The organism is Rehaibacterium terrae (genome assembly GCF_014202935.1).
GTDB lineage: Bacteria > Pseudomonadota > Gammaproteobacteria > Xanthomonadales > Xanthomonadaceae > Rehaibacterium > Rehaibacterium terrae.
Window position 1 is genome coordinate 1 of record NZ_JACHHX010000015.1, and the last position, 55,981, is coordinate 55,981.

50 protein-coding genes and 1 pseudogene (1 of these 51 cut by a window edge) are annotated in these 55,981 nt (G+C 71.2%); 33 read left to right on the forward strand and 18 right to left on the reverse strand.

From position 1 onward, the window contains the following. Nucleotides 1–268: 268 nt before the first annotated feature. The 4 genes from HNQ58_RS10110 to HNQ58_RS10125 are packed head-to-tail and all read right to left on the reverse strand — an operon-like array spanning nt 269 to nt 3,694. Nucleotides 269–601, reverse strand: a complete 333-nt coding sequence (locus HNQ58_RS10110) for a ribonuclease E inhibitor RraB (protein ID WP_183948803.1) — start codon at nt 599–601, stop codon at nt 269–271. Between the two features lie 25 nt (nt 602–626). After that, nucleotides 627–1,886 (reverse strand): heme biosynthesis HemY N-terminal domain-containing protein, encoded by a 1,260-nt coding sequence (locus HNQ58_RS10115; protein WP_183948804.1) that lies wholly within the window; start codon nt 1,884–1,886, stop codon nt 627–629. Then, on the reverse strand, nt 1,883–2,884 hold the full coding sequence (locus HNQ58_RS13635) for a uroporphyrinogen-III C-methyltransferase (protein ID WP_183948805.1): 1,002 nt from the start codon (nt 2,882–2,884) through the stop codon (nt 1,883–1,885). Before HNQ58_RS13635 ends, HNQ58_RS10115 begins: the two co-directional genes overlap by 4 nt. 33 nt (nt 2,885–2,917) lie before the next feature. Then, nucleotides 2,918–3,694 (reverse strand): uroporphyrinogen-III synthase, encoded by a 777-nt coding sequence (locus tag HNQ58_RS10125; protein WP_183948806.1) that lies wholly within the window; start codon nt 3,692–3,694, stop codon nt 2,918–2,920. 34 nt (nt 3,695–3,728) lie between these two features. Between HNQ58_RS10125 and HNQ58_RS10130 the strand changes: the two genes are divergently transcribed. From HNQ58_RS10130 to HNQ58_RS10150, 5 genes are all read left to right on the forward strand, one after another. Then, a complete protein-coding gene (locus HNQ58_RS10130) occupies nt 3,729–4,202 on the forward strand; it encodes a YiiD C-terminal domain-containing protein (protein WP_183948807.1) in 474 nt (157 codons plus the stop codon). A gap of 32 nt (nt 4,203–4,234) precedes the next feature. Beyond that, complete coding sequence (locus HNQ58_RS10135; RefSeq protein ID WP_183948808.1) at nt 4,235–4,660, forward strand: hypothetical protein; 426 nt, start codon at nt 4,235–4,237, stop codon at nt 4,658–4,660. Between the two features lie 184 nt (nt 4,661–4,844). Then, nucleotides 4,845–5,279: a rhodanese-like domain-containing protein gene (locus tag HNQ58_RS10140; protein ID WP_343057280.1), complete on the forward strand. Its 435-nt coding sequence runs from the start codon at nt 4,845–4,847 to the stop codon at nt 5,277–5,279. Between the two features lie 95 nt (nt 5,280–5,374). After that, nucleotides 5,375–5,893, forward strand: a complete 519-nt coding sequence (gene secB, locus HNQ58_RS10145; RefSeq protein ID WP_183948810.1) for a protein-export chaperone SecB — start codon at nt 5,375–5,377, stop codon at nt 5,891–5,893. A gap of 37 nt (nt 5,894–5,930) precedes the next feature. Continuing rightward, nucleotides 5,931–6,959 (forward strand): NAD(P)H-dependent glycerol-3-phosphate dehydrogenase, encoded by a 1,029-nt coding sequence (locus HNQ58_RS10150; protein WP_183948811.1) that lies wholly within the window; start codon nt 5,931–5,933, stop codon nt 6,957–6,959. A gap of 75 nt (nt 6,960–7,034) precedes the next feature. Here HNQ58_RS10150 and HNQ58_RS10155 read toward each other — a convergent pair whose 3' ends face one another. From HNQ58_RS10155 to HNQ58_RS10175, 5 genes are all read right to left on the reverse strand, one after another. Continuing rightward, nucleotides 7,035–7,583 (reverse strand): porin, encoded by a 549-nt coding sequence (locus HNQ58_RS10155; protein ID WP_183948812.1) that lies wholly within the window; start codon nt 7,581–7,583, stop codon nt 7,035–7,037. 153 nt (nt 7,584–7,736) lie between these two features. Beyond that, complete coding sequence (locus HNQ58_RS10160; protein WP_183948813.1) at nt 7,737–8,201, reverse strand: tRNA (cytidine(34)-2'-O)-methyltransferase; 465 nt, start codon at nt 8,199–8,201, stop codon at nt 7,737–7,739. Nucleotides 8,202–8,238: 37 nt separating this feature from the next. Further along, the gene (locus HNQ58_RS10165; protein ID WP_183948814.1) at nt 8,239–8,517 is read right to left on the reverse strand and encodes a hypothetical protein; all 279 of its coding nucleotides are present in this window, start codon (nt 8,515–8,517) and stop codon (nt 8,239–8,241) included. A 141-nt stretch (nt 8,518–8,658) separates the two neighbouring features. Beyond that, nucleotides 8,659–9,414, reverse strand: coding sequence for a hypothetical protein (locus HNQ58_RS10170; protein WP_183948815.1), 756 nt, complete (start codon nt 9,412–9,414; stop codon nt 8,659–8,661). Further along, nucleotides 9,414–10,112 (reverse strand): SDR family oxidoreductase, encoded by a 699-nt coding sequence (locus HNQ58_RS10175; RefSeq protein ID WP_183948816.1) that lies wholly within the window; start codon nt 10,110–10,112, stop codon nt 9,414–9,416. The genes HNQ58_RS10170 and HNQ58_RS10175 overlap by 1 nt, the downstream gene beginning before the upstream one ends. A gap of 148 nt (nt 10,113–10,260) precedes the next feature. On the opposite strand from HNQ58_RS10175, the gene HNQ58_RS10180 reads away from it, so the two are divergent. From HNQ58_RS10180 to HNQ58_RS10265, 18 genes are all read left to right on the forward strand, one after another. Next, nucleotides 10,261–13,017 carry a M16 family metallopeptidase gene (locus tag HNQ58_RS10180; protein WP_183948817.1) on the forward strand — a complete coding sequence of 919 codons (2,757 nt, stop codon included), beginning with the start codon at nt 10,261–10,263 and terminating at the stop codon, nt 13,015–13,017. Nucleotides 13,018–13,128: 111 nt separating this feature from the next. Continuing rightward, nucleotides 13,129–13,530 (forward strand): DUF4156 domain-containing protein, encoded by a 402-nt coding sequence (locus HNQ58_RS10185; protein ID WP_183948818.1) that lies wholly within the window; start codon nt 13,129–13,131, stop codon nt 13,528–13,530. A gap of 99 nt (nt 13,531–13,629) precedes the next feature. Next, nucleotides 13,630–14,646 carry a 3-oxoacyl-ACP synthase III gene (locus HNQ58_RS10190; RefSeq protein WP_183948819.1) on the forward strand — a complete coding sequence of 339 codons (1,017 nt, stop codon included), beginning with the start codon at nt 13,630–13,632 and terminating at the stop codon, nt 14,644–14,646. Between the two features lie 94 nt (nt 14,647–14,740). Further along, complete coding sequence (locus HNQ58_RS10195; RefSeq protein WP_183948820.1) at nt 14,741–15,637, forward strand: alpha/beta fold hydrolase; 897 nt, start codon at nt 14,741–14,743, stop codon at nt 15,635–15,637. A 128-nt stretch (nt 15,638–15,765) separates the two neighbouring features. Next, on the forward strand, nt 15,766–17,430 hold the full coding sequence (gene oleC / locus HNQ58_RS10200; RefSeq protein ID WP_183948821.1) for an olefin beta-lactone synthetase: 1,665 nt from the start codon (nt 15,766–15,768) through the stop codon (nt 17,428–17,430). Then, a complete protein-coding gene (gene oleD / locus HNQ58_RS10205; protein ID WP_183948822.1) occupies nt 17,427–18,428 on the forward strand; it encodes a 2-alkyl-3-oxoalkanoate reductase in 1,002 nt (333 codons plus the stop codon). The genes oleC and oleD overlap by 4 nt, the downstream gene beginning before the upstream one ends. 48 nt (nt 18,429–18,476) lie before the next feature. Then, nucleotides 18,477–19,130: a ubiquinone biosynthesis accessory factor UbiJ gene (locus tag HNQ58_RS10210; RefSeq protein ID WP_183948823.1), complete on the forward strand. Its 654-nt coding sequence runs from the start codon at nt 18,477–18,479 to the stop codon at nt 19,128–19,130. Then, on the forward strand, nt 19,127–20,803 hold the full coding sequence (gene ubiB, locus HNQ58_RS10215; protein WP_183948824.1) for a ubiquinone biosynthesis regulatory protein kinase UbiB: 1,677 nt from the start codon (nt 19,127–19,129) through the stop codon (nt 20,801–20,803). Before HNQ58_RS10210 ends, ubiB begins: the two co-directional genes overlap by 4 nt. 192 nt (nt 20,804–20,995) lie before the next feature. Then, the gene (locus HNQ58_RS10220) at nt 20,996–21,712 is read left to right on the forward strand and encodes a pseudouridine synthase (protein ID WP_183948825.1); all 717 of its coding nucleotides are present in this window, start codon (nt 20,996–20,998) and stop codon (nt 21,710–21,712) included. Between the two features lie 96 nt (nt 21,713–21,808). Continuing rightward, on the forward strand, nt 21,809–22,588 hold the full coding sequence (locus HNQ58_RS10225; RefSeq protein WP_183948826.1) for a hypothetical protein: 780 nt from the start codon (nt 21,809–21,811) through the stop codon (nt 22,586–22,588). Further along, nucleotides 22,573–23,382, forward strand: coding sequence for a hypothetical protein (locus tag HNQ58_RS10230; RefSeq protein WP_183948827.1), 810 nt, complete (start codon nt 22,573–22,575; stop codon nt 23,380–23,382). The genes HNQ58_RS10225 and HNQ58_RS10230 overlap by 16 nt, the downstream gene beginning before the upstream one ends. A 627-nt stretch (nt 23,383–24,009) precedes the next feature. Next, entirely contained in the window at nt 24,010–24,435 is a 426-nt protein-coding gene (arfB, locus tag HNQ58_RS10235) for an alternative ribosome rescue aminoacyl-tRNA hydrolase ArfB (RefSeq protein WP_183948828.1), read from the forward strand. Continuing rightward, complete coding sequence (locus HNQ58_RS10240; protein ID WP_183948829.1) at nt 24,435–25,028, forward strand: lysophospholipid acyltransferase family protein; 594 nt, start codon at nt 24,435–24,437, stop codon at nt 25,026–25,028. The genes arfB and HNQ58_RS10240 overlap by 1 nt, the downstream gene beginning before the upstream one ends. Before the next feature lie 160 nt (nt 25,029–25,188). Then, a complete protein-coding gene (locus HNQ58_RS10245) occupies nt 25,189–26,217 on the forward strand; it encodes an NAD-dependent epimerase/dehydratase family protein (protein WP_183948830.1) in 1,029 nt (342 codons plus the stop codon). Then, nucleotides 26,171–27,550 (forward strand): glycosyltransferase, encoded by a 1,380-nt coding sequence (locus HNQ58_RS10250; RefSeq protein WP_183948831.1) that lies wholly within the window; start codon nt 26,171–26,173, stop codon nt 27,548–27,550. Before HNQ58_RS10245 ends, HNQ58_RS10250 begins: the two co-directional genes overlap by 47 nt. Beyond that, complete coding sequence (locus HNQ58_RS10255; protein WP_183948832.1) at nt 27,538–29,370, forward strand: tetratricopeptide repeat protein; 1,833 nt, start codon at nt 27,538–27,540, stop codon at nt 29,368–29,370. The genes HNQ58_RS10250 and HNQ58_RS10255 overlap by 13 nt, the downstream gene beginning before the upstream one ends. A gap of 201 nt (nt 29,371–29,571) precedes the next feature. Then, the gene (locus HNQ58_RS10260; RefSeq protein ID WP_183948833.1) at nt 29,572–30,531 is read left to right on the forward strand and encodes a GGDEF domain-containing protein; all 960 of its coding nucleotides are present in this window, start codon (nt 29,572–29,574) and stop codon (nt 30,529–30,531) included. Between the two features lie 68 nt (nt 30,532–30,599). Then, nucleotides 30,600–33,239, forward strand: a complete 2,640-nt coding sequence (locus HNQ58_RS10265; protein ID WP_183948834.1) for a putative peptide modification system cyclase — start codon at nt 30,600–30,602, stop codon at nt 33,237–33,239. Here HNQ58_RS10265 and HNQ58_RS10270 read toward each other — a convergent pair. After that, entirely contained in the window at nt 33,220–33,504 is a 285-nt protein-coding gene (locus HNQ58_RS10270) for an NHLP-related RiPP peptide (RefSeq protein ID WP_183948835.1), read from the reverse strand. The two genes, HNQ58_RS10265 and HNQ58_RS10270, sit on opposite strands and share 20 nt — an antisense overlap. A gap of 291 nt (nt 33,505–33,795) precedes the next feature. On the opposite strand from HNQ58_RS10270, the gene HNQ58_RS13455 reads away from it, so the two are divergent. Continuing rightward, nucleotides 33,796–34,056, forward strand: a complete 261-nt coding sequence (locus HNQ58_RS13455) for a nitroreductase family protein (protein ID WP_246417296.1) — start codon at nt 33,796–33,798, stop codon at nt 34,054–34,056. Between the two features lie 9 nt (nt 34,057–34,065). After that, a complete protein-coding gene (locus HNQ58_RS10275) occupies nt 34,066–34,983 on the forward strand; it encodes a putative peptide maturation dehydrogenase (protein WP_343057282.1) in 918 nt (305 codons plus the stop codon). 90 nt (nt 34,984–35,073) lie between these two features. Here the strand turns inward: HNQ58_RS10275 and HNQ58_RS10280 are convergent, their stop codons facing one another. Both HNQ58_RS10280 and HNQ58_RS10285 read right to left on the reverse strand, forming a co-directional pair. Continuing rightward, nucleotides 35,074–36,858, reverse strand: a complete 1,785-nt coding sequence (locus tag HNQ58_RS10280; protein ID WP_183948836.1) for a potassium/proton antiporter — start codon at nt 36,856–36,858, stop codon at nt 35,074–35,076. 129 nt (nt 36,859–36,987) lie between these two features. Beyond that, the gene (locus tag HNQ58_RS10285; RefSeq protein WP_221301254.1) at nt 36,988–38,763 is read right to left on the reverse strand and encodes a bifunctional metallophosphatase/5'-nucleotidase; all 1,776 of its coding nucleotides are present in this window, start codon (nt 38,761–38,763) and stop codon (nt 36,988–36,990) included. 378 nt (nt 38,764–39,141) lie between these two features. On the opposite strand from HNQ58_RS10285, the gene mgtE reads away from it, so the two are divergent. From mgtE to HNQ58_RS10300, 3 genes are all read left to right on the forward strand, one after another. Beyond that, the gene (mgtE, locus tag HNQ58_RS10290) at nt 39,142–40,581 is read left to right on the forward strand and encodes a magnesium transporter (RefSeq protein WP_183948838.1); all 1,440 of its coding nucleotides are present in this window, start codon (nt 39,142–39,144) and stop codon (nt 40,579–40,581) included. Between the two features lie 37 nt (nt 40,582–40,618). Next, nucleotides 40,619–41,335 carry an MgtC/SapB family protein gene (locus HNQ58_RS10295; RefSeq protein ID WP_221301255.1) on the forward strand — a complete coding sequence of 239 codons (717 nt, stop codon included), beginning with the start codon at nt 40,619–40,621 and terminating at the stop codon, nt 41,333–41,335. Between the two features lie 103 nt (nt 41,336–41,438). Further along, nucleotides 41,439–42,101, forward strand: a complete 663-nt coding sequence (locus HNQ58_RS10300; RefSeq protein ID WP_183948839.1) for a hypothetical protein — start codon at nt 41,439–41,441, stop codon at nt 42,099–42,101. 3 nt (nt 42,102–42,104) lie between these two features. Here HNQ58_RS10300 and HNQ58_RS10305 read toward each other — a convergent pair whose 3' ends face one another. From HNQ58_RS10305 to ubiK, 3 genes and pseudogenes are all read right to left on the reverse strand, one after another. After that, the gene (locus HNQ58_RS10305; protein WP_183948840.1) at nt 42,105–43,664 is read right to left on the reverse strand and encodes an EAL domain-containing protein; all 1,560 of its coding nucleotides are present in this window, start codon (nt 43,662–43,664) and stop codon (nt 42,105–42,107) included. Nucleotides 43,665–43,853: 189 nt separating this feature from the next. Next, entirely contained in the window at nt 43,854–45,404 is a 1,551-nt protein-coding gene (locus HNQ58_RS10310; RefSeq protein ID WP_183948870.1) for a YifB family Mg chelatase-like AAA ATPase, read from the reverse strand. Beyond that, nucleotides 45,404–45,684, reverse strand: a pseudogene (gene ubiK, locus HNQ58_RS10315) (ubiquinone biosynthesis accessory factor UbiK). The gene HNQ58_RS10310 and the pseudogene ubiK overlap by 1 nt, the downstream one beginning before the upstream one ends. Before the next feature lie 184 nt (nt 45,685–45,868). On the opposite strand from ubiK, the gene HNQ58_RS10320 reads away from it, so the two are divergent. Further along, a complete protein-coding gene (locus HNQ58_RS10320) occupies nt 45,869–46,207 on the forward strand; it encodes a P-II family nitrogen regulator (RefSeq protein ID WP_183948842.1) in 339 nt (112 codons plus the stop codon). Nucleotides 46,208–46,315: 108 nt separating this feature from the next. On the opposite strand, the gene speE is transcribed toward HNQ58_RS10320, so the two are convergent. Then, nucleotides 46,316–47,173 (reverse strand): polyamine aminopropyltransferase, encoded by an 858-nt coding sequence (speE, locus tag HNQ58_RS10325; protein WP_183948843.1) that lies wholly within the window; start codon nt 47,171–47,173, stop codon nt 46,316–46,318. A 134-nt stretch (nt 47,174–47,307) separates the two neighbouring features. On the opposite strand from speE, the gene speA reads away from it, so the two are divergent. The 3 genes from speA (at nt 47,308) to HNQ58_RS10340 (ending at nt 52,628) form a co-directional block, all read left to right on the forward strand. Beyond that, nucleotides 47,308–49,197, forward strand: coding sequence for an arginine decarboxylase (gene speA / locus HNQ58_RS10330; RefSeq protein ID WP_183948844.1), 1,890 nt, complete (start codon nt 47,308–47,310; stop codon nt 49,195–49,197). A gap of 323 nt (nt 49,198–49,520) precedes the next feature. Continuing rightward, nucleotides 49,521–51,683 (forward strand): tetratricopeptide repeat protein, encoded by a 2,163-nt coding sequence (locus HNQ58_RS10335; protein ID WP_183948845.1) that lies wholly within the window; start codon nt 49,521–49,523, stop codon nt 51,681–51,683. 78 nt (nt 51,684–51,761) lie between these two features. Next, nucleotides 51,762–52,628, forward strand: a complete 867-nt coding sequence (locus tag HNQ58_RS10340) for an NAD(P)-dependent oxidoreductase (protein WP_183948846.1) — start codon at nt 51,762–51,764, stop codon at nt 52,626–52,628. Between the two features lie 72 nt (nt 52,629–52,700). On the opposite strand, the gene HNQ58_RS10345 is transcribed toward HNQ58_RS10340, so the two are convergent. Both HNQ58_RS10345 and argS read right to left on the reverse strand, forming a co-directional pair. Then, complete coding sequence (locus HNQ58_RS10345) at nt 52,701–53,309, reverse strand: SPOR domain-containing protein (RefSeq protein ID WP_221301256.1); 609 nt, start codon at nt 53,307–53,309, stop codon at nt 52,701–52,703. After that, the gene (gene argS / locus HNQ58_RS10350; protein WP_183948848.1) at nt 53,309–55,069 is read right to left on the reverse strand and encodes an arginine--tRNA ligase; all 1,761 of its coding nucleotides are present in this window, start codon (nt 55,067–55,069) and stop codon (nt 53,309–53,311) included. Before argS ends, HNQ58_RS10345 begins: the two co-directional genes overlap by 1 nt. Before the next feature lie 181 nt (nt 55,070–55,250). Here argS and HNQ58_RS10355 point away from each other — a divergent pair, with 181 nt between their 5' ends. Next, nucleotides 55,251–55,981, forward strand: the 5' portion of a protein-coding gene (locus HNQ58_RS10355) for a DUF3450 family protein (RefSeq protein ID WP_183948849.1). 40 nt of this gene lie beyond the right edge of the window; only the first 731 of its 771 coding nucleotides appear in the window; the start codon lies at nt 55,251–55,253; the stop codon falls past the right edge of the window.

The following is a 55,981-nucleotide window of genomic DNA, read 5'->3' on the forward strand; positions in this document are numbered from 1 at the left end:
TCTCTTTGGTCACTTTCTCTTGGGCAAGCAAGAGAAAGTGACCCGGCCGCCGGCAGGCGGACGGAACATCCGGCGCGTAGCGCCGGCCAGATCGCTACAAACCCGCAGGCGGACGGAACCCCCGGCCCGAAGGGCCGGCCAGTTAGCGAGATATCCACAGACGCACGAAACACCCGGCGCGCAGCGCCGGCACGGTCGCGAGAAACCCAAAGGCACGGAATGCCCGGCCCGAAAGGTCGGCCAGATCGCGCAGGGCGGCGAGTCGCCTTCAGCCCGGCGGCCCCTCGACGTCGATGCCGTCGAAGGTCTCCACGCCGAACTCGGCGGCCAGTGCCTCCATCTGCTGATTGCGGTTGAACAGCGTTTCCGGGCGCAGCCGCTCGATGCGCTCCATGTGCAGGAAATAGCGCTTGTTGTCCTCGGTCGCGTACAGCTCGACGAAACGGTAGCCGTTGGCGGCGAGGTGGTCGGCCAGCGGCTTGAGGCGCTCGCGCGAGGTGTCGGTGAAGTAGTAGCCCCAGGTCAGCGGGCCGTCGACGTTCCAGTCGGTCTGCTCGCGCAGGTCGGCGAACAGGGCGCGGATGTCTTCGAGCGAATTCATGGCGCGTTCGCTCCGGGCGTCGTCTTCAGGGCAGTGGCAGGCGAGGCAGGCCGTGCTCGTCGCGTTCCTCGGGCACGGCCAGGTCCTGGATGCGTTCGCGCAGGCCGCGGCCCGGCAACTCGACGGCAGTCTCGGCGCGGCCGGCCCGGAGGGCGTTGGCGTAACACAGCCGGGCGCGCTGCTCGTCGCCCTGGGCGGCGAAACAGTGGCCGAGCTCTTCCCAGCCCTCGGCGCCGGCGCCCTGTGCGATGGCGCGGTGCAGGTAGTCTTCGGCCTTGCCCCACAGGCTTTCCTCGCGGCACAGCCGGCCCAGCGTCACCAGCAGCCCGGGGCTGGCCGGGTGCGTGCGAAGCCAGGCTTCGGCGCGGGTCAGCCGCGAGCCCTCGCGGCCGCGCGGGATCTGACCGTAGAGCAGGGCGAGGGTTTCCGACCAGTCCGAGCGCAGCGCCTGTTCGACCGCCTCGGCGGCGGCATCCTCCAGACCGAGCGCGACGGCACGCTGGGCATAGGCGGCGACCGCATCCGGGGTTTGTCGCAGGCTCGGCGGCAGGCCGTCCCAGCGGTCGGCGAGCACCCGGGCATCGTCGGCCTCGCGCAGGGCGGCCGCGGCGAGCCGGAGCTCCAGCGCAGCCAGTGCGTCCGGCGCCAGCGCGCGTGTGCGACGCAGGGCGCCGAGCAGGCCCCAGGCTTCGGCAGCGCGGCCGACGGCGAGCAGGGCCTCGCAGCGCACGACCAGGGCGCGCGGCGGCAGGGTGCCGGCGATGGCGTCGAGCTGCGCCAGTGCGTCGTCCGCGCGGCCCTGGCGCAGCAGGCGTTCGGCGCGGGCCAAGGCGACCACGGGCGGGACGGCGTCCCCGGTGGTGGCGGCCTGCAGCAGGCGCTCGCTCTCGGCCGGCTCGCCGTGTGCATCGCGGGCCTGTGCGGCGGCCAGCAGCGCGGGCAGGCGCAGCGTGCGGGCGGCCTCGGCGCCGCGTTCGAGCAGCCTGGCGGCGCGCTCCCAGCGGCCTTCGTGCAGGGCCAGCAGGCCGTCGGCCAGTTGCGTCCGGGCGCGGCGATCGCGCAGCCGGCGCCAGGCGCGGAACGGCATCAGCAGCAGCTGCGCGAGCAGCCACACGGCGGCCATCGCCAGCAGCAGCAGGCCGACCGCGATCGGCACGTTGGTGCTGTAGTCGACGCCGTGGAAGCGGACGAAGACCTGGCCAGGGTCGGCGGCGAGCAGTTGCCAGGCGAGCGCGCCGAGCACCGCCAGGGCCAGCCAGAGCAGCAGTTGCCGGAAGACGCTCATGCGCCGCTCTCCCGCCGTGTGCCGCGGTTGCCGCGCTGCTGGCGCAACTGCTCGAGGGTGCTGCCGAGCACTGGCAGGTCGAGCTCCAGGGCGCGGCCCCGCAGCGCCTGCAGGCGCTGCAGGCGATCGTCGCGCGCCGGGCTGGGCGGGTACAGCCGCGGCAGCCAGGCCAGGATCCGGGCCAGCGCGGCGTCGAAGCCGTTGCGGTCGCGCCGCTCCAGCGCGCCACGGGCCAGCGCGAGTTCGAGCCGCAGTGCGGTCAGGCCGAGATCGCGATCGCCCGGGGCGAGCAGATCGGCATCGCCGCTCGGGCGGACCTCGACCAGGCGCGAGATCAGCCGAGCGACGCCGGAAGGCTCGGTCTGCGGCGCGGGCGTGGCGAGCGGGAGGCTGTCGAGCGCGGCCTCGAGTGCGTCGAGCTCGCCGGCGGCGCGCAGGCGCGGATCCTCGGGCAGGGCGCGCAGCGCGGCCAGTTCCTGCGCCAGGGTCTGGCGCAGGCTGATGTAGGCGGGATCGTCGAGGCCGGCGAGCGCATTCTCGGCGAGCGCGTAGGCGCGCAGCGCGGCGGCGGCGTCGCCGGCCAGTTGCAGGCGTTGCAGGCCGATGGCGAGCAGCAGCTCGGCTTCGTCCAGGCGCAAGGCGTGGTCGCCGCGCGGCAGGGGATCGGCGAGGCGGGCGACCGACTCCTCCAGCAGCGCAGCACGCTCGCCGATGCCGAGCACCTCGTCGCGCAGCACGCGCTGGGTGGCGGCGTTGTCGGCCACGCGGCGGTCGAGCTGGCCCAGGCGCTGGCGCAGGCCGTCGAGCTCGCGCTCGATGGCGGCGAGGCGGTCGTCGAGCGGCGAGGGTTCCACCTGTTCGGCGCTGCCGGTCCACCACGCGGACAGGCGCGGTGCAAACTGCCAGGCGGCCAGCGCGGCGGCCGCCAGCGCCAGGGCGGCCAACAGCCAGGCACCGCCGGGGCGCGATCGGGGAGGAGTGGCGTCGGTGTCGGTCACGGCAAGGGGCAGGGTGTGATTTTTTTCGCCATGCTACCCAAACGCCGTCGTTGCGGCATGCGCGGCCAAGCGTTCGAGCAGCGCGCGCGGGCGTGCGCTGTCAGCGACCAGCACACGGCGCAGGCCGTGCCCACGCAGCATGGCGGCGAGCCGCTCGCTGCTGGCGACGAACACGGCCGTGGCGAGCGTCCGCTGCTGACGGGCATCCAGCTGCGACCAGAAGCCGGCGAAGGCTTCGCCGCTGCTGACCAGCACCGCCCGTGGCGGCGGCAGCGCCGCCAGCCGTGCCCGCGTGGCGGCGGTCAGGCGCACCGCTTCGCGGCGGTACACGCGCGCCACCCGCACGCGGGCGCCGCGGCGGGTGAGGGTGGCGGCGATCGTGCCGCGCCCGCCGGGTGCGGTGACCAGGCCGACATCAAGGCCCGCGACGCTGTCCAGGCCGGGCAGGGCGAGCAGGCCTTCCGAATCCATCCGCGTCGGCGCCATGACCCCGGCGACGCCGGCACGCCGCAGCGCTGCGGCCGTGCCGGCGCCGACCGCATACCAGCGTGCGCCGGCGCGCGGCCCCAGCCGGGCTTGCGCGGCGGCGAAGCGCACCGCCGCCGGGCTGGTGAAGATCACCCGCGGCGCGGCAAGCGCGGCGGCGAGCGCGCCGTCGTCGGGTACGGCGGCCAGCCGCAGCGGCGAGCAGGCGAACAGGCGCGCGCCGTGCGCGGCGGCCGCGCGCCGGGGCGCCGCGTGCTGGCCGACCGGCCGCAGCGAGATCACGTACCATCCCGTCAGCCGCGCGGATTTGCGTCTGGAATCCATCGCGCCAGCTTCGCATACCGTTTCCGGACTGCCCATGACTCACGCCGCGACCGACGCCCTGCTCGCCGAACTGGCCGCGCATTACGACGGCATGCCGCCGACCCGTGCGATGGGCGTGCGCGTGCTCGGTTACGACGGCCAGACGCTGCGCCTGTCGGCGCCGCTGGCGCGCAACGTCAACGACAAGGGCTGCGCCTTCGGCGGCAGTCTGGCCGGGCTGATGACGCTGGCCGCCTGGGGGCTGGCGACGCTCAAGCTCGGCGAGGCCGGGCAGCATGCCGAGGTCTATGTGGCCGACAGCCAGGTGCGTTACCTGGCGCCGCTGTATGACGAGCTGGTCGCCGAGGCGCGGCTGGCCGCGGGCGAGTCATGGGACGATTTCCTCGCCGCCTACGCCGCACGTGGCCGGGCGCGCGCCACACTCAGCGCCTGCGTGCGCCTGCCCGGCGGCGGCGAGGCCGCCAGTTTCACCGGCCGCTTCGCCGCGCTGGCGCCCAAGGCCCGGTGACGGCGGCGATCCGGATGGGCAAGAATGCGGCCATGACCATGACGATGCGACTGCAGCGCCTGCTCCCGATCGCCCTCGTGCTCCTGCTGGCCGCCTGTGCCAGCGAAGGCGTGCGCCAGCGCACCCTCGACTCCACCCTGTACCAGTACGCCGGCGCGGTGCGCTGGGGCGGACTGGACCAGATCTGGGGCTACGTCGACCCCAAGCTGCGCGAGGAAAAGCCATTGACCGCGCTGGAAATGGAGCGGCTCGGCCTGTTCCGGGTGACCGGCTACCAGGTGGTCAGCAGCAGCGAGACCGCCGAGGGCAACATCGTGCGCCTGGCGCAGATCGGCGTGGTCAACCGCCACACCCAGGCCGAGCGCGTGATCGGCCACCGCGAGGAATGGCGCTGGGATGCCGAGGCCAAGCGCTGGTGGCTGATCAGCGGCGTGCCGGAGATCGGCGGCGGGCGCTGAGCGCCGCATCATCGAAGCCGAGAGCAGCATGGGCCCCGGCTTGTGCCGGGATGACGAGGCACAGATGCTCTCTCCCGGCTCCCGGCTCCCGGCTCCCGGCTCCCGGCTCCCGGTTTCTTTGCGCCATCCGCCCGCCTGCGCGACAATCGCCGCCCCCACGCTGCCAAGCCCCCACGGAGCCGCCGTGCTCGAACGCCTGCCCGAATTCATCGGCAACCATCCGATCCTCAGTCTCGCCTTCGTCGGCCTCACCGTCGCCATCATCGCGATGGAGATCGCGCGCCTGACGCGCCCGTTCAAGGCGGTCACGCCGGCCCAGCTCACCCAGTTGATCAACCGCGAGAACGCGCTGGTGATCGATGTCAGCGCCATCGCCGACTTCGAGAAGGGCCACATCCTCGGAGCCAGGCACGTGGCGATGAGCCAGTTCGATCCGGAGAACAAGGTGCTGGCCAAGGTGAAGGACTTGCCGGTGGCGGTGGTCTGCCGCAACGGCCTGACCTCGAGCGACGCCGCCAAGCGCCTGGCCAAGGCCGGCTTCACCAAGGTCTACTGGCTCGATGGTGGCCTGGCCGCCTGGCAGCAGGCCGAGCTGCCGCTGGCCAAGGGCCGCGGCTGAGCGCCGATTCCGCGTCCCGGGCTTGATTTTGCCGCCCCGGGCCCGCATGGGATAATCACGAGCTTTCCCCTTACATCCACCCCCGGAGTCATTCCATGGCCGACGAGACCACCAACGGCGCCGCCGCCGCTGCCGACAACACCGCCGCGCAGGGCGCCCAGTTCACGATCCAGAAGATCTATCTCAAGGACGTCTCGTTCGAGGCCCCGAATGCACCGGCGATCTTCACCGAGCAGAACGTCCAGCCGCAGCTCAACCTCAACCTCAGCCAGTCGGTCACCGGCCTGGCCCAGGATGTGTTCGAGGTCGTGCTCAGCCTGACCCTGACCTGCACGGTGGGCGACAAGACCGCCTACCTCGTCGAGGTCAAGCAGGCCGGCATCTTCGGCCTGCAGGGCTTCGACGCCCCGACCCTGGACGGCATGCTGGGCACCTACTGCCCGAACGTGCTGTTCCCCTACGCCCGCCAGACGATCAGCGACCTGGTGCAGGGCGGCGGCTTCCCGCCGTTCTATCTGCAGCCGATCAACTTCGAGGCGCTGTACGCCGAGGGTCTGCGCCGGCGCGCCGAGCAGCTGCAGGCCGAGCAGCAGCCGCCGGCCGGCAACGCCTGAGCCGACCATCCGGGGCCGCGTGCGTGAGCCGGTGGGCATGAGTACCGCCGATCTGCGCGTCGCCGTGCTCGGCGCGGGTTCCTGGGGTACCGCGCTGGCGGCGCTGATCGCCCGCAACGGGCATCCGTGCGTGTTGTGGGGCCGCGATGCCGTGCAGGCCGCGGCCATCCGCGAACGGCACGAGAGCCCACGCTACCTGCCGGGCATCGCCCTGCCCGAGTCGCTCGAAGCCACCACCGAACTCGCCGAGGCCGTGCGTGACGCCGACCTGCTGCTGGTGGCGACGCCGAGCCATGCCTTCGCCGGCACCGTCCGCGCGATCGCGCCCCTGCGCAAGGCCGGAGTGGGGGTGGCCTGGGCCACCAAGGGCTTCGAGCCTGGCTCGGGCCGCTTCCTGCACGAGGTCGCCGCCGAGGCGCTCGGCGCCGGTGTCCCCCTGGCCGTGGTCACCGGCCCGTCGTTCGCCAGAGAGGTCGCACAGGGCCTGCCGACCGCGGTCACCGTGCACTCGGACGACGATGCCTTCGCGCAGGCCGTCGCCGGCGTGCTGCACGGCCCGACCTTCCGCGCCTACACCGGCAACGACCTGCTCGGCGCCGAGCTCGGCGGCGCGATGAAGAACGTGCTGGCGGTCGCCACCGGTGTCGCCGACGGCATGGGCCTGGGCCTCAACGCCCGCGCCGGCCTGATCACCCGCGGCCTGAACGAGATGCTGCGCCTGAACGCCGCCCTCGGTGGCCGCGCCGAGACGCTGATGGGCCTGGCCGGCCTGGGCGATCTCGTGCTCACCTGCACCGGCGACCTGTCGCGCAACCGCCGGCTCGGCCTGGCGCTCGGCCGCGGCCAGTCGATCAGGGAGGCGGTCGCCGCGATCGGCCAGGTGGTCGAGAGCACCCAGACCGCCGACGAGGTGATGCGGCTGGCCGACCGTCACGGCGTCGAACTGCCGATTTCCTCGCTGGTGCAGCGCGTCCTGCGGGAGGAGATCACGCCCACCGAGGGCCTGCATCTGCTGCTTTCGCGCGAGCAGAAGCCGGAGTATCCGCAGGACCTGCTCCGCCTCTGAGCGGTCCGGGCGTGGCGGATGCACAAACAAAAAGCCCGGCACGGCCGGGCTTTTTGCTGTCGCCGGTGTCGAGCATCAGAAGCTGATGCGCGGACCGATGAAGTATTCCTGGTCACCGTCGACGAACTTGACGTCCGCCACCAGACCGAAGTTCGGGGTGAACTTGTACTGGGCGCCGACGCGGCCGTAGAACTCGCTGTCGATGTCGTCGCCGTTCTCGTAGCCGGCGAAGATGTAGCCTTCGAAGTTCGGCGTCAGCATGCCGCGCACGCCGACCTCGGTGAACCAGCCGTCCAGGCTGCTGAAACCGCTCACCTTGGCGCGCTGGTAGGCGACGCGGGCGACCAGGTCGGCGTTCTGGCCGAGGCTGTGGTTGTAGCCGACGCCCAGGTTCCAGTAGTCGATGTCGATGTTGCTGCGCGACACGTCGTACTGGGTGTAGCCGCCGAAGGCGTGGAAGTTGGAACCCAGGGCCACGGAGCCCTTCAGGCCCCAGCCGTCGACCTTCGGGCTGCCGCTGACGCGGCTGTAGCCGCCCTCGATGTAGTTGTAGGACAGCTCGCTCGCCTGGGCGGCGAAGGGCAGGGCGGCGGTGAGCGCCAGGGCCAGCAGAGTACGCTTCATGGGTAACCTCGTTGGTTTTGTCGTAGGGACCGCCCGGGGGCAGTGCGGCGCAGTATTCCAACGCTTGTTTAACGGCGTGCTGAACACGCGCGCCGCGTTGCCCGGCGCGGTTGGGCGGTATTCAGCCTGGCGGCCGTGCGGCCCGGGCCGCGTTCAGCCGGCGCCGGCGAAATCGTGCTGCCGCCAGGCCTCGTAGACCACCACCGCCACGGCGTTGGAGAGGTTGAGGCTGCGGTTGCCCGGCCGCATCGGCAGGCGCAGGCGCTGCGCGGGCGGAACCGCGGTGAGTACGTCCTCGGGCAGGCCGCGGGTTTCCGGGCCGAACAGCAGGCTGTCGTTGGCCCGCCAGGCGACGCGGTCGTAGCGCTCGCAGCCGCGCGTGCTGAGCGCGAACAGGCGGCTGTCGCCGATCGCCGCCAGGCAGGCGGACAGATCGTCGTGCACGGCCAGTGTGGCGTACTCGTGGTAGTCGAGTCCGGCCCGGCGCAGGCGCTTGTCGTCCAGCGCGAAGCCCAGCGGCCGGACCAGGTGCAGACGGGCGCCACTGTTGGCGCACAGCCGGATGACGTTGCCCGTGTTGGGCGGAATCTCGGGCCGGAACAGGATGACGTTGAACATGCGCGCATTATCCGGTGCGCGCGGGTGGCGCGTCGCCTCAGGTGCGCGGACAGGCCGCCGCGCGCGCACGTGCCGGGAGCGGCAGGTCGGCCGGGGTGCTGATCAGCCAGCGGGCGGGAGCGCTGCGAGGGACGTCATCCGTGCAGGCCGGCGCCGGTTCGGCGGTGAGTTCGGCGCCGTCGAGCAGGCGCTGGACGGCGGACTCGATCGACGTCGGCGGACCGGGGCGGTGGCCGAGCACGCTGTGCGCGAGCAGCATCAGGCCGAGCAACGGCAGGGCGAACAGGCCGCGCAGCAATTGGGTCTTGAGCAACATGGCGAGAATCCGGGATCGGCTTGGTTCCATGGGATAGGATGCAGAACCCATGCCATTGGTTACATCGTTGATTCAAAAGAAGATCTCCCGCGCGCGGGGTGTCCGGAAGCGGACGCGCGTCCGGCTTCGGACAGCTACGGCTCAGCCACAGGTGCGCAGGGGCTCGCGCCGGGCCCGCTCGACTTCGGCCTGGGTCACGGCCGTCGGCGTGTCCGGGAAATCGATCCGCGCCATCCATTGCCGGCCTTGCCCGTCGCGCAGATTGCTCAGGCCCTCGTAGCGCCGCAGCCGGCGCCCGTCACGGGTGTAGGCGACGTCGATGTGCGGCGCGATCCAGCCGAGCATGCCGCCGAGCCTGAGCCGGAACAGCTCGGCCGGCCGTGCGTCGATGTCGACCCGGCCCTGGTGGCGAACCCGGAACGCGAGCGCCTGACCGCGCGCCGGAATGGCGAAGCGCAGCGTCACCGTTTCGCCAGCCAGCAGCCGGTCCCACTCGCGACGGATGAACTCGTCGAAGCCGGCATCGGCGACCAGTTCGGCCGCCGCGGCGAGCCGGGCGCGGCGCTCGCCGTCGCCGGCCGGGTCGTACGCGAACAGCTCGACGCCGTCGTCCTGCCAGCGCAGCCCTTCGCGGTAGCCGTCGCGCCCGTCCTCCAGCACGAAGGCCGGGGCGACCGGCGAGGGCGCGTAGTCGATCCGCTTGCGTGCGAACGGCAGCCCGTCCGGGCAACGGTAGATCACCCAGCGTTCGCGCAGGCTGTCACCATCGAAGCGCTGCAGGTGCTGCTCGACGTAGAGCAGGCGGCCGTCTTCAGGCGCGTGGGCCTTGCCGCTGTAGGTCTGCCAGCCGGCCCAGGCCGGCGTGGCCAGCAACAGCAGCGGCAGTGCCAGCCGCATCACCACGGGATGTCCTCGCCGTCGCGGTCGACGAAGCGCCCGCTGTCGGCCGGGCCGGCGCGATCCAGCAGCCTCAGCAGCGCGGCGGCGGCATCCTCCGGCGACGTCGGTGCGTTCTCGCCGCCCATGTCGGTGCGGATCCAGCCCGGGCTGACGGCGAGCACGATGATGCCTTGCGGTGCCAGCGCCTGGGCCAGCTCGCGGGTGGCCATGTTCAGCGCCGCTTTCGAAATGGCATAGCTCGGCGAGCGGAACTCGCGCACGCCGCTGAGCGAGGCCATGGCGCTGCCGAGATTGAGCACGGTGGCGCGATCGCCTTTCGCCAGCAGTGGCGCCAGCGCCTGGGTGAGCAGGAACGGCGCCATCGCGTTGACGCGGAAGCTGTGGTCGAGCGTATCCGCCTCCACCGCGCCGAAACGCTCGCCCGAGGGCAGCACGCCCGCGTTGTTGATCAGCAGCTCCAGGCCGTCGAAGACCAGCGCCGCCTCGCGGGCGAGCTCGGCGATGCTGGCCGGCTTGGCCAGATCGGCCTGCAGCACATGCAGATGGCCCGGGTGCGCGGCGGCCAGCTGGGTGAGCGCGTTGGCGCGGCCGGGGTGACGGCAGGCGGCGGCGACGCGATCGCCGCGGGCGAGCAACCGCCGCACGAAGGCCAGCCCGAGACCGCGGTTGGCGCCGGTGACCAGGACGCGTTTCATGACCTCACCTGCAGGTGTCGTGGGCCATCTTGGCGGGTGCCGCAGTGTACGGCCTGTCAACGAATGGCAGGTGGCCGATCCTGCCCGCGCTGCTAGGATGCCGGTTCGCGGTCGCGCCGACCGCCATCGACCAAACCAGGGAGACGGTATGACCCACGCCTTTCGATCCTTCCGCGCGCCCGTCCTGGGCCTGGCCCTCGCCGCCGTGCTGGCGCCGCGCCTGGCCGCCGCCGACGGCATCGACATCCCTTACGAGGAATTCACCCTGCCCAACGGCCTGCGGGTGATCGTGCACGAGGACCGCAAGGCGCCGATCGTCGCGGTCAATGTCTGGTACCACGTCGGCTCCAAGGACGAGAAGCCCGGCAAGACCGGTTTCGCCCACCTGTTCGAGCACCTGATGTTCCAGGGCTCGGAGAACTACCGGGGCGAGTATTTCGCGCCGTTCGAGCGGGTCGGCGCCACCGGCATGAACGGCACCACCAACACCGACCGCACCAACTACTTCCAGAACGTGCCGACCACGGCGCTGGACATGGCGCTGTGGATGGAATCCGACCGCATGGGGCACTTCCTCGGCGCGGTCACCCAGGAGCTGCTCGACGAGCAGCGTGGCGTGGTGCAGAACGAGAAGCGCCAGGGCGAGAACCAGCCCTACGGCCGGGTCTGGGAGGCGTTGAGCGCGGCCAGCTATCCCGCCGGCCATCCGTACAGCTGGACCACCATCGGTTCGATGGAAGACCTGGAAGCGGCCTCGCTCGACGACGTGAAGGAATGGTTCAAGACCTGGTACGGCCCCAACAATGCCGTGCTGGTGCTGGCCGGCGACATCGACGTGGCGACGGCGAAGGACAAGGTCACCCGCTATTTCGGCGACATCCCGGCCGGCCCGCCGCTGACCCGCAAGAACGCCTGGGTGGCGGCGCGCCAGGAGTCCACCCGCGAGACCATGTACGACCGCGTGCCGCAGGCGCGCATCTACCGGGTGTGGAACGTGGCCGAGTACGGTCAGCCCGACATGGACCGTCTGCAACTGTTCGCGCGCGTGCTCGGCGGCAGCGCCTCCTCGCGGCTCGACCGGCGCCTGGTGCACGAGCTGCAGTGGGTCGACAACATCACCGCGCAGGCCTGGCCGCAGGAGTTGTCGGGCAACTTCATCATCGTGGCCACCGTCAAGCAGGGCGTCGATCCGGCCAAGGTCGAGGCGGTCATCGAGGAGGAGCTGGGCCGGCTCATCGCCCAAGGGCCGACCGCGCAGGAGCTCGAGCGCGCGCGCACCGTGTTCAAGGCCGCCTTCGTGCGCGGCATCGAGCGGGTCGGCGGCTTCGGCGGCAAGTCCGACGTGCTGGCCGAGTGCGCCGTGTTCACCGGCAACCCCGGCTGCTTCCGCGACAGACTGGCGCGGCTCGAGCGCGCCACCCCGGCGGAGGTGCGCGAGGCCGCCGCGCGCTGGCTCGCCCGCGGCGACCACACCCTGACCGTGCTGCCGTTCCCGAGCTACTCGACCGTCGCCAGCGACGTCGACCGGTCCAAGGGCGTGCCGCCGGTCGACGAGTTCCCCGACGTGACCTTCCCGGCGCTGCAGCGCGCCACCCTGGCCAACGGCATGCAGCTGATTCTGGCCGAGCGCCGCGAGATTCCTGTGGTGCAGATCAGCATGGAGTTCGCCGGCGGCTATGCCGCCGATGCCGGCCGCAAGCTCGGCACGTCGAGCTTCACCATGGCCATGCTCGACGAAGGCGCCGGCCGCTACTCGGCGCTGGAGCTGGCCGCCGCCACCGAGTCGCTGGGTGCCAACATCGGCAGTGGCGCCAGCCTCGACGCGGCCAGCGTCAGCCTGTCCGCGCTCAAGGAGAAACTCGAGCCCTCGCTGGCGCTGTTCGCCGACGTGGTGCGCCGCCCGCGCTTCGACCCCGCCGAGATCGAGCGCGTGCGCAAGCAGTGGCTGGCCGGCATCGCCCAGGAAAAAGCGCGACCGAACACAATCGGCTTCCGCCTGCTGCCGCCGCTGCTGTACGGCGAGGGGCACCCTTACGCGATCCCGTTCACCGGCAGCGGCAGCGAGGCCTCGGTCACGGCCCTGACCCGTGAGGAGCTGGTCGCCTGGCATCGCGACTGGCTGCGTCCGGACAACGCCACCGTGATCGTGGTCGGCGACACCACGCTCGACGAGATCGTGCCGCTGCTGAACAAGCACTTCGGCGACTGGAAGGCGCCGGCCACGCCGCTGCCGGTGCGGGAGATCCCGCGCGCCGAGCGGCCGACGCAGTCGCGCGTGTTCCTGGTCCACCAGCCCGGCGCGATCCAGGCCAACATCCTGGTCGGCCAGCTGGTCAATTCGACCATGGACGAGCAGGCGCTCGACTTCGACATCGCCAACGGCGTGTTCGGCGGCACCTTCACCTCGCGCATCAACATGAACCTGCGCGAGGAGAAGAGCTGGTCCTACGGTGCCTTCAGCTCGGCCTCGGGTGCCAAGGGTCAGCGCCCCTGGATCGTCTCGGCGCCCGTGCAGATCGACCGCACCATCGATGCCATCGGCGAGATCCAGCGCGAGATCGCCGAATTCGCCCGCGGCATCCGTCCGGCCAGCGAGGACGAGGTCGACAAGATCAAGGCCCGCAACATCCGTGCCATGCCGGGCGCCTACGAAACCGCCAGCGCCGTGCTCGGCACCATCAGCGGCATCGTCCGCTACGGTCGCCCGGACGACTATGTGCGCCAACTGCAGGAACGCACCGAGGCGATGACCGTCGAGGCCGTGCGGGCCGCCGCCGGCCTGCTCGACCCGGATGCCCTGACCTGGGTCATCGTCGGCGACCTCGGCAAGATCGAGCAGCCGATTCGCGAGCTCGGCCTGGGCGAGGTCCGGGTGATGGACGCCGACGGCAACCTGCTGCGCTGAATGGCGGGAAGCTGAACAGCCGTGGGCCGCGCTGCCCGCATGGCCTGTTCAGTGACGATGGGCGGGGCGACAATCCCGCCCATCGTCGTTCATGCCCCGAGGATCGCCACGATGCGCCAGTTCCTGATTGCCGCCGCCCTCACCGTCCCCGCCCTGCTCGCCGGCTGCGTCTGGGTGAAGATGGCCCCGGGCGCGCAGACCGTGCGGGTCGTTCCGGCCGGGCAGGAACTGACCGCCTGCCAGCGGCGCGGCGAGATCGCCGTCTCGGTCAAGGACAGCGTCGCCTTCTACCAACGCAACCACCTCAAGGTGCGCGACGAGCTGGAGACCCTGGCCCGCAACGAGGCGGTCGGCCTGGGTGCCGACACCATCCAGCCCCGGACCGAGCCGCGCGAGGGCGAGCAGCGCTTTGTCGCCTACAGCTGCGGGACTGCCGCCCCGGTCGCGCGCGGCGCACGCGACGGCACGCCCCGCGCCGGCGAGGCGGAGACCTTTCCGATCGACGAGCGCTGAACGGGTTCCGTCTCGCGCTCCGTGAGACGCACGGGTGCGGCAGGGGGTGGAAGCGGGTAACATCCGACGGCTTACACTTCCAAACCCGACCGTACGCCCATGCTGTTCCAGCACGTTTCGATCGCCGGCCTGGCGCACATCGACGCCCCGCGCACGCTGACCTCCGCGGAGATCAACGCGCGCCTGAAGCCGACCCTCGACCGCCTGAAGATCCGCGTCGACGTCCTGCAGGATATCGCCGGCATCTACGCACGCCGCCTCTGGGACGACGACATGCAGGCCTCCGATGCCGCCACCCTGGCCGCCGAGAAGGCCCTGGCCGACGCCGGCGTGCCGCGCGAGAAGATCGGCCTGCTGGTCAACACGTCGGTCAGCCGCGACTACCTGGAGCCGTCCACCGCCAGCATCGTCTCCGGCAACCTCGGCCTGTCCGAGCATTGCCAGAACTTCGACCTGGCCAATGCCTGCCTGGCCTTCCTGAACGGCATGGACGTCGCCAGCCGCATGATCGAGCGCGGCGAGATCGACTACGCCCTGGTGGTCGACGGCGAGACCGCCAACCTCGCCTACGAGAAGACCCTGGAGCGCATGAGCGCCCCGGACATCACCGAGGAAGCGTTCCGCAACGAACTGGCCACGCTCACCCTGGGCTGCGGCGCCGCCGCCATGGTGCTGGCGCGCAGCGAGCTGGTGCCGGAGGCGCCGCGCTACAAGGGCGGCGTCACCCGCGCCGCGACCAAGTGGAACGGCCTGTGCCGCGGCAACCTCGACCGCATGGTCACCGACACCAAGATGCTGCTGATCGAAGGCGTCAAGCTGGCCCAGCTGACCTTCGCCGCCGCCAAGGCGGCGATGGGTTGGGTGGTGGATGAGCTGGACGAGTTCGTCATCCACCAGGTCAGCCGCGTCCATACCGAGGCCTTCATCAAGGCCTTCGGCATCGACCCGCGCAAGGTCCACACCATCTTCCCCGAGCACGGCAACATCGGCCCGGCCTCGGTGCCGATCGTGCTGAGCAAGCTGCGCGAGCTCGGCCGCCTCAAGAAGGGCAAGCGCGTCGCCCTGCTCGGCATCGGCTCGGGCCTGAACTGCTCGATGGCCGAAGTGGTCTGGTAAGCCGCGGGGTGCGCCCCGCATTCCCGTGGCATGGGCCGGTATTCCCGGCCCATGCCGTTTCCGGCGCCCGCATGCCGGCATGGTTGATTCCGCGATGAGCTATCCCGACTACCCCTTCACCGGCCACCGCTTCGAAGTGCGCCCCGGCATCGGCATGCACTACCTCGACGAGGGGCAGGGCGACCCGGTGCTGATGCTGCACGGCAACCCGTCGTGGAGTTACTACTGGCGAAAACTGGTGCTCGGCCTGCGCGAGCGCTACCGCTGCGTCGTGCCCGACCATGTCGGCATGGGCCTGTCGGACAAGCCGGACGACAGGCGGTACCGCTACACCCTGCAAAGCCGCATCGATGACCTCGCGACGCTGATCGACCGCCTCGACCTCGGCGGGCGCATCACCCTGGCCGTGCACGACTGGGGCGGCATGATCGGTTTCGGTTGGGCGCTGCAGAATCCCGCGCGGGTGAAGCGGCTGGTGATCCTCAACACCGCCGCGTTCCCGCTGCCGGGCGACAAGCCGATGCCCTGGCAACTCAAGATCGGCCGCGACTACAACCTTGGCGCGCTGGCGATCCGCGGCTTCAACGCCTTTGCCGCCGGCGCGGCGCGCTTCGGGGTCGCGCGGCCGATGCCGGCCGACGTGCGTCGCGCCTACACCGCGCCCTACGACTCCTGGCGCAACCGCATCGCCACCTTGCGCTTCGTGCAGGACATCCCGCTGTCGCCGCGCGACCGCGCCTGGAAGCTGGTGGAGGAGGCCGGCAGGCGCCTGCCCGAATTCGCCGACCGCCCCGCCTTCATCGGCTGGGGGCTGAAGGATTTCGTCTTCGACAAGCACTTCCTCGATGGTTTCACCCGCGCGTTGCCGCGGGCCGAGGTGCATGCCTTCGAGGATGCCGGCCACTATGTGCTGGAGGACAAGGCCGAGACGCTGGTGCCGGCGATCCGCGAATTCCTCGACCGGCATCCGGTCGGCGCAGAGCCTGGATGAGAAACGAGGAGTGAGAAACGAGGGGACGGTCGACCGTTGCCGCACGAGGGCGTGCCGCTGCTTTCCCTTGTTGCTCACGCCTGTTCACTCGTTTCTGATCGCTCCTGCCGGCCCCCTACAATCGCCCGATGACCGAACCCTGCAACATCGCCGCGATCCTGCCGCGCCTTGCCGCCGAGGCGCCCGAGCGCATCGCCATGCGCTGCCCCGGCACGCGCGGCGGCGACGGGCTGGCGCGCTACGACCTCACGCTGACCTACGGCGAGCTCGATGCGCGCTCGGACGCCATCGCCGCCGGCCTGGCGAAGCACGGCATCGGTCGCGGCAGCCGCACGGTGGTGATGGTGCGGCCGGGTCCCGAGTTCTTCCTGCTGATGTTCGCGCTGTTCAAGGCCGGCGCGGTGCCGGTGCTGGTCGATCCGGGCATCGACAAGCGCGCGCTCAAGCAATGCCTGGACGAGGCGCGGCCGGAAGCCTTCGTCGGCATTCCGCTGGCGCAGTTGGCGCGGTTGCTGCTCGGCTGGGGGCGCGGCCATGTGCGCCGCGTCGTCACCGTCGGTGCGCGCTGGGGCTGGGGCGGGGCGACGCTGGCGCAGGTCGAGCATGACGGCGCGGGCGCCGGCCCGCAGCTCGCCGCCACCGCGCCGGACGAGATCGCCGCGATCCTGTTCACCTCCGGCTCCACCGGCGTGCCCAAGGGCGTGGTGTACCGGCATCGTCATTTCGTCGCCCAGATCGACATGCTGCGCGAGGCCTTCGGCATGCGGCCCGGCGGGGTGGACCTGCCCACGTTTCCGCCGTTCGCGCTGTTCGACCCGGCGCTGGGCCTGACCAGCATCATCCCCGACATGGATCCGACCCGGCCGGCGAAGGCCGACCCGCGCAAGCTGGTCGATGCCATCGCCCGCTTCGGCGTGACGCAGTTGTTCGGCTCGCCGGCGCTGATCGACGTGCTGGCGCGGCACGGCGCAAAGCTGCCGACGGTGAGGCGGGTGACCTCGGCCGGCGCGCCGGTGCCGCCGGCGGCGGTGGCGCGGATGCGCGCGCTGCTGCCGGACGACGCGCAGCTGTGGACGCCCTACGGTGCCACCGAATGCCTGCCGGTGGCGGTGATCGAGGGGCGCGAACTGCAGGGCACGCGCGAGGCCACCGAGCGCGGTGCCGGCACCTGCGTCGGCCGGCCGGTGCCGCCGAACGTGGTCCGCATCATCCGCATCGCCGACGCGGCGATCGCCGACTGGAGTGACGACCTGGTCGTGCCGGATGGCGAGGTCGGCGAGATCACCGTCGCCGGCCCGACCGCGACCGACGAATACTTCCGCCGCCCCGAGGCCACCGCGCTGGCCAAGATCCGCGAGCGCCTGCCCGGGGGCGGCGAGCGCATCGTCCACCGCATGGGCGACCTCGGCTGGTTCGATGCGCAGGGCCGGCTGTGGTTCTGCGGGCGCAAGTCGCATCGCGTCGAGACTGCGCAGGGCGCGCTGTACACCGAGCAGGTCGAGCCGGTGTTCAACACCCATCCGCAGGTGCGCCGCACGGCGCTGGTCGGCGTCGGCCGGCGCGGCGCGCAGCGTGCCGTGCTCTGCGTCGAGCTGCACCGCAAGGCCACGCGCCGCGAGCGCGACCGCATCGAGGGCGAGCTGCTGCGACTCGGCGGCAGCTATCCGCACACCGCGCGAGTCGAGCGCATCCTGTTCCACCGCGGATTTCCCGTGGACATCCGTCACAACGCCAAGATCGGCCGCGAGAAGCTGGCCGCATGGGCGGCGAAGAAACTCGGAGCGAAGGCATGAAGATTCTGGTGACCGGCGGCGGGGGCTTTCTCGGGCAGGCGATCTGCCGCCTGCTGGTGGCGCGCGGCTACGATGTGGCGAGCTTCAATCGCGGCCATTATCCGGCGCTGGACGCGCTCGGCGTCGAACAGATCCGCGGCGATCTCGCCGACGCCGACGCGGTACGGCGCGCCTGCGAAGGCCGCGACGCGGTGTTCCACAACGCCGCCAAGGCCGGCGCCTGGGGGCCCTACGAGGACTACCACCGCGCCAACGTGATCGGCACGCAGAACGTGCTCGCCGCCTGCCGCGCGCATGGCATCGCCAAGCTCGTCTACACCTCGACGCCGAGTGTGACCCACCGCGCCACGCATCCGGTCGAGGGCGGCAACGAGGCCGATACGCCCTACGGCACCGGCTTCAAGGCCGCCTATCCGGAGACCAAGGCCATCGCCGAGAAGGCCGTGCTCGCCGCCAACGACGCCACGCTCGCCACCGTGGCGCTGCGCCCGCGGCTGATCTGGGGTCCCGGCGACAACCAGTTGCTGCCGCGGCTGGTGGCGCGCGCCAGGGCCGGCCGGCTGCGCTTCGTCGATGGCGGCCACAACCTGATCGACACCACCTACATCGACAACGCCGCGCAGGCGCATGTCGATGCCTTCGACCACCTGTGGCCGGGCAGCGCCTGCGCCGGCAAGCCGTATTTCATCTCCAACGGCGAGCCGCGCCCCTTGCGCGAGATCGTCAACGCCCTGCTGTGCGCGGCCGGCGCGCCGCAGGTGCACGGCTCGATCCCGTTCCGCGTCGCCTACGCCGCCGGCGCCACGCTGGAAACGCTCTGGCGCACCCTGCGCCTGAAGGGCGAGCCGCCGATGACGCGCTTCCTCGCCGAGCAGCTCGCCACGCCGCACTGGTACGACATCTCGGCGGCCAGGCGCGACTTCGGCTACACGCCGCGCGTCAGCATCGACGAGGGGCTGCAACGGCTGGCGGCATGGTGGCGAAGCCGGGAAGTGTAGGTCCCGAGTCCCGGCTTCAACCGCACCCGGCTCCTCTAGAATGCACGGATGACCGCTCGACCCGCCTCGCCGCTGGATGCCCTCAAGCCGCTCGCCGGCCGCGCGCTGGAAGCCGCGCTCAACCGCGTGCTCGCGCTCGATCCCGACACCCACGCCGCGCTGGCGGCGCTGGAGGGGCGGCGCATCGCCCTGGCTGTCGAGGCGCCTCCGCTGGCGCTGGAGATCACCGTCCACGCCGGCCGCCTGGCGGTCGGCCCGGTACGTGGCGAACACGAGCCGGACCTGTCGGTGCGTGGCACGCTCGGCGGCCTGATCGCGCAACTGCCGTTCCTGCGCGCGCAGGGCGGGCCGCCGGTCGGCAAGGTGCGCATCGCCGGCGATGCCGAACTGGCGCGGCGGCTGCAGAAACTGGCGAAGGACTTCGCGCCGGACTGGGACAAGCCCTTCGCCGACCTGTTCGGCGAGGTCGTCGGCATGCAGCTCGCCCGCGCCGTGCGCGGCGCGCTGGCGGCTGGACTGTCCGGCGCCAGGGCGCTGGCGCGCGACACCGCCGACTACCTCAGCGAGGAGTCGCGGCTGGTGGCCTCGAAGGTGGAGCTCGAACAGTTCCACGACGAGGTCGACGCGGTGCGTGAGCGGGCCGAGCGGCTTGCGGTCCGCATCCAGCGTCTGCAGGCGCGTCTGCCGGAGTCGGGAGCATGAATGCGCTGCTGCGCGCCACGCGCATCCTGCGGGTGTTGCTGCGCTACCGCCTCGACGCCCTGCTCGAAGGCACCGGCGTCGAGCGCCACGCGCGGCTGCTGCGGCCGTTCGTGCCACGCGCCAGCGGCGAGGTCGCCGCGCTCTCGCGCGGCGCGCGCCTGCGCCTGGCACTGCAGGACCTGGGGCCGATCTTCGTCAAGTTCGGCCAGATCCTCTCCACCCGACGCGATCTCATCCCGCAGGACATCGCCGACGAGCTGTCGCTGCTGCAGGACCGGGTCGCGCCGTTCGACGGCGCGCAGGCGCGCGCCATCGTCGAGGCCGAGCTGGGGCGGCCGGTCGACGCGCTGTATGCCGAATTCGACCTGACCCCGCTGGCTTCGGCCTCGATCGCGCAGGTGCATCCGGCGCGGCTGCGCCATGCCGATGGCAGCCACGGTCGCGAGGTGGTGGTCAAGGTGCTGCGCCCCGGCGTCGATGCCCAGATCGCCGCCGATCTGGGCCTGCTGCGGACGCTGGCCGAGCTGGTCGACCGCCACCATCCGCGTGCCGACAAGATCCGTCCGCTCGACGTGGTGGCCGAGATCGAGTCCACGCTGCGCAACGAGCTCGACCTGCAGCGCGAGGGCGCCAACGCCAGCCTGCTGCGCCGCCACTGGCTCGACTCCGACGACCTGTACGTGCCGGAAGTGTTCTGGGACCACACCGCGCAGCGGGTGCTGACGCTGGAGCGCGTGCACGGCATCCCGTCCGACGACATCGCCGCGCTCGACGCCGCCGGCATCGACCGCCGTGAACTGGCGCGCAAGGGCGTGCGGGTGTTCTACACCCAGGTGTTCCGCGACAACTTCTTCCATGCCGACGCCCACGCCGGCAACATCTGGGTCGACATGGATCCCGCGCGCCGCGCCAACCCGCGCTTCATCGCGCTGGACTTCGGGATCATGGGCCAGCTCGCGCCGCGCGACCAGTACTACCTGGCCGAGAACTTCATGGCGATGTTCACCCAGGACTACCGGCGCATCGCCGAGCTGCACATCGAGGCCGGCTGGATGCCGGCGCACATCCGCATCGACGAGCTGGAAGCCGCCGTGCGCGGCGTGTGCGAGCCCTACTTCACCCGGCCGCTGAGCGAGATCTCGCTGGCCGAGGTGCTGGCCAAGCTGTTCCGCACCGCCCAGCAGTACGAGCTGACCATCCAGCCGCAGCTGATCCTGCTGCAGAAGACCCTGCTCAACATCGAGGGCGTCGGCCGCCTGCTCGATCCGAAGCTGGACATCTGGGCGGTGGCCAGGCCGGTGCTGGAGGGGATCCTGCGCAGGCGCTACAGCCCGCGCCAACTGCTGCGCGAGTTCCGCAAGCGCGTGCCCGAGCTGGTCACCCACGCCCCGGAGATGCCGCGCCTGCTGCACGACTGGCTGCAGCAGCAGGTCAGCGGCGGCCACACCCTGCAGATGCACTCCGAAGAGCTCAAGACCATCGCGCAAGTCGCGCTGGTGGCGCAGCGGCACGTGGTCTACGCCATCCTTGGCGCCGGCCTGCTGGTGGCCGGGGCGGTGATGTACGGCCTGGACGTGCCGGGCCCGCACTGGTGGGGGGTGCCGGTGCCGGCCTGGGTCGCCGCACTGGGCGCCGCCCTGAGCTTCTTCGCCGCCTGGCCGCGGCGGCGGTGATACGGAAGCCGGAGATCGGGAATCGGAAACGGGCCGCGCGGCTGCGCCGCACCCGATCGGATGCGGCGGCCGCGCTTGCGGCATGCGCGACGTAACGAGATGCTCCTCCCGATTCCCGATTCCCGATTCCCGATTCCCGATTCCCGATTCCCGATTCCCGATTCCCGATTCCCGATTCCCGATTCCCAGGCCATGCCCCTCGCCATCCTCTACCGCGACGACCGCTTCGCCGTGGTGAACAAGCCGGCCGGCCTGATGGTGCACGACAGCAAGCTGGCACGGGGCGAGACCGAGTTCGCCGCCGACGCGCTGCGCGCGCAGTTCGGCGGCCCGATCCATCTCGTCCACCGGCTCGACCGCGCCACCAGCGGCTGCCTGCTGGTCGCCTTCGACCGCGACGCCGCCTCGGCGCTGGGCAAGGCGGTGATGTCGCGTGAAATGGGGAAGGACTACCTCGCCGTCTGCCGCGGCTGGCCCGAGCCCCCGCACGGGCTGATCGACCACCCGCTCGACGGCGGCCCCGGCAAGCCTGACAAGAGGCCTGCCGTCACTGCCTATCGCACGCTCGCCACCGGCGAGCTGCCGCTGCCTTGCGCCGGCTTTCCGACCGCGCGTTTCTCCCTGCTGCTGTGCTCGCCGCAGACCGGCCGCTTCCGCCAGATCCGCCGCCACCTCAAGCACCTGCGCCACCCCCTGGTCGGCGACACCAGCCACGGTGACGGCCAGCGCAACCGCATGTTCCGCAGTGAGCTGGGCGTGCACCGCATGCTGCTGCATGCCTGGCGGCTGCGCTTCACGCACCCGTTCACCGGCGAGGGCATCGTCGCCCACGCGCCGCTCGACGCCGACTTCCACCGCGTGTTAGAGCGCTTCGGGTGGACCCAGGCCGTGCAGCGCTTGGCGCACTGAGCGGAGGGTGTGCTCAGCCGTCACGGCAGGGTACCGCCGGCGCGGCGCCCATGCTTGACGGCTTCGGCTGCGCTTGTAGTAGCTTCAAGCCCTGGCATGGAGGCATCCACGCGCTCCCATGCGTTTGCCTGCACGGAAGGAGGTGACGATGGAAAACGCGCGATTGCGGTCGCGGGAAAAGGCCGTGGCCAAGGTGACTGCGCTGGTCTGGATGGCGCTGGCGGCCTGCTTTGCGAGGTGTCCGAGGCGCAGTCCGTGATGGAGCCGATCGAAGTGGTCGGCACGGCGCCCGCCACCGGAGGGCTCCTGATCCTCTGCTACAGCCCCGCTTGCATGGGGATCGTGACCGCGGAGCAGGCCATGGCCCGCGTCGATGCGGTCCTGGAAGACGAGATCGAAATCGACAAGGACCGGTTCTGCAAGAACTTGCGAAGGGCTCGTCCCCGGGGATGCAGCTACCACTCGCCGCCGTCGGTGCCGCGCCTGGACCCCGGCTGGGTGGGCAACGGCTGCGGCGATGGCTCCTGGCGCACCAGGGCGGCGGAATTTCTGCTCGGTTTAATCGTCGATGGATACACCGGCGACCTCAACAACCCGCTGCCCGGGGTGTCCTTTTTCGGGGTCTGTCAGGCGCATGACTACTGTTACGGTATTGGCGCTGACAGAGGTCGGTGCGATAGGGAGTTCGTCGAAAGCCTCGGTGATACCTGCCAGCGCTCCGCTGGCAGCTATTTGAGCAGTTGCCTTTTGCTGGCGGGTGCGTACGGCAGTGCTGTCGAGAGGTACGGACGGAGCGCCTGCGACGCCGCCCAGAGCCAGCGTGCCTGTGCGCTCTGGGCGCTGGAGATGAGGGTCAATCAATGTCCAGCCAACTGATGCTTCGATCGCTCCTGGCCGCCGTGCTCGTCCTGTCCTGCATCGGCTGCAGCGAGTCGGACCGGCGTGCGCACGAGCGCGCAGGCCCGGCCTCCGACCACCCGCCCGGGCCCGTCGCTGTGGCTGTGCCTCCCGAGCCTTCGCCTGAGCCGGACGCAGGCACACCGCCTGCGCTGGAGCCCGCGGCCCCGGCGGTGCTGCCGGCCAATGCCGAGGAAATGCTGTCCCGGCTCTCGGCGGGCGACCGCGAGCGGGTGCTGGACTTCTATCGCGGCTACGGCGGTGCGGTGCTGGATTTCCACAATGCGGACATGTACGCGTGGATGGCGCGGAACGATTACCCGCTGCCGGAGGACATCCTCACGGCGACCTACCTCAGCGACCAGGAGCTTGAGGCGCGCTACCGGCGCGGGGACATCAAGGCCGGGTATTTTCTGCTGGACCGGATGGCCCGCGCGATCGAGCAGGGCGAGGAGGACACGTTCCAAGGCTATCTGCTGGCCGAGGAGCTGACCACGTACGGGGGGCCTTTCTCCGGCTATGCCTATTACCGCTACCAGATGGCGCGGGGGCAGGTGATAGATGCTTGGGCGGGGCTCGCCTGGGCACACTATCTGGGCGACAAGAGGGCGTCGCGGGAATGGTCACGCCAATACGACAGGCATCAGGGGCCGGAAACGGAGCGCGATGCCATCAGCGTGATGCTGCGGTTCCAGTACCTGCTGGTGCGCGCCACCGGGCTTAATCCTGCCCAGCTCCAGCGCAAGGATTCATTGATTATCGAGTGGCGCTGATCGCTCCATCTGTCGGGCAGGGATGGCCGGGCGACGGGCGAGGTGTGCAGGCGCTGGCTGTCCACGCGGCTCTTGGGGAACCTCTGAACAAATTCGGAGGTTCCGCGCGCCAAGGATGGCGCGCCCGCGGATCAAGCACGCAAGCGCTCGATCCGGCGGAGCTGAGTCCGGACATGCGCCGGACTCGGCGAGTCCGGGCAGGTCCAGGATGGATTTGCTCAACCATCCCGCTTCGCGCCCGCAACCACTCTCGAGTCTGATCCCTCGCGATGCGATGGAGGGTGGACGATGGCCGGTGCGAATGGCAGAAGCATCGGCCTGCCCGGCCTCACCGCGACGATGGCTGGGGTCCGGCGCTTTTTCCCGTCCCGGCACCGCCTGCAGGGAGCGGGATCGGTCGGCCCGGATCGGTTCGCCGGCGGTCTGCAACTGGCCGCGGTTTCGGTCTGATCGTCATGTGGAGGAACTACCCGGCCATGACCAAGCCTTGCGAGCGTGCCGCTATGTGGCCTGGCGGGGAGAACCAGTGGTCGCCCAGCCACCCGGCCGGCCGCAGGATCCCCGCGCGGCGGTCGATCGATACAATAGGGCGCTCCACTGGCTGATGGCCGACGCTGCGCCTCGCCCATGCTGCGCATCTCCCCCCAACTGGCGATTCCCGAGGAAGAGCTGGTCGAGCGCTTCGTCCGCGCGGCCGGGCCCGGCGGGCAGAACGTCAACAAGGTCGCCACCGCGGTGGAGCTGCGCTTCGACGTCGCCAATTCCGCCGCGCTGCCCGAAACGCTCCGGCTGCGCCTGCTCGCCCGTCGCGACCGCCGGCTCAGCGACAAGGGCGTGCTGGTGATCAGCGCGCAGCGCTTCCGCACCCGGGAGCGCAACCGCGAGGATGCGCGCGAGCGCCTCGCGGGCGTGCTGCGCGCGGCCCTGGTGGTGCCGAACAAGCGCATCGCCACCCGTCCGACCAAGGGGTCGCAGGAGCGTCGCCTCGCCAGCAAGCGCGAGCGCGCCCAGGTCAAACGGCAGCGCGACGCGCGCACTTGGGATCGCGATTGATGGGGGCGGACATCCTGATCCCGCTGCCGCCCTCGGCGCCGCGCACCGGCCATGCCTTCGGCCGCTGGCTCGGCCGCACCGTGCTGCGGCTGGGCGGCTGGAAAGTGGTCGGTGAATTTCCCGACCTGCCCAAGCTGATGATCATCGCCGCCCCGCATTCCTCCGGCTGGGATGCGGTCTGGGGGCTGGCCGCCAAGCTGGCGCTCGGGGTCGACGTGAAGTTCATGGCCAAGGCCGAACTGTTCCGCGGCCCGCTGGGCTGGCTGCTGCGCCGGCTGGGCATCTTCCCGGTCGATCGGGCGGCCCCGGGCGGCATCGTCGGCGAGGTGGCGGCCAAGTACCGCCAGAGCGAGCGTCTGTGGCTGGGTGTCGCCCCGGAGGGCACGCGCCGCCGCGTCGAGCGCTGGAAGAGCGGCTTCTGGCGGATCGCCCGCGAGGCTGGCGTGCCGGTGCTGTGCGCCTATTTCCATTATCCCGAGAAGACCATCGGCGTGGGGGCGCTGTTCGAGCTCGGCGATGACCTCGAGGCCGACATGGCCCGCATCCGGGCCTGGTATCGGCCCTGGGTGGGCAAGCATCGCGGCACGATCTGACGTATTGCGTCATGTGAACCCGGTAACTGTCTGACCGACGGACGGTTGCGTTGCCCTGGGTGGTTGGCATGAAATGTGAATCAGTTCACGATTAAGATTCCGCTAACAAACTATTCAGGTGCCTGTCCGAATTTCCGGCAGGCACCCAAAGGGGGGCGACGTGCACGTGCTCATCACCGGCGGTGCGGGCTTCATCGGCTCGCATCTGGCTGAACTCCACCTCGCCCGCGGCGACAAGGTCCACGTCGTCGACGACCTGTCAACCGGCTCGCTGGACAACGTCGGCCCATTCCTGGCCGAGCCGAACTTCCGCTTCGACGAAGCCGACATGCTGGTCTGGCCGCAGCTCGAGCGCGCCGCGGCCTGGGCCGACCGCATCTACCACCTGGCGGCGGTGGTCGGCGTCTATCGCGTGCTGGCCGAGCCGACCAAGGTGCTGGCGGTCAACATCGCCGCCTGCGAGCGGCTGCTGCGCGCCGTGCATTGCTCCGGCTGGAAGCCGCAGGTGGTGCTGGCCTCCAGCTCCGAGGTCTACGGCCACAACGAGGAGGACATCCTGGAGGAAACCCAGGACCTGGTCGTCAGCACCCGCGTCGGCACGCGCTGGAACTACTCGGTCAGCAAGATCGCCGACGAGGCGCTGGGCCTGTCCTACGCGCGCCGCTTCGGCATTCCGACCGTGGTGTCGCGCTTCTTCAACACCGTCGGGCCGCGCCAGAGCGGCCGCTACGGCATGGTGATCCCGCGCTTCGTCGAGCAGGCGGTGCGTGGCGAGCCGATCACCGTGTTCGGCAGCGGCGAGCAGACCCGCTCGTTCTGCGATGTGCGCGACACCGTGGTGGCGCTGGACGCGCTGGCCGCGCATGCCGACACCGACGGCCTGGTGGTCAACGTCGGCAACGACCGCGAGATCTCGATGAACGCGCTGGCCGAACTGGTCCGCCAGCGCGCCGGCAGCCAGTCCGAGATCGTGCACGTGCCCTACAAGCAGGCCTATGGCGAGGACTTCGAGGACATCCGCCGCCGCCGTCCCAGCCTGGCCCGTCTGCGTGGGCTGACCGGTTTCCAGCATCGATTCACGCTCGAAAGGACCATCGACGACCTGATCGAGGCCAAGCGGGCCCAACTGGCAGAAACCGAGCATGGCAACCGCGCCCTGGTTCGTAATCAGTCCCAACACGCTGCTTAGCGTCATCGGCCTGCTGCGCGGGCCGGACAAGACGGTTCCCACGCCTGCGGAGGACTGGCGTCAGGCGGTGGTCGATGTGGTCATCCCGGCCTACAAGGAGGAGGACAACATCATCCATTGCCTCGCCTCGGTGGCGCGGCAGACGCTCAGGCCGCGGCAGATCATCGTCGTCGACGACGGCGGCGGCGATGCCACCTGTGACTACGCGCGGGCCTACGCGCGTGCGACGGGGCTCAACCTGGTGGTGATCGAGCGCCAGACCTCGATCGGCAAGACGCCGACGATCAAGCGCCAGGCGCGCGAGTTCGACGCCGACGTCGAGTTCATCCTCGACGGCGACACCTTCCTGGAGTCGGAAAACTACATCGAGCGCTGCGTGCAGGAGCTCTACCAAGGCGTCGGCATCGCCAGCGCCTGCGGCACCATCCTGCCGATGCGCCTGAAGGACCGCCGCAGGCTGGCGCAGACGCCGGAGTTCCGGCAGTTCCTCGGCGACGCCGAGTTCGACGACCCGCAGGCCAGGCGCGGCCCGCTGCACATGGCCTGGTGGTGGCTGACCAACCTCTACCGCGAGTGCCTGTACCTGTTCCTGCAGCGCTTCGTGTACATGGGCCAGATGGTGTTCTTCGGCAGCATCACCAACCCGGTGGGCTGCGCGGTGGCCTACCGGCGCAAATACATCAAAGACCTGTTCGACCGCTACGAGCCGATCTTCGGCGACGACCTGACCAACTCCGAGGACATCTTCATCGGCTTCGCCCTGCTCAACGAGGGCTACCGCAACATCCAGCTGCAGGACGTCATCGCCCGCACCGAGGAGCCGGAGGCGACCCGGCTGCCACGCCAGATTTACCTGTGGTCGTCCTCGTTCCTGCAGAGCTGCTACTACTTCGACAGCCTGCTGCGCAGCCCGTTCAAGGCGTTCGCCCGCTGGCGCAAGCGCCGCGCCGACGAGAAGGCGCGCGTGCACGAGCTGCGCAAGGTCCAGGAGCAGTACCGGCAGGCCTTCGGCGAAAAGATCACCCAGCAGTATGGCCGCCCGATCGGCTGGGTGCTGTTCATGTCGGCGTTCGAGAAGGTGGGCTTTCCGACCGCGCTGATCATCATGCTGATCCTGCAGCTGTGGGAGCCGCTGGTGGTGACGATGCTGGCCGAGATGATCCTGGCCCTGAGCATTCTCGTGTATGTCTCCAGGGGCGAGCGCATCAAGGCATTCTTCAAGGGCCTGCTGATCACGCCCGTCCGCTACGTGATGCTCGTGTTCGACGCCTTCACCATCGGCCGCTTCGCGACCGACCTGTGGATCACCGGGAACCGGCAATGGCGAAAGTGACCTCCAGACTGCCCGTCCGCTCCCTGCTCGCACTGGCCATCGCGGCCTCGGTGCAGGCCACCGCCGTGCACGCCGCCGAAGTGCCGCAGGCGGTGATCGCCGCCGAGATGCGCGGCGATTGGGCGGCTGCCGCCGCGGCGCTGCGCGAAGCACTGGCGCAGGATCCGGCCGATGCCGCGCTCTGGCGCCGTCTCGCCGAAATCGAAGCCCGGCGTGGCGAGCGTGACGCCGCCGCCGAGGCGCTCGGCCGGGTCGCTGCGCTGCTGCCCGGTGATACCGAGGCGCAGGCGAACCACTCCAGCGCGCTGGCCGTTGCCGACCGTCCTCACGATGCGCTGGAAGCGATCGACCGCGCCGTGACGCTGGCACCGGACAACATCGACTACCTGATCGCCCGCGCCCAACTCGCCAACTGGGTCGGCCGGATCGACCTTGCCCACGCCAGCCTGGAACGTGCCTTGGCGCTGGGCGGCGAGCGCGTCGAACTGTTCGACGACATCGCCCGCCAGCACGCCTGGCGCGGCGAGCTCGACAGCGCGATCGAGTGGATGGACCGCTATCTGGCGTCGTTTCCGGACGACCGCCTGGCGCGGTTGGACCGCGTGCGCTTCTTCGTCTGGCGCGGCGACTATCCGGCCGCGATGGCCGCCCTCGACGCCATCGAGGACGGGCAGGGAGCCGATGCCGAGTCGCAGGCGCTGCGCGCCAGCGTGCTGGCCTGGGCCGGGCGCCGCCACGAGGCGCTGGCGCTGAATACGCCGCTACTCGATGCCGCGCCCGACGACTACGCGCTCAACTACACCCAGGCGGTGGCGTTGCGGCAGGGGATGATCCCGGCAGCGGCGCGTCCGCACGTCCACAAGGTGCTCGCCCAGCGCCCCGGGGCGCGCGAGGCGCAGGTGTTGGCGCGCGTCAGCGACCTGCGCGAGGGTTCGCGCGCCGCACTGCGAATCGATGCCTTCGAGGACAGCGATGACATCCGCACGCTCATCTACGGCGTCGATGGCGAATTGGTGCTCAGCGACCGCCTGCGCCTGCTGGTCGATCTCGGCGAACGTCGCGTGCGCGCTTCGATCCTCGGCCCGTTCGCGCCGGACGCTGGCGGCCACGAGGTGCGTGAGCGCCGCGGCCGGGTCGGGCTGCGCTACGCGCTCGACGACGACCATGCCGTCACCGCTCGCGTCGGCAGCTCCGACCTGGCCAATGGCAGCAACACCGGCCTGTTCGCGCTGAGCCTCGAAGGTCAGCCGAGCGACACATTCGCGTATCTGGTCGGTCTGGAGCGCGACCGCGTCGCCACCTCGCCCAAGGCGCTCGGCCGCGGCATCGTCCGCGAGGGGGCCACCGCGCAAGTGCGGCTCACGCCGAACCTGCGCGACACCTTCGATGTCACCTTGCGCTACGACGACTACAGCGACGGCAACGACCGCAGCCACCTCGGCCTGGCCTGGCGCCGCGCCATGGTGCGCGCCGAGAACTACCAGCTCGATCTCGGCCTGTCCGGCGAGTGGCTGCATTTCCGCCGCGACCCCGGCAACGGCTACTACGCGCCGGACAATTACCGCCGCATCGGTCTCACCGGCGGCGTGTACTGGCCGCTGAGCGAAGAGCGCGGCCTCAGCCTGCAGTTGGGTCTCGGCGTGCAACGCGACGAGAACTTCGCCAGCTGGAAGCGCGCCGCCGATGTCGCCGTCGAGTACACCCACGGCATCACCACCGATTGGCAGCTGAAACTGCGCGGCGGCTACAGCGAGCGCGTGCAGAACACCGGTGCCTTCGAGGGCGGCAGCCTCGGGCTGACGATCGAACGCCGCTTCTGACGCGGTGCGAGCGGCCACGCGCGCGCCCGGTCTCGGACGGCTGGTGCACGCCCGGTTCCGGGCGGGAACCCGCGGGCGCCCTTCTCACACGGCCTCCCGGTTTGAGTACACTCGCCCAACCCCATTTGCCTCACGAGCGGCCGCCGGGTGAGCACGACCGACCTCAGCGCTGTGTCCCCGCCCAGTGGCGGGACCGATCCCTTGCTGGGACGTGCACTCTCGGACGAGGAGCTGCGGCTGTTCGCCGCTGCGGCGCGCCGTCAGCCGGTGACCGCCGGCGAGGTGCTGTTCCGCCGTGGCGAGGCCGGTCAGAGCATGTTCGTGATCGAGTCGGGCCAGATCCGGCTCGAGTTCGGTGACGGTCTGGCCGATCGCGTCCTCGGTCCCAGTGAATACTTCGGCGAGCTGGCCGTCTTCATCGGCCAGCATTCGCGCATGGCCGGTGCCGTGGCCGAGACCGGCGGCGTGGTCCACGTCGTCGACCAGGCCGCCTTCGAGCGCCTGCTGGGCGAGCAGCCCGGCCTGCTGGCGCGCTTCATGCGCCGTTCGTTCGCCTACCTGGTCGCCAGCGAGACCCAGCTCATCCTCGGCCTGCGCCGCCGCAACGAGGACCTGATGCAGACCCTCGACTCGCTGCGCCAGACCCGCACCGAGCTCAGCATCGCCCAGCAGCTGGTGCGCACCGACGAGCTCACCGGTCTGGTCAACCGCCGCGGCCTGTACCGCTACATCGACGAGTTGGACTGCGAGGCGCTGGCCGAGCAGCACCTGGCCCTGCTGCTGATCGACCTGGACGACTTCAAGCGCATCAACGACCGCAACGGCCACCTCGCCGGCGACAGCGCGCTGCGCGCCGTCGCCGAGGAAGTGCGCCGTGCGGCCGGCCCGATGGAGCTGCCCTGCCGCCTGGGCGGCGACGAGTTCGCCCTGCTGGCCCACGTCTCCGATGCCGGCGACCTGGCCAACCGGGCGATCCGGCTGGTCGCCGCGGTGCGTTCGCTGCGGCTGCCGATCCTGCGCGAGCCGCTGCGGCTGAGCGTGAGCATCGGCGCCTGCTTCTGCCCGCCGGGCGAAGACTGGTCCAGCTGGTACAGCCGCGCCGACGCGCTGCTCTACCAGGCCAAGGTGGAAGGCGGCGACGGCTGGCGGCTGGGCGATTGAGGCCGGCGGCGACCGCCGGGCCGACGGCTTTGCGTTAGTGTTTGCTCAGGAACCTGACCAGGCCGCCCGTGGACGCCACCCATACCGCCGCTGCCGCGTCGCCCGTCGTGTCGCAGATCCGCACCCTGCTGCTGTGCGACCTGACCGAGTCCACCCGGCTGGTCGAGCAGGTCGGCGACCGGCGCGCCGCCGAGTTGATGCGCCGGCACGATCAGCTCGTCCGCCACCTCCTGCAGCAGCACGCCGGCCGCGAGATCGACAAGTCCGACGGCTTCCTCGCGCTGTTCGAGCATCCCGTCCAGGCGGTCGCCTTCGCCCTCGACTACCAGCGCGAGCTGCGCGCCCTCGGCAATGCCGAGGGCTGGCCGCTCAGCGCCCGGGTCGGCATCCACGTCGGCGACGTGCTGCTGTGGGAGAACACACCCGGGGAGATCGCCCGTGGCGCCAAGCCGGTCAATGTCGAGGGCCTGGCCAAGCCGGTCGCCGCCCGGCTCATGCAGCTCGCGCTGCCGGGACAGATCCTGCTGTCGGGCGTCGCCTACTCGCTGGCCTCGCGCGCCGGTGGGCAGGCGTTGCCGGAGCGGGTGAGTTGGTGCACCCATGGCCGCTACCGCTTCAAGGGCGTGCCTGCGCCGATGCTGGTGCACGAGGTCGGCGAACCCGGCTTCGCCCCGCTGCGCGCGCCCGTCTCCGGCGACAAGGCCTGGCGCGACGTGCCGCTGTGGCGCCGTCCCGCCGTGCTCGGCGCGCAGCTGCTCGGCCTGTCGGCCGTCGCCGCCATCGTTGCCATGGCCACCCTGCGCACGCCCGATGCCATCGCCTTCCGCGAGCGCGACTGGGTGGTGGTCGGCAGCCTGAACAACCTCACCGGCGATCCGCGCTTCGATGGCACGCTGGAAACCGCCCTGCGCATCAGCCTGGAGCAGAGCCGGCACGTCAACGTGCTGCCGAACCTGCGCGTGCGCGATGCGCTGCAGCGCATGGGCCAGGCGCCGGACAGTCCCGTCGACCGGGACAGCGGCAGCGAAGTCGCCCTGCGCGAGGGCGCCCGCGCCCTGCTCCTGCCGACCGTCGCCGAAGTCGGTGGCCGCCTGCGGGTCAGCCTGGAGTTGGTCGATCCCAACACCCAGCGGACGGTGCATGTGGAATCCGCCGACGGTGCCGGCATCGAATCGGCACTGCGGTCGCTGGGGGTGGTCGGTGACCGTCTGCGCGAGCGCCTGGGGGAGGCCGTCAAGTCGATCGAGCAAAGCAGCGCGCCGCTCGAGAAAGCGACATCGCCCAGCCTGGATGCGCTGCGGGCCTACACGCTCGCCACCCAGGCGTTTTCGGTCGCCAGCCTGGATGAGGCCCACCTGCACCTGCAGCATGCGCTCATGCTCGATCCGGAATTCGCGATCGCCCACGCCGCGATGGCGCGCTATCACCTGGCCGGCGCCAGATACGCGCTGGCACTGCAATCCTTGCAGCGCGCGGTGAGCCTGGAGCACCGGCTGAGCGAGCGCGAGAAGCTGCATGTCAACGCGCTGACCGCCATGGTCAGTCACCAGCGCGACTACCCCGAGAAATGGCGAGTGCTGGCGGACATGTACCCAGACCACCACGCCGCCGCGCACAACTACGCGATGGCGATGTGGTACGAGGGGCGATTCGATGAGGGCCTTGCCTACGCCACGCGGGCGGCGGTCCCGCAGAGCATCACCCGCGCCAGCTCGACATACCTGCAGGGAATCCACGCGCTTGGCCTCGATCGGTTCGAAGCGGCGCGCGCACACTTCCAGGAGGCCAGGAGCCTGGGGCTCTCCCCCTCCCAGAACCAAATGGCTTCCGCAGTGCATGCCGCGGAGCGGAATTTCGCGGAGGCGCTGCGGGTGCTCGGTGCGGTGCCGAGCCGGGATCCGGGCGAGCAGCTCGTGCGCAGTCAGTTACTCCTCGCCATGATCGTCGACCAGGGCCGGTGGGCGGAGGCGCGGAGCCTGGCCGACGACATCCACCGGCAAGCCCTCGACCTGGCCGAGGGCCCCACGCGCTGGATCGCGCTGGGCGCGCATCTGGCCGGCTATCGATTCGATGCGCAGATCAAGGCCCGGGCGGGCGATGTCTTCGCACAGGTCCTGCCCGCGCTCCATGCCGAGCACCCTGTCGATCGCGAGCGGGCGGCCAGCCTGCTGCTGTATTGCGGACTCCTGGGCGCCGATGCCGGCGACATCGGGTTCGCCCGGCGCGCGATCGATGCGGTCGGGGGCATCCCGGTGGCGTCGCCGCAATCCACCTTGTCCGACCTCGTCCGGATTGTGGAGTCGCAAGTGGCCAACACCGAGGGCCGCCATGACGACGCGCTGGCGTTGCTCCAGCCGGTACTGGCTGGCGGCCATGGACCGCTTTGGGCGTATCGGGCGGCGATGGACGCCCACGCGGGGCTGGGCAATCACGAGAACGCGTATCGCGAAGCCACGCGGCTGGCCGGCCATCGGGGTCGCGCCTACGCGGAGTTCACCGGCAACATGCTGATGCAGGCCGAGAACGTCCTGCAATCCAACCTGGCCTTGCTGCGCGCCGCGGAGATCGCACACGACATGGGTCGCCCCGACGACGCCAGGCGGCATTTGGCCGCGTTCGAGCGCGCCTGGCCGGAGCCGGTCCCGGACCCGCAGCTCCGGGACCGGGTCGAGGCGCTGTCGCAGCGTCTCAGTCGGCAGAAACCTTGAAGATGACGAAACTCATCCCGTCCTGCGACGTCATCTGCTCGTGCAGCGCGCGCCGGGCGTCCTTGAGGGCCTGCTTGTCGGGCAGGTTCTCGCCATGCAGGCACGACCATGCGCCGTCCTCGAGGCTGGTGTCGGCAGCATCGGCATAACCCACGGATGCGAGCGCGGCCCGCGGGTCGCGGCGGAACATCTCGCGGAAGGCATCGTCCTCGGACAGGCGGTCCAGGAGGCGGTCGGCGATGTCGGGCGGCAGTTTGTGGCTCACGGTGGTCTCCCCAGTGCGTGGTTTTCCCGCGCGGGCAGTCTAGACGATCGCGCTGGCGCGGAACGCAGCCCTGGCCTGCCGGCACGCCGTTCTGGTGGGCGCTCGGCACCGCGCGGCCGGCACCGGTCCCGGACGCATCCTGCCCGCCGCGGCGCGCCCGGGGCTTCGCCACGGCATCCGGGCAAGCCACTGTCCGCAGCGACTGCTCCACGGCGCCAGTCCATGGCTTGCCGGGCAGCGGTTCCCCGACAGGCTGCTAGTCTTGGCCACTGCCGTTGCCCGGGCTTCCCCATGCGTATCCGCCGTTGCCGTCATCTCTTTATCGAACCCAGGGAAACGCTCGAGTTCGATCTCGACGTGCTGCTGGCCGGCGGCGACGGGCTGGCGAGCACTCGCCGCTGGGTCGCGCTGGCGCCGCACCTGGATGCGGAAGTGGACGTGGACGCCACCGCGCTGGCCGTGCTGGGCGACTGCGACGTGCACGCCTGGCGCCAATGCGATGCCTTGCTGGCGCGCCATCCGCGCGAGGCGATCGAGCGATTGCTGGCGTAGGGGCTGCTGATCGGCGACCACGCCGGGCACGCGGCCCTGCGCGAGCGCGAGCAGGCGTTGCGCGACAGCCATTGGTGGTCGCCGGCGGCGGTGGCGTGGTCGTTCGCACGGTGGCAGGCGGTGGACACCGACGGCAGCGGGAGCAGCGGCGACGCTGCGCCGCGCAGCACGCAGGACCTGATCGGCAGGTTCGGCCAGCCACCGGCGGCGGTCGTCGAGCGGGGCGCGCCGGCGCAGCGGTTGGCCCTGCGGCCGCCGTCGCATTCGCCGCTGGGCGAGCTGCTCGCGCGTCGCCTGACCTGTCGCAACTTCGATGCGCGATCGGTGCTGCCGCAGGCCGACTTCGCGACGGTGATGCACCGGGTGTTCGCCGCGCACGGTCAGCACGAGCTGGCACCGGGCGCGGTCGCGCTGAAGAAGACCAGCCCCTCGGGCGGCGGCCTGCATCCGCTGGAAGCCTATGTGCTGGTGCAGCGGGTCGAGGGCCTGGCGCCGGGCCTGTACCACTACCACTGCGTCGATCACGCGCTGGAACCGCTCGGCGGGCTGGCGGACGATGCGGCGGCGGCGCTGGCGCGCGAGTTCGTGGCCGGGCAGGCGTGGTTCGCCGATGCACCGGTGCTGCTGGCGATGACGGCGCGTTTCTGGCGGCATCAATGGAAGTACCGCAACCACGCCAAGGCCTATCGTGTGCTGCACCTGGAAGCCGGCCACTTCTCGCAGACATTGTTCCTCGCCGCCGCCGAGCTGGGGCTGGGGGCCTACGTCACCGCGGCGATCAACGAACGCGCGATCGAGCGCGCGTTCGGCCTCGATGGGCTGCAGGACGGCCCACTGGCGGTGTGCGGCTTCGGTCCGCGCGCGGCGCGGATGGCGACCTTCGAGCTGGACCCGGCACGGGCGGTGTGGGCGGACGGAGTGCGTTGAGCGCTGTCGCGTTGCGGTTCCGCGCGACGACGCGGCATGCGGGCTGGACGTGGCGGACGCGCCCCTGCTGTGCAGTCGCCTTGGACCGGGTCAGCCGCGCCTGCGGCGGCGCAGTCGCTGCAGCAGCGTCGGTGCGCTGCGCTCGCCGAACAGGCGGGCACCGACGCCGCCGAACTTCAGGCCGACCCTGCTGACGCGCTCGTCGTCCAGTTCGCGCACCACCAGCACGGCCTGGCCGAGTGTCAGGCTGTCGCCGATCTGGGGTTGGCCGTCGAAGCGTTCGGCGAACAGCTCGGCGGCGCTGCGGGCGGCGTAGCGGGTGGGGATCGACAGCCCGTAGAAGGCGGCCAGCTCGCCCAGCGGCACGTCGCCGGGGAGGCTGAAGGCGCCGAACACCTCGCGCTCGGCCTCGCGCGCCTCCTGCGGTTCGGCGAACAGCCAGTCCAGCCGCATCACCCGGCCGGGCGGCGCAAGAAAGTAGGCGTAGTCGCGCGGTTGCAGGGCGCCGGCCTCGGCGGGCATCAGGATCCGGCCCCCGCGCACCACCATCGCCGGCCGCACCCAGGCCGGCAGCCTGCCGCCGCGGAGGATGGCGCTGTCCTCGGCGACGCGGTAGCCGACCATCTCGTATTCGAGCTGGCCGGGCAGGTCGAGCTCGACGCGGCGCATCGGCGGATCGCGGCGCGGCAGCGCGACGTGCAGGCGGGCGGCGGCCAAGCGCAGGCTCCAGCCCTGCACCAGCAGTGAGGCGATCACCACCACGAAGGCGACGTTGAAGTACACCGCCGCATTGGGCAGTTGCAGCAGCATCGGGATCGAGGCGAGGAAGATGCCGACCGCGCCGCGCAGGCCAACCCAGGCGATGAAGGCGGTCTCGCCGCGACGGAAGCCGAACGGCAGCAGGCACAGCCACACCGCCAGCGGCCGCGCCACCAGCATCAGGAAGGCGGCCACGCCCAGCGCCGGCCACAGCACGGCGAGCAGTTCGGACGGCGTCACCAGCAGGCCGAGCACCAGGAACATCACCATCTGCGCCAGCCAGGTGGCGGCGTCCTGCACGGCGACCACGTTGGCATAGGCCCGTACCGGACGGTTGCCGACCACCAGCCCGGCCAGATAGACGGCGAGGAAGCCGCTGCCGCCGAGCAGGTTGGTGAAGGCGAACACCGCCACCGCGCCGGCCATCGCCAGCACCGGGTGCAGGCCGGCCGGCAGCAGCAGCCGGTTGAGCGCGGCGCCGATCGCCAGCCCGCCGAGTCCGCCGAGCAGCGTGCCCAGTCCCGCTTGCAGGGCGAGCTGACGCAGGAAGTCGAGCGCGCTGGCCGCGCCCTCGCTGGCCAGCCAGCCGGTGAGCAGCACGGTCAGGAACACCGCCACCGGGTCGTTGCTGCCGGACTCGACCTCCAGCGTGGCGCCGACCCGGCGCTGCAGGTGCAGGCCGCCGGCGCGCAGCAGGAAGAACACCGCCGCCGCGTCGGTGGAGGCGACGATGGCGCCGATCAGCAGGCCCTCGACCCAGTGCAGGTCGAGCAGCCACATCGCCGCACCGCCGGTGAGCGCAGCGGTGAGGACGACCCCGAGGGTGGCCAGCACGCCGGCCGGTGCCAGTGCGCCGCGCACGTCGGCCACCCGCGTGCGCAGGCCGCCGTCGAACAGGATGATGGCCAGCGCCAGCGAGCCGAGCAGGTAGGTGGTGCGGTAGTCGTCGAAGGCGATGCCGCCCGGCCCGTCCTCGCCCAGCAGCATGCCCAGCACCAGGAACACCAGCAGCAAGGGCGCGCCGAAGCGGCGCGCCAGCAGCGACGAGCCGATGCCGGCCAGCACCAGCACGGCGGCGGCAAGCAGCTGGAGGTTGCTGAACTGCAGGCTTTCCACGGTCATCCGTTACGGTGGGGATGCAGCGATGATAGCCCGCGCGCACGACCACCCCGCCGCAGCGACGCGGAGTGGAGCGCTGGGACGTGTCCGGCCCCGTCGGGCGGTGCCGCCCGACGGGGCGCCCGCTCAGGGCGCGTAGGTCTTGCCGTCGAGGTCGCGGAAGTGCTGCGTGCTGACGGTCTCGGGTGGCGGACGCGACAGCGGACGGCCGGCGCGCACGTAGTCGATCAGCGCTTGCGCGTAGTCGAAGAAGGTGTCCTCGCGGCGCTCGGCCGGGATCAGGGCGAGATCGTCGTAGCCGTCCTTGCCCGAGGCCAGGTAGTCGCTGGTGACGATGCGATAGGTGGCGGCCGGATCGAGCGGTTGCCAAGCGCCGTCGCGCAGCACCTCCATGTCGACCAGCCGTCCCTGCTCGCGGGTGCGGGTCAGGTCCACGCGCCAGCGCAGGCCGGCGGCATACGGGTAGCTGCCGGTGTTGGCGCCGAGGTTGCCGAGGAAGAACTCGATCGCACCTTCCAGCGCCTGCTTGAGTTCGGCGCCGGTCATCGTGAGCCGCACCAGGGTGTTCTTGAACGGCAGCACCGTGTAGGCGGTACCGACGGTGAACGCGCCGGCGCTGACGCCGTCGCGCACGCCGCCGCCGTTCTGCAGCGCGATGTCGGCGCCGCCGTAGCGCCGGGCCTGGTCGAGGAAGGCGTGCGCGACCAGGTTCTGGATGTGGCCGCCCTGGGCGTCGGTGGCCTCGGCGCAGCCGGGCGTGCCGTCGCGGCTGCGGTCGTGCGAACCCGGTGCGCGGCGCAGGCACAGCCGTTCCGGCACCTGCCCGAGCACTTCGCCGGCGAACTCCTGCACCTTGCCGGTGTAGAAATCGAGCACCTGCTGCGCGGCCGGATCGGGCGTCACGATGCTCAGCTCGGGGGCGGCCGCGATCGACCGCAGCAGACGAGCGCGGCGTGCGTCGTCGACCGGCGCGCCGGACTGGCGAAAGTCGTCGCCGAGCAGCAGGTGCGGGCGGCCGCCGCAGCGGCGCACCCGGCCGTCGGCATCGAAGTCCACCTCCAGCTCGCCGACCACCCAGCTGTACTGCCAGGCCTGCACCACGCAGACCGGGTCGCCGTCGGCGTTGGGCACGACGGTCGGATAGGGGCCGTCCACGCTCAGCCCGTACTCGCGCAGCGCGTCGCCGAGCAGGCTGTGCGAATCGCCGCCGACGATCACGTCGACGCCGGACAGCGCATGCGCCAGCGCGATGTCGTTGCGGTAGCCGATGTGGGTGAGCAGGACGACGACGTCGACGCCGTCGGCGCGCAGCGCATCGATCTCGCGCTGCGCGCTGCGCGTCTCGTCGTCGAAGACGATGCCCGGGCCGGGCGCGGACGAGCTGATCGTCTTGTCCACCGCGGTGATGCCGACGATGCCGATGCGGCGGCCGCCGCGCTCGACCACCACGCTTGGCCGCACCTGCTCGTCGCTGCGGCGCAGCGCCAGCGGCGAGGCGCCGACCTTCGGCCTGACATTGGCCGACAGCACCGGTGTTTCGCAGTCCCAGGCCGGCGAGGCGAGGTGGTCGAGGAAGCGGCGCAGGCCGGCGTCGCCGGCGTCGAACTCGTGGTTGCCGAGCACGAAGGCGTCGAAGCAGGCCTGGTTCATCAGGTCGGCGTCGGCCTGGCCCTGGAACAGGGTGAAGTAGAGGTCGCCGGCGACCGCGTCGCCGGCGTGCAGCACCAACGTGTCGTCACCGCGCAGCGCCTGCAGCTTGGCGACCACACGCGGGAAGCCGCCGAAGCTCAGCTGCACCTCCTCGCCGTCCAGCCGCAGGCTCTGGCCGGGATCCGGGGCGATGCGTGAGTGATGGTCGTTGACATGCAGCACGCGCAGGCCGAACCCCTGCGCGGAAGGCATCGGGGGCGCACTGGCGCAGCCGGACAGGGCGAGTGCGACGGCGAGGGCAGGAACGAACGGACGCATGGACGGACGGCACGGACGGAGAAGTGCGGACCGCAAGGGTACGCCATGCGCGCGACATCTGCCCGCGCATGGTGGGCGCGCCGCGTCGAGGTTGACCCTGTCCGGCCCGGCGCCTACACTGCCGCCCGCCCGATGTCGGGCGCAGACACCGTTCGCCTACACCTGCGATGGACGTTCCCAGTCGATCTAAAACCGCCACCGAGACCATGGACGCCGCGCGTCGTGGGCGCTTCGGGTACGTCGTCGACCGGCTGAATCGCTGAGTCGCCGTCTCCCCGCGCGCCATGCGCGCCGTGTCCGGGAGACGACGACATGATCCACAACAACAACAACGACACGCTCGCCGAGCTGCGCGCCCTGGCGCAGCCGGGCGATGCCGCCTTCGATATCGCCCTCGCCGCCGAGGCGGTGAGCCGGTGCCTCGACCGCGGTGATACGGCCTCGGTCCAGGCCTGGTTCGAGGACCTGCAGGCGGCCGACATCGCCGACATCCTGGCCGAGCTCGACCAGCCGCATGCCGCTCTCGCCCTGTCGCTGATCCCGCTGGAGGAACGCGCGGTGGTGTTCGGCTACCTGCCGAAGGCGCGCCAGGCCGAGCTGGTGGCCACGCTGCGTCGACGCGAGATCGTCGAGCTGTTCCACGAGATGTCGGCCGACGAGCGCGCCGACCTGTTCAACGCCCTGCCCGAGCACGAGCAGGAGCGCGTGCTGCCGGCGCTGGCGCAGGCCGAGCGCGAGGACATCCGCAGGCTCTCGTCCTATGCCGAAGGCACGGCCGGCGCGGTGATGACCTCCGAGTACGCCACGCTCGGCGCCGACCTCACCGCACGCGAGGCGGTCGAGGAGCTGCGCCGCGTCGCGCCGGACAAGGAGACCATCTACGATGCCTACATCGTCGATGGCGATCGGCGGCTGGTCGGCGTGGTCTCGCTGCGCGACCTGATCGTGGCGCCACCGACCGCGCGCGTCGCCGAGATCATGGAAACCGACGTGGTCTACGCGCGGGTCGACGACAGCCGCAAGTCGGCCGCCGAGAAGATCGCCCGCTACGACCTCACGGCACTGCCGGTCATCAACGGCGGCGACCGGCTGGTCGGCATCATCACCGCCGACGACGCCATGGACGTGGCCGAGGCGGAGAGCACCGACAGCTTCCACAAGGTCGGCACGGTCGGGCCGCTCGGCGCCAGCCTGCGCGACGCCAGCACCTGGCTGCTGTTCCAGAAGCGCGTGTTCTGGCTGGTGGTGCTGGTGTTCGGCAACATCTTCTCCGGCGCCGGCATCGCGTTCTTCGAGGACACTATTGCCTCGCACATCGCGCTAGTGTTCTTCCTGCCGCTGCTGATCGACTCCGGCGGCAACGCCGGCTCGCAGTCGGCGACGCTGATGGTGCGCGCGCTGGCCACCGGCGACGTGCAGATGCGCGACTGGGGACGGATGCTCGGCCGCGAGATCGGCGTCGCCCTGCTGCTGGGACTGGTGATGGCGGTGGCGGTGTCGGTGCTGGGCGTGATCCGCGGCGGTCCGCAAATCGCCATGGTCGTCTCGTTGACGATGATCTGCGTGGTGCTGGTCGGCAGCCTGATCGGCATGTCGCTGCCGTTCGTGCTGAGCCGACTGAAGTTCGATCCGGCCACTGCCTCGGCACCGCTGATCACCACGATCGCCGATGCCGCCGGCGTGCTGATCTACTTCGCCATCGCCTCGATGCTGCTGCCCGAGCTGGCGGCGATGTCCGACGCCGCGGGTTGAATCCCGCGGCCTCCCGCGCGCTACGGAGGACATCGGCATGGATCCGATCCATTTCATGGAGCTGGCCGCGCGCCTGGGCGTCGGCCTGGTGCTGGGCGCCCTGATCGGCCTGGAGCGGCAGTGGCGACAGCGCATGGCGGGGCTGCGCACCAACGCGCTGGTCGCGCTCGGCGCGGCGGCATTCACCGCGTTCTCGATGCTCGTGCCCGAGGAGGTCAGCCCGACCCGTGTGGCCGCACAGGTGGTGTCGGGAATCGGCTTCCTTGGCGCCGGCGTGATCCTGCGTGAGGGCGTGAATGTGCGCGGGCTCAACACGGCCGCCACGCTGTGGTGCGCGGCGGCCGTCGGCGTGCTGGCAGGCGCCGGCTACCCGGCGCCGGCGGCATTGATTGCCCTGCTGGTGGTGGCGGCCAACACCGCGTTGCGCCCGCTGGCCCATGCCATCGGACGGCGCGGCGGCAACGAGACCGAAATCGAGCACAGCCTGCATTACCGCTTGCTGATCGAGTGCGACGAGGGCGTCGAGCTGCATGTACGGGCATTGGTGCTGCAGGCGCTCAGCGCAGGTGCGTTGCGCCTGCAGCGCCTGGCCAGCGATGAACTCGACGGCCATACGCCACGGGTGCGGCTGCAGGCAGACCTGGTCGCGCTGGTTCGCGCCGATGATGCGCTGGAGCAGGCGGTGCGCCGCTTCGGTCTGGAGCCGGGCGTGCGCGCCATCGCGTGGCATCGCGACAGCGGCGATCCGAGCTGAGCGTGCGGATCGTCGGCACGGCCTGCCGTCGGCCGCCGGCATTTCATTTGTTCACCCGTCCCTTTCCGGCCGACGCCGCGCGTCGAGCCTGCGGAGCAATACGATGAAGAAGAGTTTCCTGATCGCGGCGCTGGGCGCCGCCTGCCTTCCCGCCACCGCGCTGCATGCGGCCGGCGGCCACCACGCCGTGGACGACGCCGCGCTGCTGGCGCCCGGACAGTGCCATGTCGAGAGTTGGTACGCGCGCGGCGGTGGCGAGAGGCGGCTGCATGTGGCGCCAGCCTGCCGGCGCGGGCCGGTCGAGTGGGCGCTGGCGCTGGAACGCGGCTTCGGCGACGGCGACACCCTCGGCCTGCAGGCCAAGGGTCTGTTCACCGCCGAGGCGGCGCCGCTGGCCCTGGGCTGGAGCCTGGGCGTCGAGCGCGGCCACGACGGCCCACGCGAGGAGGCGCTGCGGCTCAATCTGCCGGCGACGCTCGCGCTCGGCGAGCGCCTGGCCGCGCATCTCAACCTCGGCCGGCGCTGGCAGCGTCATGGCAGGGGCGCGTGGACCGCGGGCGCGGCGCTGGAGGCGGAGCTGGGTGGCGGCTTCTCGGCGGTGGCCGAGCGCTGGCGCGAAGGCCGCGGGCAGCATGCGCGCCAGGTCGGCCTGCGCTGGACCACGCCCGGTGACGGGCTCGACCTCGACCTCGGCCACGCGCATGGCCACGGTGATGACGGCTGGCGCGGCTGGACGCTGGGCGCGACCTGGCGTTTCGGTGGCTGAAGCTCAGGCGGCATCGACCTTGGCGGCGTCCTGCGCGCGCAGCCAGGCCACGAAGTCGGCGATCGGCATCGGCGGGGCGAAGTAATGGCCCTGACCGTAGTCGACCCCGAGCGCGTGCAGGCGGTCGCGCTGGGCCTGGTTCTCGATGCCCTCGGCGACGACCCGCGCATCGACTGCGCGGGCGATCTGCACGATCTCCGGGATCAGGCTGGCGCGGATCGCCGACTCTTCCATCTCATGCACGAAGCTGCGGTCGATCTTCAGGTAGTCCGGGCACAGCTGCCGTACCAGGGCCAGGCTCGAGTAGCCGGTGCCGAAGTCGTCGATGCTGAGGCCGAACCCGGCCCGGGCCAGGTTGCGGGCCTGGGTGACGACGTCCGTGGGCAGGCTGTACTCGGTGAGCTCGAGCTCGATCTGGATGTCGCGTGCCCGCAGGGGGGCGGCGGCCTCGCCGAGGGTGGCGATGACGTGCTCGCCACTCAGACTGTCGGGGAGGACGTTGAGCGCGATGCGGAACGGCCCGCATGGCGGCAGGTGACGATCGGTCTCCGCCAGCGCCCGGCGGGCGACGCGCGAGTCCAGTTCCGGGCCGAGCCGCTGCCGCAGCACGGCCGGAATGACCTGCTCCGGGTACAGCAAGCGGTCGCCGTCCTGCAGCCGCATCAGCACCTCGCAGCCGACGGCACGGCCGCTGGCGAGGGCGACGATCGGCTGGTACACGCAGACGATCCGGTCGCCCCCGATCAGCTTGCGGACACGATGGTCGATCGAGTTCAGGCGGGTCAGCCAGGTGGTGACAGTGCCATGCGCGACCAGGCCGGCCAGGGTCGCGATCAGCACGATGGCCACCGCCAGTGTCGACTGCTGGCGCAACACATCGCCGAGGTGCCAGCGTGTGAAGAGCACGAAATCACCCATCCCCGCCCGCTGCTGCAGCGCGAACTGGCCGCGCCACCAGTGCGTTTCACGGACGACATCGGTGCTGGCCGGCACCGGCAGCCGGCGGACGGCGGCGGTGGCATCGGCCGCGGCAGGAAACAGGGGCTGCAGGCCGTCTTCGGTGTCCAGTGCGATCAGGGTGGCCGCGCCGTGCCGCAGCGCGGCCTCGGCCTGCGGAGCGAGGACGAGGTTGAAGCGGTCTCGCCGCAGGACGGTGGCGGTGACCGACCGCGGCTGGTCCTGGCCGAGGATCAGCGAGACGCCCGTGGAGTAGCCCAGGCCGCTGTGGGCGTAGTGGATGCGTGAGGTGCCGGCGCGCGGTTGCCCGAGCACATCATCCGTGGAGGTGCACAGCAGCAGGCCGTCGGCATCGAAGCTGCCGACTTCGCGGAAGAAGTGGGCGCCGAACAGCAGGCGGCGGATGGCTCGCTGCGAGGCCGGGCTGCAGTCCCAGAGCCGCTGCTCGTGCAGGCGGTCGAGCAGGATGTGCGCCTCCTGCGTGACTGCGTCCAGCAACTGCGCGGCGCGCGCCTGCAGTGCGGCGCGATCGTCGAACTCCCATCTCGCCAGCAGGCCGAGGCCGAGCAGCAGGATGGCGGCCGCCAGCGCCAGCCCGGCCAGCATCCCCCCTTGGACTGGCGACGGCCGGTCGGGTCCGGGGCGCGCGGGCGGCGGCGGGAGCTGGACCGGCATCGGTGGATGTCCGTAGCGGGTCTGGGGGTGCCGGTGGACGGCACGGCGTTGGCCTGACCTTACACCCTGCGGTCGGGTCCGTACCATGACCGCCACGACAGTTCGGTGACGGTGGCGCTCTCATCCCGCGGCCAGGGCGGCCCGTTGCGCCGTTCCTGCCATCGGGTCGCGATCCAGCCTGCGGTAGCCGATGGCCTCGGTCAGGTGCGCCGTGCGGATGGCCTCGCTGCCGGCGAGGTCGGCGATGGTTCGGGCCACGCGCAGGATGCGGTGGGTGGCGCGCGCGGACAGCCGCAGCGATTCCATCGCGCGTTCGAGCAGTCCCTGGTCGGCGGGGGTGAGGCGGCAATGCACCTCCGTCTCGCGCTGGCCGAGACGGGCATTGAGCTTGCCGGCGCGGGCCAGCTGGCGTTCGCGGGCGGCGACCACCCGCACCCGGACCGTGGCCGAGGCTTCGCCGCGCGGCGCGTCCGGGCGCAGTTCGCCGCGCGCCAGCCGCGGCACCTCCAGGTGGATGTCGATACGGTCGAGCAGCGGCCCGGAGAGCTTGCCGCGGTAGCGCTGTACCTGTTCGGGCGTGCAGCGGCAGCGGCCGCTGGGGTCGCCGGCCCAGCCGCAGGGGCAGGGGTTCATCGCTGCCACCAGCTGGAAGCGGGCCGGGAACTCCGCCTGCCGTGCCGCCCGCGAGATCGTCACCACACCCGATTCCAGCGGCTCGCGCAGCGATTCCAGCGTGCGCCGGTCCCACTCGGGCAGCTCGTCGAGGAACAGCACGCCGTGGTGGGCCAGCGAGATCTCGCCCGGCCGCGGCTCGGAGCCGCCGCCGACCAGCGCCACGGCACTGGCCGAATGATGCGGGTTGCGGAACGGGCGCTGGCGCCAGCGTGCCGGGTCGAAGCCGCGTCCGCTGACCGAGGCGATGGCGGCGGCCTCCAGCGCCTCCTCCTCGCTGGCCGGTGGCAGCAGGCCGGGCAGGCGCGAGGCGAGCAGGGTCTTGCCGCAGCCGGGCGGGCCGACCAGCAGCAGGTGGTGGCCACCGGCGGCGGCGATCTCCAGCGCGCGCCGGGCGGCGGCCTGGCCGCGCACGTCGGCGAGGTCGGCGGCGGCGATGCGGTCGTCGTCACCCGCTGGCGGGGCCGGTATCGCGGCGGTCAGCGGGCGGGTGCCGGTGAGATGGGCGCAGGCCTCCAGCAGGGTGCGCGCGCCGAACGCCTGTACACCGTTCACCAGTGCCGCTTCGCCGGCGTTGTCCTGCGGCAGCAGCAGGGCGCGGCCGGCGCGGGCGGCGGCCAGCGCGGCCGGCAGCACGCCGTCGACCGCGCGCAGTTCGCCGGTCAGGGCCAGTTCGCCGAGGCATTCGATCCCGGCCAGCGCCGCGGCCGGGATCAGTCCGCCGGCGGCGAGGATGCCGAGCGCGATCGGCAGGTCGAAGCGGCCGCCGTCCTTGGGCAGGTCGGCCGGCGCCAGATTGACGGTGATGCGACGCTGCGGGAATTCGAACTGGGCGCACTGGATGGCGGCGCGCACGCGGTCGCGGCTCTCGCGTACCGCCGCCTCGGGCAGGCCGACGATGGAGAACTGCGGCAGCCCGCCGGACAGGTGCACCTCGACCCGTACGGCCGGGGCGTGCACGCCGCTGCGGGCGCGGCTGTGGACCAGCGCCAGCGACATCACCACGGCGAGGTCAGTGGTTGGGACGGGACGTGGCGTCGAGCCGGGTTTCCAGCTCGGCCAGCGCGCGCTCCAGCGCGTCGAGCTTCTCGCGGGTACGCAGCAGCACGGCGCGCTGCACGTCGAACTCCTCGCGGGTGACCAGATCGAGCTTGCCCAGGCCGGCCTGCAGGGTGGCGCGGAAGTTCTGTTCCAGATCCTGGCCGGCCTCGCGCAGCCCGGGGGGCACCAGTTCGCTGAGGCGGCGGGCGAGGTCGTCGATGGCCTTGAGGTCGATCATGGCGGTATTCCCTTCGGCGCGGGAGCGACAGTCTCGCCCCTCCGCCCCGGGTGGTGCCGTCCGAGGGCGGCGCATCGTGGAGTCGGAATTCTCCTACATTTCCGGCCTGCGCCGCAGCGTGGCGTGGCCGCAGCGGCGAACTCGGGCAGAATTCCACCACGACAGACACGCGAGGACCGCCCCGATGAAGATGGTCATGGCCATCATCAAGCCCTTCAAGCTCGACGACGTGCGCGAGGCGCTGAGCGAAGCCGGCGTCAACGGCATCACCGTCACCGAGGTCAAGGGCTTCGGCCGCCAGAAGGGCCACACCGAGCTCTACCGCGGCGCCGAGTACGTGGTCGACTTCCTGCCCAAGATCAAGCTGGAGGTGGCGGTGACCGACGAGCAGGCCGAGCGTGTGGTCGAGGCGATCATGCAGGCTGCCGGTACCGGCAAGATCGGCGACGGCAAGATCTTCGTCTACGACCTGGAGCGGGCGGTGCGCATCCGCACCGGCGAGCTGGACGCCGACGCGCTGTGAGCCTGTCTGCGGGAGCCGCTGCCTTGCGGGAACGGCTTCGGCCGCGACCGGGGAAGCGACAGGCCCCGCACGCGGCGGGGCTGGTCGCGATGCGAGGCCGGCGCGGGCTCAGTCGCCGAGTGCCTCGGCCATGAACGGCGGTTGGGTGAGCGCGGCCTTGTGGATCTCGGCGCAGTAGTACTTGGTCTGGAACGACTTGCTGTGCGCGCCGCGCTCACGGAAGCTGGTCAGCTCGCCGCCGCCCTTGCGCGCCAGCGTGCAGCTCCACCAGCCGGTCGGATAGCACGGCTGCGGGAACGGCAGGGTGCGGAAAGTGGTGAAGCCGGCGGCCTTCATCGCGCTGCGCATGGCCTTGATCAGGCCGATCAGGGCCAGCGGCGACTCGCTCTGCTGCACCAGGATGCCGCCGGCGCGCAGCGCCTTGTAGCAGCTGGCGTAGAAGGCCTGGTTGAACAGCCCCTCGGCCGGGCCGACCGGGTCGGTGGAGTCGACGATGATCACGTCCACGCTCTCCGGCGGGCAGTTGCGCATGTAGGCGATGCCGTCGTCGAACAACAGCTCGGCGCGCGGGTCGCCGTTGGACTCGCACAGCTCCGGGAAATGCTTCTCGGCCATGCGCGTGACCTGTTCGTCGATGTCGCACTGGGTCACGCTCTCGACGTCCTTGTGCTTGAGCACCTCGCGCAGCGTGCCGCAGTCGCCGCCGCCGATGATGACCACGCGCTTGGGATTGGAGTGGGTGAACAGCGCCGGGTGCGACATCATCTCGTGATAGAGGAAGTTGTCGCGGCCGGTGAGCATGATGGCGCCGTCGATCACCATCAGGTTGCCCCAGTCGGTGGTCTCGTAGATCTCGATCTTCTGGAACGGCGACTGCACCTCGTCGAGCTTCCGTGTCACCCGGAAGCCGATCGACGAGCCGGTGTGCTCGAAGTTCTCGTGGTACCAGGTGGTTTCGGTGCTCATCGGGGGCGTCCGGCGTATCGAATCGGGGCGCGGATTGTAGCGGATGCGGGGTGGCGGCGCAGATGAAGGCCGCGCGCCCGCGCTGCGGGGGGTACAATGCGCGCCTTTCCCGAGCCTGCCCGGAGCCGCCGCCGATGAGCGACTGGTCCCTCGACCGCGCCCGCCGCACCTACGCCATCCCCCACTGGGGCGAGGGCTATTTCGACGTGGATGCGGCCGGTCGCATGGTGGTGCGGCCGCGCGGGCCGCAGGGGCCGTCGGTGGCGTTGCCCGAGGTGGTCGAGCGGGCGCTGGCGCAGGGGCTCAAGCTGCCCTTGCTGCTGCGCTTCACCGACATCCTCGGCGACCGCCTCGGCCGCCTGCAGGCGGCGTTCGCGCGGGCGATGGACGAGCTCGGCTACGCCGGCGGCTACACCGCGATCTATCCGATCAAGGTCAACCAGCACCGTAGCGTGGCCGGCGAGCTGGCCGCACGCGGCGGCGCAGCGTTCGGGCTGGAGGCCGGCTCCAAGCCGGAACTGATGGCGGTGCTGGCGCTGTCCAGGCCGGGCGGCGTGGTGATCTGCAACGGCTACAAGGACCGCGAGTACATCCGGCTGGCGCTGATCGGCCGCCGCCTGGGGCTGGAAACCTACATCGTCATCGAGAAGGCCTCGGAGCTTGCGCTGGTGATCGAGGAGTCGCGCGCGCTCGGGGTGACCCCGGGCCTGGGTGTGCGCATGCGGCTGGCCTCGCTCGGCGCCGGCAAGTGGCAGAACTCCGGCGGCGACAAGGCCAAGTTCGGCCTCTCGCCGCGCCAGCTGCTCGATCTGGTGGCGCAGCTCAAGGCGGCCGGGCTGGCGCAGAGCCTGTCGCTGCTGCACTTCCACATGGGCTCGCAGATCTCCAACCTGCGCGACATCGCCAACGGCATGCGCGAGGCCACCCGCTACCTGGTCGAGGTGTCGCGGCTGGGCTGCCCGATCCGCTACATGGACGTCGGCGGCGGCCTCGGCGTGGATTACGAAGGCACCCGCTCGCGCAGCTTCTGCTCGATCAACTACGGGCTGGACCAGTACGCCGCCACCATCGTGCAGCCGCTGGCCGAGGCCTGCGCCGCGCACGGGCTGACGCCGCCGCGCGTGCTCACCGAATCCGGCCGCGCGATGACCGCGCACCACGCGGTGCTGGTCGCCAACGTGTCCGAAGTCGAGCGCGCGCCGGAAGGCGCGGTGCCGCCGGTGGTCGCCGACGAGCCGCTGGCGATCCGCCACCTGCGCGAGATCCATGCTGCGCTCGACGAACGCCCGCCGGTCGAGCTGTTCCACGAAGCCCAGCACTACCAGGCCGAAGGCCAGGCGCTGTATGCCCAGGGCCAGATCGACCTCGCCCAGCGCGCCGCGCTCGATGACCTGTTCTACGCCATCGCCCAGGGCGTGCGCGCCCGCCTCAACTACGAGGAGAAGGGTCACCGCGCCGTACTCGACGAGCTCAACGAGCGGCTGGTCGACAAGTACTTCGTCAATTTCTCGGTGTTCGAGTCGATCCCGGACGTGTGGGCGATCGACCAGATCTTCCCGATCGCGCCGATCGCACGCCTGCACGAGCGACCCGACCGCCGCGGCGTGATCGCCGACCTCACCTGCGACTCCGACGGCCAGGTCGAGACCTACGTCGACGACGGCGGCCTGGACAGCTCGCTGCCGCTGCACAGCCCCCGGCCGGGTGAGAGCTACCGGCTCGGCTTCTTCATGGTCGGCGCCTACCAGGACACCCTGGGCGACATCCACAACCTGTTCGGCGACACCGATGCGGCCGACGTGCGGCTGACCGACGGCGGCTACGAGCTGGTCCGCTCCCGTCGTGGCGACACCTCTGACGTGATGCTCGACTACGTCGGCTACGACCTGGCGCGGCTGCGTGCCGCCTACCGCGACAAGATCGCCGCCGCCGGCTTTACCGGCGACCAGGCGGAAGCGCTGATGGCGGCGCTGGAGGCCGGCCTCACCGGCTACACCTACCTCGCCGACGAAGCGCAGGGCTGAGTCCGGCGCTCTTGCGGGAACGACGCAGCCGTCTGCCGAAGGCGAACGGCCTCGGCCGCGACCGGAACGCAACAGCGAGGATTCAGCCACGGATCTGCGCGGATAAGCGTGGATCGAGCCGATGCAAAGTCTTATCCGTGGCTATCCGCGTAGATCCGTGGCCAAAGACTGCCGCTGTTCCCGGGCATCCGGTCGCGGCTGTAGCCGCTCCGAAACTGCGCCGGCCTGAACGGCCGCTGGCCACCCGCGCTAGCATGGAGCAACCTTGCGGCAGCCGAAGGCATCCTTGCCGTCTCGATGCATCGCAAGGACGAGAGGCACGAATGCGGCTGACGCGATCCCCGCTGCTGCGACTGACCTGGAACGAGCTGCGTCGGCGCAAGGTGACGCGCGCCGCGGCCGTCTATGCGCTGGTGGCCTGGGTGATCCTGCAACTGGCCGAGATCACCTACGACCCGCTCGGTCTGCCCGGCTGGGCTCTGACCTGGACGGTGCTGGGCGCCGTGCTGGGCTTTCCGGTGGTGCTGGTGCTGGCGTGGTTCTTCGACGTCTCGTCGCGCGGCATCGTGCGCGAGCACGGTGTGGCCGGCGCCACCGGGCGGATGTTCGCATTGGTCGTGGTGCTGTTCACCGTGGCCGGCGTCGGCTGGTGGCTGTCGACCATCTACGGCACCGGCACCGGCGGGGACGATGCCCGCGCCGGCGTGCATTCGGACGCGCCGGCCAACGCCATCGCCGTGCTGCCGTTCGACGACATGAGCCCGCAGCGCGATCACCGCCACCTCGCCGACGGCATCGCCGAGGAACTGCTCGACCGCCTTGCCCGCATGCAGGGCCTGCGGGTGGCCGCGCGCACCTCGTCGTTCGCACTGCGCGACTTTGCCGGCGACGTCCGCGAGATCGGCCGTCTGCTCAACGTGCGTTGGGTGCTCGAAGGCTCGGTGCGCAAGGCCGAAGGGCGGGTGCGCATCACCGCCCAGCTGATCGACGCCGCCGATGGCTACCACGTCTGGTCGGAGACCTACGACCGGCCCGACCAGGATCTGTTCGCACTGCAGGACGAGGTGACCGAGGCCATCGCCGGCCAATTGGCGCGCCGGGTGGGCGGCATCGCCGGTCAGGCCGCCGGCGAGATGAGCACGCGCAGTCCCGAGGCGCTGGAGCTGTACCTGCAGGGCCGGCTGGCCTGGCGCCAGCGCACGCCGGCCTCGCTGGAGCAGGCCGAGACGCTGTTCCAGCAGGCGGTGGCGCGTGATCCGGAGTTCGCCCATGCCTGGGCGGGCCTGGCCGACACCTACCTGCTGCAGGCCGACTACGGCATCCGCCCGCTGGACGAGGCCATCGTGCTGGCCGAGCCGGCGGCGGTGCGCGCGGTCACCCTGCGGCCGCAGCTCGGCGAGGCTTGGGCGACGCTGGGGCTGTTGCGGTCGAGCGCCGGCCAGCGCGAAGCCGGCAAGCGCAGCCTGGAGGAAGCCATGCGGCTGGATCCGCGCTACGAGATGGCGCCGATGTGGCTGGCTGCCATCTATGGCCGCGAGGGCCGGCTCGACCGCCAGCGCGAGGTACTCGAGCGCGCCGTCGAGCTCAACCCGCTCGAGCCGGTGATCAACAGCAACTACGCCAACCTGCTGGCCGGACTGGGCGAGGTGGCGGCGGCGCGCGACGTGCTCGACCGGGTGCTGGCGATCACGCCCGACGACCCATTGCTGTTGCGCTCGCTGGCGCAGATCGAGCTCAATGCCGGCCGGCTGGCGCGCGCGCTGGAACTGGCCCGGCGCGCCCACGCGGTCGATGCCCGGGCGCCGGCGAGCGTCGCCCTGCTGGTGGAGGTGCTGGCGGCGCTCGAAGACTTCGCTGCCGCCGAGACGCTGGCGCGCCAGTTGCCCGAGCGCAATCCGTTGCGGCCCGTGCTGCTGCAATCGCTGGGCCTGCGGCGAGGCGAGAGCACGGTGCAGCCGGCGCTGGCCGAGCGGGCGCAGGCCCTGCTCGGCTCCGGCGAAGTACTGACCGATCGCGATCGCGACGCGATGCTGATGGTGGCACTGGCGTGGATGCGTGGCGGCGATCCGGCCGGCGCAGCGGCGCTGCTGCGTGCCGTGGTCGGCGAGCCCGAGCGTGTACGTGAAGAAGCGGCGCTGCTCGACGCCGCCAGCGTGCTGGTCCGTGCGCTGCAGCTCGCCGACGAACCTGACGAGGCGGCGCGCTACGACCGTGTGCTGGGCGAAGTGGCCGGCCCTTGGCTGGCGCAGGCCGGCCAATCCGCGACGATCGAGTACGCGCGCGCGCTGCTGGCGCTGCACGACAACGACCGCGCCGGCGCGCTGGCGCAACTGCAACGCGCCTACGACGCCGGCTTCCGTCAGCGCTGGCTGCTCGACCACGACCCGCGGCTGGACGTCCTGCGCGACGCGCCCGAGCTCGCCAGGCTCAGCCGGCGCATCGGCGACGAGCTGGCCGGCTTGCGACAGTCGCTGGCCGCGCGTTGACGCCGCAGGCGTTCGACCTTGGCCTAAACTGATGCGCCGCGCGGCGATCCGCGCCGCCGCCATCCCTGCAGGAGACCCATGAAGACCGGATTCATCGGACTCGGCGCGATGGGCGCGCCGATGGCGCGCCACCTGCATGCGCGCGGCCTGCTTACCGTCGTCGGCAACCGCACCCAGGACAAGGCCGATGCGCTGGCCGTCGAGCTGGGCGTGCGCGCCGCGCGCGCGGCCGATGACTACGCCGACTGCGACGCGGTGCTGCTGTGCGTGTCGATGGATGCCGACGTGCTGGAGAACGTCGAGATGCTGGCCGGCGTGCTGCGTCCCGGCAGCGTCGTGGTCGATCACTCCACCGTCTCGACCGACACGGCCAGGCAGGCGGCGGACATTCTCGCCGCGCGTGGCATCGGCTTCCTCGACGCGCCGGTGTCCGGCGGCGTCGAGGGCGCGCGCAACGGCAAGCTGTCGGTGATGGTCGGCGGCGATGCCGCCGTCCTGGAACGGGCGCGTCCCGCACTGGAGGCCTACGCGCTGCGCATCGCCCACCTGGGGCCGGTCGGCGCAGGCCAGGCCGCCAAGGCGGTCAACCAGGTCATCGTCGCCGGCATCAACGAGGCGGTCTGCGAGGGGCTGGCGCTGGCCGAAAAACTCGGCCTGGATGCGGACACGCTGCTGCCCACGCTGGGCGCCGGCGCCGCCGGCAACTGGTTCCTGGACAAGCGCGGCGCGACCATGCTGCGCAGCCAGTTCGTGCCCGGCTTCAAGTGCGTGCATTTGCTCAAGGACCTGCGCATCGTGCAGGCGATGGCGCGGCCGACCGGCATCCGCACGCCGGTGATCGAGCAGGCGCTGGCCGATTACGCCGAGCTGGTGGATCGTGGGCGCGGCGACGAGGACACCTCGGCGCTGATCGTGCTCAAGCGCGGGGACGGGGAGCGGGAATAGGGAAGCGGGAGTCGGGCCGTGTCGCTCCGGGCCGTGTGTTGCCGCTACGCCTGCGATTTCCGGCTTCCAGCCTCAGCGCACCCGCACGGCCACCGAGGGAATGCCGTTGGCGTCCAGTCGCTGCTTGGCCGCCTCGAGCTCGCGCGCGCTGGCGAACGGGCCGAGCATCACCCGGTGCACGGTGGCGCCGTCGGCGGTGGTGGCCGGTTCGACCCGGGCGACCAGGCCGGTGAAGGCGATCGCCGCCTTCACCTCGTCGGCGCGGCGCGGGTCGCCGAAGGCGCCGGCCTGCAGCAGGTAGCGCTCGCCGGCGGCAACGGCCTGCTCGGGCGCCGGTGCCTGCATCGGTGGCGGCTGTGCCTCGGCGCGCGCACGGGCGCTGACCTCGGCATCGGGCAGCACCACTTCGCGTTCGGGCAGCACGGTGTAGAAGTCGTAGCGCGGCCGGCGCGGCGCCGGCTCGGCCGGCTTCTGCGCGACCGGCTCCTCGGCGGCGGCCGGCGGGCGGGCACCGGGGTTGGGCCGGGGGCCGTCGAACATCGGGCCGAGGCGGTCGCGCATCAGCACCGCGGCGGCGAGTGCCAGGCCCAGCAGCAGGCCGGCGCCGAGCCAGAGCCAGGCCGGAATGCCGCCGCCGTTGCGACCGCTGCGCTTGGCCTGCGACCTGCCGCGGCGTGCCATCACATGCTCTCCGGTGCCGACACGCCGAGCAGCTTCAGGCCATTGGCCAGCACCTGACGGGTGGCCTGCGACAGGCCCAGTCGGGCGTGGCGCAATTCTTCGTCGGCCACCAGGATCGGATGCGCGTTGTAGAAGGTATGGAAGGCCGAGGCCAGCTCGCGCAGGTAGGTGGCGAGCATCTGCGGCGCACGATTGAGTGCGGCGGTTTCGAGCACCTCGGGGTAGCGCATCAGTTCGCTCAGCAGCTCGACCTCGTGCGGTTCGACCAGCCGCCCGCGCGCCGCCTCGGCGGCGCTGCGGTTGTAGCTCCAGCCCTTCTCGGCCAACTGGCGGAACAGCGAGCAGACCCGGGCATGGGCGTACTGCACATAGTAGACCGGATTGTCGTTGGACTGGCTCTTGGCCAGGTCCAGGTCGAAGTCCAGGTGCTGGTCGTTGCCGCGCATCACGTAGAAGAACCGTGCCGCGTCCGCGCCCACGTCCTCGCGCAGCTCGCGCAGGGTGACGAACTGGCCCGAGCGGGTCGACATCTGCACCTTCTGCCCGCCCCGGAACAACACCGCGAACTGCACCAGCCGGATCTCGATACGTTCGGGGTCCAGGCCCAGTCCCTGCGCGGCGGCCTTGAGGCGGGCGATGTAGCCGTGGTGGTCGGCGCCGAACACGTAGATGGCGCGGTCGAAGCCGCGCTCGAACTTGCTCAGCAGGTAGCCCAGGTCGGAGGCGAAGTAGGTCGGCGCGCCGTTCTCGCGCACCACCACGCGGTCCTTCTCGTCGCCGAAGCTGGTGGCGGCGAACCACAGCGCGCCGTCGCGCTCGTAGATGTGGCCGCCGGCCTTGAGCGTTTCCACCGCGCGCGCCACGTAGCCGTCGGTGGCCAGCGAGCGTTCGGAGAACCAGTTGTCGAAGACGACGCCGAACTCGGCCAGATCCTCGCGGATGTCGGCGAGGATCGCGTTCAGCCCGGCATCGAAGGCCAGCCGGTAGTCGTCGCCGAGCAGCGCCTTGGCGCGGGCCACCAGGGCGTCGATGTGGGCCTCCTTGTCGCCGCCCTGGGCCTCGTCGGCCGGCAGGTCGGCGCCGACCTCGCGCCAGGGGTGGCGCAGTCGGTCGCCCTGCTCGCTGCGCAGGGCGCGGGCGATGTCGTAGATGTACTCGCCCTTGTAGCCGTTGTCGGGGAAGCGGATCGGCTCGCCGCACAGCTCCAGGTAGCGCAGCCAGACGCTGGTGCCGAGGATGTCCATCTGGCGGCCGGCATCGTTGACGTAGTACTCGCGCTGGACGCGGTGGCCGATGGCTTCCAGCAGGTTGGCCAGGGTTGCGCCGTAGGCGGCACCGCGGCCGTGGCCGACGTGCAGCGGGCCGGTCGGGTTGGCGGAGACGAACTCCACCGTCACCGACTCGCGCGAGGCCTCCGGCTGACGACCGTAGTCCTCGCCCAGTTCGAAGATGCGCCGCAGCGTGCCCAGCCGGCAGCCCTGACTGAGGCGGAAATTGATGAAGCCGGGGCCGGCGATCTCGACCTTCTCGACGTGCTGCGACTGCGGCAGGGTGGCGACCAGCGCCTCGGCCAGCTCGCGCGGCTTGAGGCCGGCGGGCTTGGCCAGCAGCATCGCCACGTTGGTGGCGTAGTCGCCGTGCTCGCGCGAGCGGGCGCGCTCGATGACGAAATCCGGCAATGCCAGCTCGGCCGGCAGGCGGCCGTGGCGCTTGAGGTCCAGCAGGGCCTGGGCCACCAGTTCGCGCAGATGTTCTTTCACGTCAAGGGTTTCCGCATCGGGAAAACCCCGCATTTTAGCGCGTCGCGGGCCTGGCCGGGGGCGCGGACGGCCGGGCGGTCGCGGCGCCGGCGAGCGTCATAAATCGGTAACCGCCCGGTCATAGGCTGCGCGCCCATCACGGTCGCCCGGCCGTGCCCGCGTTCCGATACGGAGTGACCCCATGTCGAGCCCCTTCGCGCCCCGCCTCCGCGTGGCCCTGCTCGCGCTCGCGCTGCTGCTGACACCGGCGGCCGGCGCGCTCGCCGGCGATGACCTGGCCCAGGGCCTGATCCGCCTGCGCGGCGAGGTCGAGCAGCTCAACAGCGCGCTGGATCTGCTGCGCGAGGAGCAGCGCACCACGTTGGCGGCGCTCAACGCGCAGAAAGCCGAGCTGTCGGCTGCGGTGGAGCGCCAGCAGCTCGCCGCACGCGAACTGCGCAGCAAGCTCGACGCCAGGCTGGCCGAACAGGCCGAGGCCGGCGCCGAGGGCGACACCCTCAGGCCGTTGCTGCTCGAGGCGGTGGCGCAGTTGCGCGCGGGCATCGCCGCCGGGCTGCCGTTCAAGGTGGACGAGCGGCTCGGCGAACTCGACCGGTTCCGCGTCCAGATCGAGAACGGCACCCTGCCGCCGCAGCGCGCGGTCAACCGGCTGTGGGCCTTCTACGAGGACGAATTCCGCCTGACCCGCGAGAACGGCCTGTATACCCAGGCCATCGAGATCGGCGGCGAGCGCGTGCTGGCCGAGGTCGCCAAGGTCGGCGGCATGGTGCTGTACTTCCGCACGCCCGACGGCCGCTACGGCCAGGCCCGCCGCGGTGGCGACGGCTGGACGTTCGAACCCTTCACCGACGCCGCCGACGCCAGGCGTGTGGCGGCCTATTACGACTCGCTGCGCAAGCAGATCCGCCAGGG

Excerpts from the sequence above, each read along its gene's own strand:
- HNQ58_RS10110 (WP_183948803.1), bottom strand. The coding sequence starts at position 601 with ATGAATTCGCTCGAAGACATCCGCGCCCTGTTCGCCGACCTGCGCGAG.
- HNQ58_RS10115 (WP_183948804.1), bottom strand. The coding sequence starts at position 1,886 with ATGAGCGTCTTCCGGCAACTGCTGCTCTGGCTGGCCCTGGCGGTGCTC.
- HNQ58_RS10125 (WP_183948806.1), bottom strand. The coding sequence starts at position 3,694 with ATGGATTCCAGACGCAAATCCGCGCGGCTGACGGGATGGTACGTGATC.
- HNQ58_RS10130 (WP_183948807.1), top strand. The coding sequence starts at position 3,729 with ATGACTCACGCCGCGACCGACGCCCTGCTCGCCGAACTGGCCGCGCAT.
- HNQ58_RS10135 (WP_183948808.1), top strand. The coding sequence starts at position 4,235 with ATGACCATGACGATGCGACTGCAGCGCCTGCTCCCGATCGCCCTCGTG.
- secB (WP_183948810.1), top strand. The coding sequence starts at position 5,375 with ATGGCCGACGAGACCACCAACGGCGCCGCCGCCGCTGCCGACAACACC.
- HNQ58_RS10150 (WP_183948811.1), top strand. The coding sequence starts at position 5,931 with ATGAGTACCGCCGATCTGCGCGTCGCCGTGCTCGGCGCGGGTTCCTGG.
- HNQ58_RS10155 (WP_183948812.1), bottom strand. The coding sequence starts at position 7,583 with ATGAAGCGTACTCTGCTGGCCCTGGCGCTCACCGCCGCCCTGCCCTTC.
- HNQ58_RS10160 (WP_183948813.1), bottom strand. The coding sequence starts at position 8,201 with ATGTTCAACGTCATCCTGTTCCGGCCCGAGATTCCGCCCAACACGGGC.
- HNQ58_RS10165 (WP_183948814.1), bottom strand. The coding sequence starts at position 8,517 with ATGTTGCTCAAGACCCAATTGCTGCGCGGCCTGTTCGCCCTGCCGTTG.
- HNQ58_RS10170 (WP_183948815.1), bottom strand. The coding sequence starts at position 9,414 with ATGCGGCTGGCACTGCCGCTGCTGTTGCTGGCCACGCCGGCCTGGGCC.
- HNQ58_RS10175 (WP_183948816.1), bottom strand. The coding sequence starts at position 10,112 with ATGAAACGCGTCCTGGTCACCGGCGCCAACCGCGGTCTCGGGCTGGCC.
- HNQ58_RS10180 (WP_183948817.1), top strand. The coding sequence starts at position 10,261 with ATGACCCACGCCTTTCGATCCTTCCGCGCGCCCGTCCTGGGCCTGGCC.
- HNQ58_RS10185 (WP_183948818.1), top strand. The coding sequence starts at position 13,129 with ATGCGCCAGTTCCTGATTGCCGCCGCCCTCACCGTCCCCGCCCTGCTC.
- HNQ58_RS10190 (WP_183948819.1), top strand. The coding sequence starts at position 13,630 with ATGCTGTTCCAGCACGTTTCGATCGCCGGCCTGGCGCACATCGACGCC.
- HNQ58_RS10195 (WP_183948820.1), top strand. The coding sequence starts at position 14,741 with ATGAGCTATCCCGACTACCCCTTCACCGGCCACCGCTTCGAAGTGCGC.
- oleC (WP_183948821.1), top strand. The coding sequence starts at position 15,766 with ATGACCGAACCCTGCAACATCGCCGCGATCCTGCCGCGCCTTGCCGCC.
- oleD (WP_183948822.1), top strand. The coding sequence starts at position 17,427 with ATGAAGATTCTGGTGACCGGCGGCGGGGGCTTTCTCGGGCAGGCGATC.
- HNQ58_RS10210 (WP_183948823.1), top strand. The coding sequence starts at position 18,477 with ATGACCGCTCGACCCGCCTCGCCGCTGGATGCCCTCAAGCCGCTCGCC.
- ubiB (WP_183948824.1), top strand. The coding sequence starts at position 19,127 with ATGAATGCGCTGCTGCGCGCCACGCGCATCCTGCGGGTGTTGCTGCGC.
- HNQ58_RS10220 (WP_183948825.1), top strand. The coding sequence starts at position 20,996 with ATGCCCCTCGCCATCCTCTACCGCGACGACCGCTTCGCCGTGGTGAAC.
- HNQ58_RS10225 (WP_183948826.1), top strand. The coding sequence starts at position 21,809 with ATGGAGGCATCCACGCGCTCCCATGCGTTTGCCTGCACGGAAGGAGGT.
- HNQ58_RS10230 (WP_183948827.1), top strand. The coding sequence starts at position 22,573 with ATGTCCAGCCAACTGATGCTTCGATCGCTCCTGGCCGCCGTGCTCGTC.
- arfB (WP_183948828.1), top strand. The coding sequence starts at position 24,010 with ATGCTGCGCATCTCCCCCCAACTGGCGATTCCCGAGGAAGAGCTGGTC.
- HNQ58_RS10240 (WP_183948829.1), top strand. The coding sequence starts at position 24,435 with ATGGGGGCGGACATCCTGATCCCGCTGCCGCCCTCGGCGCCGCGCACC.
- HNQ58_RS10250 (WP_183948831.1), top strand. The coding sequence starts at position 26,171 with ATGGCAACCGCGCCCTGGTTCGTAATCAGTCCCAACACGCTGCTTAGC.
- HNQ58_RS10255 (WP_183948832.1), top strand. The coding sequence starts at position 27,538 with ATGGCGAAAGTGACCTCCAGACTGCCCGTCCGCTCCCTGCTCGCACTG.
- HNQ58_RS13455 (WP_246417296.1), top strand. The coding sequence starts at position 33,796 with ATGCGTATCCGCCGTTGCCGTCATCTCTTTATCGAACCCAGGGAAACG.
- HNQ58_RS10285 (WP_221301254.1), bottom strand. The coding sequence starts at position 38,763 with ATGCCTTCCGCGCAGGGGTTCGGCCTGCGCGTGCTGCATGTCAACGAC.
- mgtE (WP_183948838.1), top strand. The coding sequence starts at position 39,142 with ATGATCCACAACAACAACAACGACACGCTCGCCGAGCTGCGCGCCCTG.
- HNQ58_RS10295 (WP_221301255.1), top strand. The coding sequence starts at position 40,619 with ATGGATCCGATCCATTTCATGGAGCTGGCCGCGCGCCTGGGCGTCGGC.
- HNQ58_RS10300 (WP_183948839.1), top strand. The coding sequence starts at position 41,439 with ATGAAGAAGAGTTTCCTGATCGCGGCGCTGGGCGCCGCCTGCCTTCCC.
- HNQ58_RS10305 (WP_183948840.1), bottom strand. The coding sequence starts at position 43,664 with ATGCTGGCCGGGCTGGCGCTGGCGGCCGCCATCCTGCTGCTCGGCCTC.
- HNQ58_RS10310 (WP_183948870.1), bottom strand. The coding sequence starts at position 45,404 with ATGTCGCTGGCGCTGGTCCACAGCCGCGCCCGCAGCGGCGTGCACGCC.
- HNQ58_RS10320 (WP_183948842.1), top strand. The coding sequence starts at position 45,869 with ATGAAGATGGTCATGGCCATCATCAAGCCCTTCAAGCTCGACGACGTG.
- speE (WP_183948843.1), bottom strand. The coding sequence starts at position 47,173 with ATGAGCACCGAAACCACCTGGTACCACGAGAACTTCGAGCACACCGGC.
- speA (WP_183948844.1), top strand. The coding sequence starts at position 47,308 with ATGAGCGACTGGTCCCTCGACCGCGCCCGCCGCACCTACGCCATCCCC.
- HNQ58_RS10335 (WP_183948845.1), top strand. The coding sequence starts at position 49,521 with ATGCGGCTGACGCGATCCCCGCTGCTGCGACTGACCTGGAACGAGCTG.
- HNQ58_RS10340 (WP_183948846.1), top strand. The coding sequence starts at position 51,762 with ATGAAGACCGGATTCATCGGACTCGGCGCGATGGGCGCGCCGATGGCG.
- HNQ58_RS10345 (WP_221301256.1), bottom strand. The coding sequence starts at position 53,309 with ATGGCACGCCGCGGCAGGTCGCAGGCCAAGCGCAGCGGTCGCAACGGC.